Genomic DNA, 48,081 nt, shown 5'->3' on the forward strand with positions numbered 1-48,081 from the left:
CGCCACCGAGGCGATGCCCCGTGCCATGCGCAAGGCCACATCGGCACTGAAACGAGCGGTTGGTGCGTAGATGTCGCGGGTGCACGACGCCAGGCTCGGCAGGGCGGCGAGGTTGCGGTAGCTGGGGTCGATCAGGTCCATCACCAGGGCGGCCTGGTCGTCCGGGTGGTCGACCACGCGGCCCTCGATCTTGATCAGGTTGGGGTGCAGGCCGGCGGCAATGCAGGCCTGCATTTCGTGCAGCGGCGAGCCGTCGCTGGTGATGGTGCCTTTGTAGAGTTTGACGGCAATCGGCTTGGCTTGTGCTTTCCACAGGGCCTTGCGGATCACCCCCGAGGCGCCTTCGCCCAGCACTTCGCCCAATTCCAGGTCTGTCCACGCAATAGCCGGTGTTGCGACGTCTGCCGTCACCTCCACGGCCATTTCCACGGGGTTACCGGCATAGGCCAGCCAGGTCAGGCTTGGCAGGGCTAACAACCATTGCGGCAGGTGGGTCAGGCAGTTGGACGCGATGCGAAGCAATTCGAGGTTGTGACAATTGGCCAGGCTTTCCGGCAGGGCCGCGAGCTGGTTGCCGGCCAGCATCAGTTTTTGCAGCAGTGGACGCTCGCCCAATGCGTCAGGCAATCGGCTGATGCGGTTGTCGGTGAGGATCAGCCAGCGCAGCAACGGCGGCAGAGCGGCGGCAGGCACGTGGCTGATCTGGTTGGCCTTGAAGCCGATCATGCTCAACTTTGCGCATTGGCCCAGGCATTCCGGCAGTTCGGTAAAGGCGTTGTCCGAGCAGAACAGCACACGTAGGTGTGGCAGGCGGTGGAGGTCGTCGGGTAGGCGGCTCAGGGCGTTACCGCTGAGGTTGAGAACTTCCAGGGAGTCGGCCAGCCCGAAGATTTCTTCAGGGAATTCGGTGAGCCCGCAGGACAGGTCCAGGCGCGTAATGCCGGCCAACTGGCCGGCCTTGAGTTGGGCGAGGGTATTCATAAACGGCGCGGTCACTCGGTAAAGGGGCGTGAATGGCGCTCATGATACCGGGTCGTGGATGGGTTGCGGGCTGGCTTGTTGCAGTTGGTTCAGGCGGCTGGCGGTGCGCGCCAGGTCGATGGCCTGGCCGCTCATCGCCTGCTCCAGCGTGTGTTCGCCGATCAGGATCAGGTGCTTGTCCTTGTCGTAGAGCACGTCCACCAGGTTGATAAACCGTTGCTGCACGGCGATCGGGCACTCGGCCAGGTGCGGCAGGCCGTCGATGATCCAGTGATCGAAATCCTCGCACAGCAGCAGGTAGTCCATCACGGCGGTCAGTTGTTCACAGAGGTCGCTGAAAGTGAAGGCGATGGTGCGGGCGTCATGCTGGCGGCAGATGAGTTGTCGGTTGCCCACTGTCAGGTGCTGCGCCGGGCCATCGGTGGCAGGCAGGCCGAGCGCCGCCCGCTGGGCCGATGTGCCCGGCCACACGTACCGACCGGTGGTAAAACGCTGCACGGCATGGGCCTGGGGCAGGCTGCGAAAATCTCGGGGCGAGCTGACTTCCAGCACTTCCATGCGTGTGGCGATCAAGTCGATCACCGGCTTGAACCGTTCGTGGTACAGCGGGTTGGGCAACAGCCCTTCGGGCGCATAGTTGGAGGTGACCAGCACCAGCACGCCCCTTTGGAACAGCGCCTTGAACAGCCGCGTGATGAGCATCGCATCGCCGATATCGTGCACATGGAACTCGTCGAAACACAGCACGCGACAGCCATCGAGCAGTTCATCCAGGGTCACGCCCAGCGCATCGTCGGCCTGCTGGTGGGTGAACATGCCTCGGTGCAACCGGGCGAAGAATTCATGAAAGTGCACGCGCTGCTTCTCGGTTATGGGCAGCGCCTGGAAGAAGCCGTCCAGCAGCCAGCTTTTGCCGCGACCTACCGGACCGTGCAGGTACAGGCTGCGGGTGGGTTGGCCGGCGAGCAGGTGCCGGGTTGCGCGGGCCATGGCGGCGATTGCCTGGGCCTGGCCGGCGCTGAGGGTGTAGCCCTGTTGCCGGGCTTTGGTGTCAAAGAACGTCTGGATGGGCGAGTCGTCGTGGCCATCGGTGGGTTTACCGAGCAAACGACGGATCAAGGCAAGCACGGCCAATGGAAGTCACTCTGTGTGTCGAAGTCGCTTACTTTAGGGCGCTCGCCGCGATTTGACCAATGCACAAGGGCGCGGCCAGCCATCTCGAAAAGGCATGGAATGCAGGAAATCCTGTCCAGACTGGCAGATTCTTCCTCAGTGACTACCCTTCTACACAGCAGTCACCCCTGTATAAGGATTTGGGGCAGTGAAGGGACGAGCAGTATTGACAGTGATGGGCGCAATGCTCTGCAGCACGGTTTACGCAGCGCAACTGCAAGTGATGGTGCGCATCGACGTGCAGCGCGGCTGCCAGTTGGTGGGCACCACCCGCAGCGCTGGCATCGAGCAACTAGGCGTATTGGACTTCGGCAGCGGCCCGCGTCTGGATGACCCGGCCGGGCCCTTGAGTGCGGCGCTGATCAGCCAGCGCCAGCCGCGCCTGGAATGCAACCCCGACACCCCGTACCAGATGCGCGTCGATGGCGGCCTGAACGGCGGCACCGGCGAAGTGCGTTACCTGAGCACGGGCATCCCCTCCGGCAGGCCCATTCCTTATCGCATTTATGCCGACGCCGCGCGGCTCATCCCCTTGCCGGTGAATGTGCCGCTGAGCGGCCGTGTGCCGGACTCCGGTTCCGTCGACCTGCCGCTGTATGGCCGGATCGAACCGCTAAAAGACATCCCCGCGGTCGGTCGTTACACCGACCTGCTCAAGGTCACGGTCACATGGTGAGCCGGGGCTGGACCCTGGTGGCCATGGGTGGCTTGTTGCTGCTGGCCGAAGATGCCCGCGCGGCGGTGGCCAGCGGGTTTATCCAGGCGCGCATGGTGATCACCGCGAGTTGCGAAGTGAGCAAGGGTAACGAAATCGCCCCGGTCAGCCCGACGGGCGGCACGGCCATGCTGGACTTCGGCAGCCAGGGGCCGACGTGGAGCAATCCCTTGGCGGCGGGTGTTTCGGACGGCAGTAATGCGCCGCTGACCGTCTCGTGCAACCCGACGGTCGCCAGTTTCACCGTAACCATCGACGGCGGCACCAATGCCGTCGGCACCACCCGGCGCCTGAGCAACGGCCGCCAGACCATCCCTTATCAACTGATGGCCGACCCGCTGGGGCGCATCCCTTACACCATCGGCCAGCAACGCAGTTTTGTAGCCACCAACGGCACGCAAATGACCATCCCGGTGTGGGGCGCCGTGGTGGCCAATACCACGGCCCTCCCGGCAGGAACCTATACCGACACTTTGACGGTGACATTGGACTGGTAAATCAAAAGGATGACGATCATGCATGCACGTGTATCTCGACTCGGCGTTTGCGCACTGGGTCTGGCGATGGCCTCCAGCCTGAATGCGGCCACCACGGTGACCGGCCAGATCACCTCCAGCCTGACACTGATTGCCAGTTGCCAGGTCAACGGTTCCGGAGCGGCCACCGGCCTGAACTTCGGTAGCCTGAACTTCGGTACCACCAACAGCCTTTTCACCAATGCCGACGCCCAATTGCTCGGCGGCACCGGCACCGGGGGCGCGCTGTCGATCCTGTGTTCCAGCGGCACCACGCCAGCGGTGAAGGTGCGTGCCGGTGCGAATGATGGTGCGTCTGACGGGGGCACCCGTGCGCTGGCCGACGGCGCGGGCAACTTCGTGCCGTACGACTTCTACACCGACAGCGGCCACTCGGCGCTGCTGGCGATTGACGGCGTGATCACCCTCGCCACCAGCACCGGCGTGGCGCAAACCGTGAACCTCTATGGGCGGGCGGTGGGCAAGGCCGGGCTGCCGGCGGGCACGTACTCGGACACCGTGGCTGTTGAACTGACGTTCTGATGCGCTGGCTTTGCGCCTTGCTGGCCTGTGGGCTGGCGGTGCCGCTGCCGTTGTCGGCGGTGACCAGCCAGAGCTTTCAGGTGAGCGCGACGATTACGCCGGGCTGTTTGATCGTTGGCGGCAGCGCCAATTACGGCGCACTGAATTACGGCAGTTACTCGGCCCTGGCCACCAGCACCGTGACTGCCGCGCTGACCGGCGGTGTGACCCTGCAATGCACGCCGGGGGTGGCGTTGAGCATGAGCGTCGACGGCGGCCTGCATAACAGCAGCGGGCGCAACTTGCAGCTCAACAGCGGCAGTGCGCGGGTGGCGTACCAGCTGTTTCGGGACGCGGCGTTCAGCCAGAGCCTGGGGGTCAGTCAAAGCGTCAGCGTGACGTACAGCGATGCAAACACCATCAGCCTGCCGATCTATGGGCGGGTGGTATTACCGGGCAATCAGCCTGGGGGGACGTACAGCGACACGTTGCAGGTGCAACTGACGTGGTAGGGCTTATCGGTATAAGGAGTGGTTTTATGCGTTCACCTTCCCGGCGGCTGTGGGCCGTGGGCACGGCCCTGGGGGCGTTGTGCATGGCGGGGTTGGCGCAGGCCGCCAGCTCGGTGCTGATCTGGCCCATCGACCCGGTGCTGGAAGCGGATCAACAGGCCAGCGCGCTGTGGCTGGAGAACCGCGGCACGGAAACCGCGAGCCTGCAGATTCGCGTATTTGCCTGGAGCCAGAGCGGCTTCGACGAGCAGTACCAGAACCAGCGCGATGTGATCGGCAGCCCGCCGGTGGCCAGGATCGAGCCGGGGCAGAAGCAACTGGTGCGCCTGACCCGCACGCGTGAAGTGCCGCCGGGCCAGGAGCTGGCCTATCGCATCATCATTGATGAAATCCCCTCGCCGTTGCAGGTGCCCACGCCGCCGGAAGGCAAGAACACGGCCGCCGCCATTCGCTTCCAGATGCGCTACTCGGTGCCGTTGTTCGCCTACGGCGCGGGGCTGTGGAGCAAAGAGGACGCCACGCGTCAGCGCGATCCGGCAGGCGCGGGCAAGCCGGACCTGAGTTGGCACAAGGTCACGGTGGCGGGGCGCAACTACATCGAGGTGCGAAACCAGGGCGCGGTGCATGCGCGGCTGACCGATGCGTCGTTCAAACAGAGCGGGCAGCCCCGGCCGCTGGTGGAGGGTTTATTGGGGTATGTGCTGCCCGGCGCGACCATGCGCTGGCCGGTTCCGGATGCGGTGTCGGCTGATCAGCCGTTGCAGGTTCGCGTCAACGGTGCAGCGCAGTTGGAGACCCTTGCGCCGAAGCGTTGAGGGTGGTGTAGCGGGGCTGGGAAGCTCCGGGTGTTAAGCGGATGGAGATGTCCATTGAAGGACACAACGCCATGGTGAGTCGTGGTCGGGCTCGTCATCTATGGCTGTCGGTGGTGGTCAGCGGGCTGTGGGGCGCGGCAGTGGCGGGCGACCTGCCGCCGCCGCCGAGCAGTATGGAGGCTGTCGCCGATGCACAGCTGTTTCTGGAGTTGGTGGTCAACCAGATGGATACCGGCCGCGTCATTGCCGTCGACCAGCGCGCCGGGCAGCTATATGTGCCGGCGGGGGCGCTGCAGGACGTGGGCATGAAGCTGCCCGGTGAACTCAGCGGCAGCGTGGCGCTGGACGCAATCCCCGGTCTGCACAGCGATTACGACAGCAACGGCCAGCGCCTGCTGATCGACGTACCGCCGTCGTGGCTGCAGGAGCAGTTCATCGGCAACCGCAACACCTATCCGCGCACCCAGGCCATGAGCAGCTTTGGCGCCTTGCTCAACTACGATCTGTATTTCAACGACACCGATGAAGGCGGCAGCTACCTCGCGGCCTGGAACGAAGTGCGGCTGTTCGACAACTGGGGCACGTTGTCCAACACCGGGCAGGTCCGCCAGACCCTGGCCGACGGTATCAACGACAGTACGCTCAACAATGGCTACCGGCGTTACGACACCACCTGGCGTTTCTCTGATGATGAACGGATGCTCACCTACGAAGCGGGCGATGTAATCAGCGGTTCGCTGCCCTGGAGCAGCTCGGTGCGCTTGGGCGGGGTGCAGTTTTCGCGCGACTTTGCGGTGCGCCCCGACCTGGTCACTTATCCCTTGCCGCAATTTGCCGGTGAGGCGGCGGTGCCGTCGTCGGTGGATTTGTTCATCAACGGCTACAAATCCGAAAGCGCGCTGCTGCAACCTGGCCCTTACACCCTGACCAACGTCCCATTTATCAACGGCGCGGGTGAAGCGGTGGTGGTGACCACCGATGCCCTGGGTCGCCAGGTGTCGACCACGGTGCCGTTCTACGTCACCAGCACGTTGCTGCAACAAGGCTTGACGGATTTTTCGGTGGCGGCCGGGACGTTGCGCCGCGACTACACCGTGCGGGATTTTTCCTATGGGCCAGGAGTGACCAGCGCGACGTTGCGTTACGGCTATTCCGACAACCTGACCCTGGAAAGCCACGCCGAAGCGTCCAGTGACCTGACCCTCGGCGGGCTGGGCGGCAACGTGCGACTGGGCCACTTCGGCGTGCTCAACACGGCCCTGAGCCAGAGCCAGTTCGAAGGCCGCAACGGCCAGCAACTGAGCCTGGGTTATCAGTACAACAGCAGCCATTACAGCCTGTCCTATCAACGGGTCGAACGGCGCGCCGACTACGCCGACCTGACGCTGGTCGACACGCCCTATGCGAGTTTGAGCAAGCGCAGTGAACAGGTGACCTTGAGCCTTAATCTTGAGCGTTTCGGCAGCCTGGGCCTGGGCTATTTCGACGTGCAGGCCGCAGACGACTCGCGCACGCGGCTGCTCAACCTGAGCTGGAGCAAACCGTTGTGGCGCAACACCAGCTTCTACCTGTCGGCCAACCGCGAGATCGGCGACAGCAACTGGGCCATGCAGGCGCAACTGGTCATCCCGTTCGACCTCAACGGCAGCCTTGCGCTGAGCACCGAGCGTGGTAAGGACGGCACTGGCCGCCAGCGGGTCAACTACAGCAGCGCCGTGCCCAGCCAAGGTGGGTTCGGCTATAACCTGGGCTATGCCCAGGGCGACGCACCCAGCTATCGACAGGTTGACTTGACCTGGCGCTTGCAGTCGGTGCAACTGCAGGCCGGCGTGTATGGCAGCAGCGATGCCGAGACGCGCTGGGCGGATGCCAGCGGTTCGTTGGTGTGGATGGGCGGCGACACCTTTGCCGCCAACCGCATCAATGATGCGTTTGTGGTGGTGAGTACGCAGGGCTTTGCCGGGATTCCGGTGCGTTACGAGAACCAACTGGTGGGCGAGACCGACCGCAACGGGCATTTGCTGGTGCCCTGGAGCAGTGCGTATTACCGGGGCAAGTATGAAATCGACCCACTGAACCTGCCGCTCAATGTGCAGAGCCCCAACGTGGAACAACGGGTCTCGGTGCGCCGTGGCGCGGGTTATCTGCTGGAATTCCCGCTGCGCCGCGTGCTGGCGGCGAGCGTCACGCTGGTGGACAGCCAGCACCAGGAATTGCCCCTGGGCAGCCTGGTGGTGCATGAGCAAAGCGGCCAGCAGGCGGTGGTGGGCTGGGATGGTTTGGTGTACCTGGAAAACCTGTCGGCCCATAACACCTTGCAGGTGACGCTGGGGCCAGGACGTACCTGCCAGGCGACCTTCGATGTGGACGAGCAACAACAAGGCGTGCCGCTGGTCGGGCCGTTGGTGTGCCAGTGAGGGGCAAGGCATGCCTGCTGCTCGGGCTGCTGCTGTCAGGCCCGGCGATGGCGGCGTGCTCGGTGGTCACCAGCGCGCCGGCCAGTTTCGGCTCGATCAGTTCGATGACGGTGCGCACGGCCGCGCAAACCAGTTCGACCACCAACGCCGGGTTGCGCTGCACATCGGCGCTGATTTCGCTGCTGGTGCCGTCGGACCACTTCTACGCCACCATCACCTCGACCCAGAGCGGCATGGTCGGGCCGACCGGTGACGTGATCGGCTACACAATCTACGGCAACAACAGCAGCAGCTATCCGATCACCCGGGGCACGCAGTTCGATTTTGGTGGCGCCGGGGGGATTGCCCAGGTGTTGGGGTTGATCGCGGGGCCCGGGGCGAAAACCGTGCCGCTGTACCTGAGCAGCATCACCGGCAGCAACGTGGCGGCGGGCCTGTATACCGAGACGTTGAACATTGCCTGGAACTGGAACTATTGCTCGGGCATCGGCGTTGGCGGGATCTGCCTGGGGCGTGATATCGGCAATGCCGTCGCGACCCTGACAGTCAGCATGACCGTCACCAACGACTGCCAGATCACCGCGCCCAATATCAGCTTTGGCAGCGCCCCGGTGGTCAGTGGGTTCACGGCCGTAACGGGGCAGACTATCAATATCGCCTGCACCAAAGGCAGCGCCTACACCGTGGGCCTGAGCGATGGCCAGAACCCGCTGAGTGTGGGCGGGCGGCGCCGCATGATCTCGGGCAGCAACTACCTGGCCTACGACATTTTCAAAAGCGCCGGCACCACCCGCTGGGGCAGTGTCGGCGCGGCGCGGCGGGCCAGCTCAACGGCCGAGGTCAACCCCGGTAATGGCTTGGGCACCGGCAGCCAGGTATTCAACTACAACGCCAGAATCTACACCGACCAGACCACGCCACCCGCCGGTACCTACCTCGACAACGTGGTGCTGGACGTGGGGTTCTAGAACGGCTGCATGGACGGCGGCGGCTGATCCGTGGGGCTGACCACCGCATAGTTGTAGCCGCCGCCAGACCAGTATTGCGCCTGCAACCCATCCGCCGAGCGCTGGCCACGGGGCAGGAAACCGTTGTTCGGGCCCGGTGGGCGAATGTAGAAACTGATGCGCCGACCGTGCGGGTCTTCGTACAGCACCATGGCGGCGGCGCCTTGCTCGGTGGTGAGCAACCGGCCGCTGACCGGCTTGAAACCTGACTGGCTCAAGTCCGGCAGGCGATGGGCCTGGTTGAAGTAGCGGTCGAGCCAGGCCTGCATGGTGCCACTGTCCTGGCCGTTGTAGTCGGCGGGCATGATGCCTTCCTGGGCAAACAGACGGAACGCTTGCATCGCGTCGGCCATCGGCAACATCGACGTTTGCGTGGCTTCGCGGGCGTGCCAGCCGCCGAGGCCGCCAAGGCTCACGGCAATCAGCAATACCGCCGCCGTGGCGAAGTGACGGCGCGATTGCTGCTTGATGCGCTGGCGGATCAGCGCCGGGTCCAGCGCCGGGTTGGCCGGCTGTTGCAAGGCGCCGCTGAGTGACGCGCGCAGCAATTGCGCGTCGTGCTGCCAGGCCTGCACCTGGGCCGCGACCTCGGGGTGAGCGGCCAGATAGGTGTCGAGTACACGGCGATCGCTCTCCAGGAGTTGGTGATCGACGTAGGCATGCAGGTCGCGTTCGCTGGGGGGCAGGCTGATCATTTGAGTATCCGCAGGGAAGGGCTGGCAATTTCGCCATCGCTGAGTTGGCGCAAGGCTTGGCGTGCGCGGGACAAGCGCGACATCACGGTGCCCATGGGCACGTCGAGGATGTCGGCGACTTCCTTGTAGCTCAAGCCTTCTACCGACACCCATAACAGCAGGGCGCGCTGTTCGGTGTTGAGCTGATCGAAGGCTTGCAGGGTCGACTGGGCGATCACCGTACGCTCCACCGATGGCTGTGCATCGTCGCGGCCGGTAAAAAATTCCAGCATGCGTGCATAGCGGCGGGTGCGGCGGTGGGCGTCGAGGAACTGCCGGTAGAGGATCGAGAACAGCCACGCGCGCAGGTCGCCCTCGATGCGCTTGTCGGCCCAACGGTTGATGGCCCGCTCCAGGGTGGCCTGCACCAGGTCGTCGGCGCTGCTGGCGTTACGGGTCAGGGACACGGCAAAGCGCCGCAGCCTGGGGATGAGTTCACGTAACGGTTCGTCGAGTTCATGCATTGGCATTCAAGTCTGGCAGGGTGTGCTGAGGTAGACGCTTGCTCCTGTAGGTTATTCCACTCTTGGAGAAAAGAAACCTGACAGGTGCTGGTAAGAAGATTCTGCATAGTTTGTGAGCCTGTAATCTCGTGTTCGCCCCTCAATCGACACCTGTACTGCCAGAACTGTTTTGGCAGTGAACCTACGAGGGTGTGTCCATGACGTTTTCACCGATCGATAAGCCGTTTCTCCCCCCTCCCGCGCTCGCGCATTTGCCGGCCTTTCAGCAGGTGTTGTTTAAGCAATGGGGAAGCGGCCCGTCAACCCAGGTTGCGTATGGCTGTGTGCACCACGCCATTGAGGTGCAATCGGCGCTGGTGCCGCAAGCCACGGCGGCGGTGTGCGCAGGCCAGCGCATCAGCTATGAACAGCTCAACCGACAAGCCAATCGGTTAGCCGTGCGCTTGATTGAGCAGGGTGTGAAACGCGGTGACACGGTGGCGTTGTTTGTCGAGCGGTCGATTCCGATGCTGGTGGGGTTGTTGGCGGTATTGAAGGTGGGGGCCGCGTACGTGCCGCAGGACGCCAGAATCGTTCCGACCCTGCAGTTGGCGATGATCCTCGATTCATTGAGCAGCCCCGTGATTCTCACTTTGTCGCACCTGCTGGATGGCATTCCGCAAGAGGCGGTCCATCGCTGTCTGTGCCTGGACGTGTTCCTTGCCGAAGAACCCCAGGTCGCAGAGAACAATGACCGGGTATTTGCCGCTGCCGCCCCTGAAGACCTGTGTTTCGTGTTGTTTACTTCCGGCACGACAGGGCGTCCCAACGGCGTGTGTGTCACGCATCGCAACGTCTGCAATATCTTGCTGACATCGCCGGGGCGCATGGGCATGGCGCCAGGCCGCAATGTCGGGCAGATCCTCAATATCGGTTTTGATATGGCCGCCTGGGAGATTCTCGGCTGCCTGGCCCAAGGGGCGACTCTGCTGATTCGTGGCAAGGACATCGCCCAGACGGCTGCACAGTGCCATGTGTTGATCGCGACGCCCTCGATACTCTCTACGCTGGATCCCAGGCAGTGTCCCGAACTCGATGTGGTCGCCGTGGCCGGAGAGCCCTGTTCCCATGCGCTTGCCGAACAGTGGGCTGCACACTGCACGTTCTACAACGGCTGCGGCCCGACTGAAACCACCATCATCAATACGCTGCACCGGCATGTACCGGGCGCGTTATTGACCATCGGCCAGCCGACCGCCAATAACACCGTGTATGTGCTTGACGAACAGGGACGTGCCTGTGAGCTGGGCGAAATGGGTGAAATGTGGGCCGGCGGCGCGGGGGTGACGGCTGGTTATCTCAATAACCCGGCGTTGACCTTGGAGCGTTACCACCCGGACCCCTTCCTTGGCGGCGATGCCATGATGTTTCGCACGCGGGACCTGGGGCGCTGGACGGCCGACGGGCAACTCGAACATTTGGGGCGAGTGGATGACCAAGTGAAAATTCGCGGTTTTCGGGTGGAACTGGACGCCGTGTCTGCAGCCTTGGAAGCCGCCGACGGTTGTGCGCGGGCGGTCGCGCTGAAGCTCGACGACCGCAGCCTGGTGGCGTTTGTTTCGCCGGCCAGCGCCGACATTGACGCCTGCCGCATCCAATGCGAGCAGCGCCTGGCTTACTACTGCGTGCCGTTGCTGATTTTCGCCGTGGAGCATTTTCCACTGACCGCCAGGGGCAAGATCGACAAGGCGCTATTGCTGCAGCGAGCCCGGAAACGGTGTGAGGCGTTGCTGGCGCTCTCGCAAGCGGAGGCCTGCCATGATTGATGCGCTGACCCACACCGTTGTACCGCCCAAACTGTCGCTTTGGCGCCGCTGGTCTGCGTTGCCGTTATTCTCTTATTACAACCGCCTGGTGGCCCTGGTATTGATGGGAAACGCGGCCTATGTGTGGTTGAACCTGCAAGGCATAACGGTTCAGGTGCTGTCGGACATGGTGTTGGTCAATCTTTCGGTTGTCATCTTGATTCGCCAGCAATACGTCATAAATGCGCTGTTCTGGCTGGCGACGCGGATTCCGCGCTCATGGCCGCTGCGCGTGCGGCGCAGCGCGGCCAAGGTGTACCACATCGGTGGGTTGCACAGCGGCGCAGCCCTGGCGGCCACCGGTTGGTTTGCGGCCCTGTTCGGGGTGCAGGTCACGCGTTATTTGCATGAGCCTGGCAGCGTTTCGTCTGCCTGGCTGTGGGTCTGCAGCACGCTGCTGAGCCTGTTGCTGCTGATGGTGATCATGGCTCAACCGGGCATTCGTGGCAGGTTTCACAACGCGTTCGAGCGGGTTCATCGGTTTGCTGGCTGGGGCGCGTTGCTGTTGTTCTGGGGGCTGACGCTATTGGCATCCGTCGAGCACGCATCGAGCCTGCTGCACAGTGGGGCGTTCTGGATGCTGGTGCTGCTGACTCTCAGCATCGCTTTGCCCTGGCTGCGGCTGCGCAAGGTCGCTGTTGAGCACACGCGACCTTCCGGGCATGCGGTCATCACGCGCTTTAAACACACCACACCGTTCCCGGGCTCGTCCAATGCGATCAGCCGGCATCCGCTGCTGGAGTGGCATGCCTTTGCCAATATCCCCGCACCCGGTGAGGCAGGTTTTCGCCTGATCATTTCCCGGGCAGGGGATTGGACTGGGCGGTATATCGAGGACCTGCCTGAGCATGTCTGGGTAAAGGGCATCACGACCGCTGGCGTGGCCAATGTGGAGACCCTGTTCAAGTCTGTGGTGTACATCGCCACCGGCAGTGGCATCGGGCCGGTCATGCCGCATCTGCTCGCCGCGCAGGTGCCTATCCGGTTGATCTGGTCTACCCGTAGCCCGCGTAAAACCTACGGTGACGCGCTGGTCGAAGAAATTCTGCTGGCCCAGCCAGACGCGGTGATCTGGGACACCGATGAGCGCGGCAAACCTGACCTGGTGCAACTGGCCTACGGCGCTGTGCAGCTCTTTGGGGCGGAAGCGGTGATCTGTATTGCCAACCAGGGGTTGACGCAGCGGGTGGTGGCAGAGCTGGAGGCCAGGGATATACCGGCCTATGGCGCTATCTGGGACTCCTGAAACAGCGCTTTGTTAGTCGAGTGATATCAATCTGTGGAGGTGTTTATGCATGTAGTGTTCGAGCGTCATGGGCGGGTGGTTCTGGTCAGGTTGAACCGCCCCGAAGTCAAAAACGCGCTGAGTTCGGCACTGATGACGGAGCTGGTTTCGTGCCTGGCTGCCCTGGATCAAGATCCCCAGGTCGGGTGTCTTGTGATCACTGGGAGTGCGGCGTATTTCGCTGCGGGGGCTGATATCAAGGAGATGAGTGGCAAGTCCTACCTGGACATGCTGAATGAGGACTATTTTGTTGGCTGGGAGGGTTTTGCCCGTTTGCGCACGCCGACGATCGCTGCAGTGTCTGGCTACGCGTTCGGAGGTGGCTGTGAGCTGGCGCTGATGTGCGACATGATTTTCGCTGCCGACACCGCCACCTTTGCCCAGCCGGAAATCAAGCTGGGCGTAATCCCTGGCATGGGGGCGACCCAGCGTTTGACGGGTTTGATCGGCAAGGCCAAGACCATGGACCTGGTATTGACCGGGCGGCCGATGTCCGCCCAGGAGGCGGAACAGGCAGGGATGGTGTCTCGCATCTACCCGGCGGCGACCTTGCTTGAGCAGACACTGGCGGTCGCCGGGCAGGTTGCCGGGTACTCCCGGTTAGCCACCCGCGCGGCGCGGGAGGCGGTAGCGCAATCCCTGGAGATTGGTTTGCATGACGGTGTGCGCCTGGAGCGTCGGCTGTTTCACGGCTTGTTTGCCACCGCCGATCAACAGGAGGGGATGCGGGCGTTTCTGGACAAGCGGCCAGCATTGTTTAACCAGGCGTAGAAGGGCGCTCAGCCCGGTGCGCGCTCTGCTCTGAAAAAAACTACAGTGAATGGGGAATAAGCCTACATGAGATTCGTCTTATAGCTCATTTCCCCTGTGGCCTAGTGCCCTGGAGCTTTTTCATGGTAGATCACTCATCGCCGCCTCGGGCTCCACTGAGCGCTGGCAGTCTGCTCGTCAGGTTGGCGGGTATCGGCGCTGTGGTTGCGGTTGTGGCGGGGGCCTTTGCCTACGTCAATGGCACCCTCGACCCACAGCGCCTGCGCCCGAAAACCTTGGTCAATGCCCTGGAAACCAATAACGGCGTACACCCTGGTTTTCGCCGTAACCATGCCAAGGGCGTATGCGTGGCCGGTTATTTCGAGAGCACTCCCGAGGCGCGTGCGTACTCCAGTGCCCAAGTGTTCAGCGAGGCCAAGACGCCGCTGGTCGGGCGGTTTGCCTTGCCGAGTGGAAATCCTTATGCGCCGGACAGCAGTGTGCCGATCCGCAGCTTCGCTGTGCAATTCAGCCAGGCCAATGGCCAGCAATGGCGCACCGGCATGAACAGCATGCCGGTGTTCCCGGTGGGCACGCCCGAGGCGTTCTACCAGATGCTCAAGGCCGGCGCGCCCGACCCGGCCACCGGCAAGCCGAACCCGGCGAACATGCCGGCATTTTTTGCCGCGCATCCCGAAACGGCGGCGTTTTTGGCGTGGGTCAAGACCGCGAAACCATCGGCCAGCTATGCCACCGAAACCTACAACGGCATCAACGCGTTTTACCTGGTGAGCGCTGATGGCACGCGCCAGGCTGTGCGCTGGGGCGTAGTGCCGCAGAGCCAGGACGCGGCGGGGGATGCAGCGCCGGCCGCTGCTGACTTTCTTGAGAAAAACCTGGTGCAGCGCCTGGCGTCAGGGCCGTTGCGTTGGCAGTTGAACATGACCCTGGCCAACCCCGGCGACCCGCTCGACGACGCGAGCAAGACCTGGACCGGCGAGCACAAGGTGTTGAACGCCGGCACCCTGGTGCTGCAAAGCAGCCAACCCCAGGCCGACGGTGATTGCCGCGACATCAACTTCGACCCGTTGATTCTGCCCAGTGGCATCGAAGCCTCCAATGACCCACTGCTGGCCGCCCGTTCGGCGGCGTATGCCAGTTCATACCTGCGCCGTGCCGGTGAAGTCAGCCCGTTGCACAGTGCCCCTCAGGAGTCGAAACCATGAATGCCCAGCCTCGGTTTTTTGCGCCCTTGGCACGCCTGCTGCACTGGTTGATGGCGCTGCTGGTCATCGCCATGTTGTTTATCGGCGCAGGCCTGGCGGCGTCGGTGTCAGAGCGGCACGAGTGGTTGATCCACCTGCACAAGCCGCTGGGGATTGCGATCCTGGCGTTGGTGATCGTGCGTCTGGCGGTGCGCTTTTCCACCCGTCAGCCGCCATTGCCGTCTGACTTGCCGCTGTGGCAAGTGCTGGCGGCCAAGGCATCGCATCTGGTGTTGTACGCATTGATGCTGGTGTTGCCGCTGCTCGGCTGGGCGATGATCTCGGCGGCGGGCGACCCGGTGATGCTCAGCAGTTCGGTGCAACTGCCGGCGCTGGTCGGGGCCAATGCGCCGTTGTTTGCGCTGCTGCGCAAGGCCCATGGGTTCCTGGCCTACCTGCTGTTTTTGACGGTGCTGGTCCACCTGGCGGCGGCGTTGTTCCACGGGCTGATTCGACGGGACGGCGTGTTGCAGAGCATGACCGGCACCAAGGACTGATGCCGGTTGGGCAGGATGGTCAGCGCAGGGCCGTGACCATATCGGCCACCGTACTCAGCACATCCTTGCCCAGTTGCCTGGAGCGCTCACCCGACCAACCGGTTTTCGGGTTGGGGCTGTCGTCGTTGTCCTTGAAGGGCATTTCCAGGGTCAGGGACAGGCAGTCGTACTTCTCGCCGACGGCATTACAGGCCAGGGTCATATTGGCTTCGCCCGGCAAGTCTCGGGTGTAGCCGTGGACGGTCTGGAAGTCGCGGGTCAGTGCACTCAAGTGCTCGCGGAAGTGCTTTTCCAGCGCTTCGATGCGCGACGTATAGCCGGGGTTGCCTTCGCAGGCGGCGGTGAACACGTAGGGGATTTCTTCGTCGCCGTGGATATCGAGGAACAGGTCGACACCGTAGTGTTCCATCTGTTGCTGCACAAACAACACTTCCGGGCTTCTGTCTTGGCTGGCGCTTTGCCAGGCACGGTTGAGGTCCTGGCCCATGGCGTTGGTGCGCAGGTGACCGTGGAAGGCGCCGTCGGGGTTCATGTTCGGCACCAGGTACAGGTCGGCAGCGGCCAGGAGTTTTTTCATCTCGGCATCGCCGTCCTGTTGCAGGCGCTCGATGATGCCTTCCATAAACCATTCGGCCATGTGTTCGCCGGGATGCTGCTGGGCGATGATCCAGACGTTGCGACGGTCTTCGCCACCTTTGCCGCGCCGCAACAGCTGAATATCGCGGCCTTCGACGCTTTTACCGGTGGCCAGCAGTTGAGTGCCTGCGTATTTCAGCGCCTGATCGATCAGCCAATCATGGCGTGCGCGGCTGTAGGGTTCGAAGTAGGCAAGCCAGGCGTGTTTCTCGCTGGTTTTGAGGCTGATGTGCAGGATCTCGCCGTCAAAGCGCGTGGGGACTCGGAACCAGTTGGTGTGGTCATAGGACGCTACAGCGTCGTAACCGCTCCAGGCATGACTATACGAGGAGCCTCCCGCGTTGCTCAGGCGAAACGTGTGGGTGTGGCCCACGTGCATGCCTTCGGCCTTGAAGTGGAACCATTGGAAATGATGGCTCTGCGTGTCGGGTTTGATTGCCAGCAGTAACTGATAGGCATCGCTGGCGTCGAGCACCTGGATATTGCCACTGTCGAAGTCGGTGCTGATCTTGATGGAGGTCAAGGCCACGGTCATAGTCTGGCTGCCTGAATATGAGTGTTGTGGCAGCTATATTACACAGGAGTCTGGTAAAGCCTGGATGCAAAATTGTTGCAGGGAGGAGGGGGGCGTCGTCCATGACGCAGCCGCAGGTTAGAATCTATGAGATTGATTCTCAAGCGCTATTTCGCAGAGATGTGAACCAGAGCGCCCGACTGACTTTCTTTCGGCGATGGTCTTTTGCTACCATGCGCGCCATCAAGCAACACACAGTCTTCATTAGCCTGAAGCCATGCCAGGGAAACTGGCAAAAAAAAGACCCGGCCAAAGAGCCGGGTCAAAAACCGTGATTAGCCTGATGAGGAGATATTCCAAGAGTCCGACCTAAGGTCCCTTGGTCTATCGACTGATCTCGCGATCAGATGGGTCCAATAATAATCATTATCATTTGCAAGTCAAATGTTTTTATCCATGGGATAGAAATATTTTTCTTACGCGCCTGTTATCCGTTCGCCCGGGCTTCTGGCCTTTGCAACGATCGCTCCACCATCGCCTTCGCCATATCAATCAAATACACCACTGAAAACGCCAGTTCGCGCTGATTGCCCTGGTGGTTGCTCGCCGATTCATAGGCGGTGGCAGCAGCGCTGCGCAACAGGTCTGAGGCGTGCACCAGGGCTTCTTCGTGGCTGATGCCTGGCTTGATCTCGAAAAAACGCTCTTGCGGGGCTGGTGCCGACATATTTTCTTTCAAGTAAAAGTCCAGCGCACGCTGTGCTGCACCGCTGCTGCGCAGGTTGTACACGTCATCATTTTCAGGTGTTTCGGGCAGTAGATACGGGCTCGTCGTCATAAGGGGCGATACTCTGTGTGGGGGGCGAAAACCTTATGCCTGATGATAGTACTTATCGTATTCATGTCGTTTTATGGATTACTACAAACTGTTTATTGCCCTGGAAAATACCTGCCGTATTGTCTGGCGCCATGGATAATTGGATCGCGTTGGTCAAGGCCAACATGAAAGACCGCAAGGTCACACAGAGTGAGCTGGCTGAACGCTTGGGCATGTCCCAGGGCGGTGTGGGCCATTGGCTCAGCAAGCGCCGGGTGCCGAGCTTGGCGGATATGAACCGGGTCCTGGAAGAACTGGGGCTGGGCGACTTGGAAGTGGTGCAGGAGGTGCGTGAAAAAACCGACGACGCGCTGATCCCGGCTAAACAGTACAACCCGTATTTTCGTTACCCGGTCGGCGAGTGGAGGGGCCTGTGCGAAGTCCGCGAAGAGCGCCCCGCTTATGGCGCCGTGCGCTTCGAATTGACCGACTACCACGCCCACGGAAACGCCTTCTGGCTCCCTGTGACGGGGGACGCCATGACCGCGCTCAGTGGCCTGAGCATCGCCGCCGGCATGCTGATCCTGGTGGACCCAGCCATCGCTGCCGAACCCGGCAAACTGGTGGTTGCCCAATGGGCCGACAGCCCACAGGCAACTTTTCGCCAGTTGATGGAAGAAAGCGGCGAACGCTATCTGGTGCCGCTCAACCCGACCTATCCGAAACGGCTGTTCACCGACGATTGCCACATCCTGGGTGTGGTCGTACAGGCCACGGCGAAGTTCTAATCGGCGGCGTCGAGCTCCACCAGCACGCAACCTTCGGCAACCATTTCGCCTTCCAGGCAGAACAGCGCCTTGACCACTCCCGCCTGGGGGGCACGGATGCTGTGTTCCATTTTCATCGCTTCGAGCACCACCAGTTGTGTGCCGGCCTCAACCGCCTGGCCAACGTCTACCAGCACCCGCACGATGCTGCCGTTCATCGGCGCCGTGAGGCCGCCCTGGTGAGACGGGTTCGCCTCCACAGCGGCAATCGGGTCGAACAGGCTCACGCCATGCATCTCGCCATCCCAACGCAAGAACACGCTGCCCTCGCGGCGTACTGCCAGGTGCGAGCGACGCACGCCTTGATGTTCGATCAGCAGGTGTTCCCCACGCAGTCGCGGAGCCTCTTCACCCAATGTCACCCGGCGATCCTGCTCGTTGCAGCGCAAATGCAGCGAAATTTCGGCGGGCAGGCCTGCACGAAATCCACGGCTGTCAGCCCAAGGCCCTTCACCCGCCGGCAAGCTCTGAATGAAGGCCGCACCCGCCGCCTGCCAGAATTCGTCGCTCAACTCACCAGGCACCGGCAGTAATTGATCCTGATAACGCGGAATAAACCCGGTATCCAGCTCGGCTGCGGCAAATGCCGGATGGCCAATGATGCGCCGCAGGAAACCCAGGTTAGTCTTCAGGCCACCCACGGCAAATTCATCAAGCATGCTCAGCAAGCGCAGACGTGCCTGCTCACGGTCCTCGCCCCAGGCAATCAGCTTGCCGAGCATCGGGTCATAGAATGGCGACACACGGTCCCCTTGCTCGACGCCGCTGTCCACCCGGCGTCCCGGGCCTGACGCAGATTCGCGGTAGAGCGCCAGGTGCCCGGTGGCAGGCAGAAAATCATTGGCCGGGTCTTCGGCATACAAGCGCACTTCAATTGCATGGCCGATCAGCGGCACCTGTTCCTGAGTGATCGGCAGCGCCTCGCCCTGAGCCACACGAATCTGCCAGGCCACCAGGTCCAGGCCGGTAATGGCCTCGGTTACCGGGTGTTCCACCTGCAGCCGCGTGTTCATCTCCATAAAGAAGAACTCGCCGCGCGCATCCAGCAAAAACTCCACGGTACCGGCGCCCACGTAGCCAATGGCCTGTGCCGCACGCACGGCAGCTTCGCCCATGGCCCTGCGCTGTTCAGCGCTCAGCCCCGGCGCTGGCGCTTCCTCGACGACTTTTTGGTGCCGACGCTGGATCGAGCAATCTCGCTCATTGAGGTACAGGCAATGCCCTTGCTGATCGGCAAATACCTGGATCTCCACATGGCGCGGCTTGAGCAGGTATTTCTCCACCAGCATCTGGCCGTTGCCAAACGACGACAGCGCTTCACGCTGGGCCGACGCCAGGGCTTCGGCGAGTTGGTCAACGTGCTCAACCACCTTCATGCCCTTGCCACCACCGCCCGCCGTGGCTTTGAGCAGAACCGGGTAGCCAATACGTTCACAGGCGGCGCGGAAGGTCTCCAGGTCCTGGGCTTCGCCGTGATAACCCGGCACCAATGGCACACCCGCGGTTTCCATCAGTGCCTTGGCGGCGGATTTGCTGCCCATGGCGTCGATGGCCGAGGCGGGCGGGCCGAGGAAGATCAGGCCGGCGGCTTCGATCGCTCGGGCAAAACCGGCGTTTTCCGACAAAAAGCCATAGCCCGGATGAATCGCCTGGGCGCCGCTGGCGACGGCGGCGGCGATGATCTTGTCGGTTTGCAGGTAACTTTCCGTGGCCTTGCTGCCGCCCAGGTCGACGCGGATATCCGCCTCGCGACTGTGCCGTGCATCGCGGTCGATGGCGCTGTGCACGGCCACCGTGGTCAGGCCCATGGCTTTGGCGGTGCGCATCACCCGGCAGGCGATTTCGCCCCGGTTGGCCACCAGCAGCGTCGTCAGAGTGCTCATGGGCGCGGCTCCTGGGATTGCCAGCTCGGTGATCTTTTTTGCAGGAACGCCCTCAACCCTTCCTGGCCCTCGGCGCTGACGCGAATCCGTGCGATGGCATTTTCGCAGTAGCGGCGCAGCGCCGGGGTGAGGGCGCCGTTGCCCACTTCACGCAGCAGGTCTTTGCTGGCGCGCATCGCCGCCGGGCTGTTTTGCAACAGGTTGGCGATCCACTGCTCCACCTGGGTATCCAGTTCACCGGCAGGGTAGCTTTCCGCCAGCAGGCCGATCTCCCGCGCACGTTGGCCAGCAAAGCGCTCGGCCGTCAGGGCATAGCGCCGCGCCGCACGTTCGCCAATGGCCTGCACTACAAACGGGCTGATCACCGCCGGTGCCAGGCCAATGCGCACTTCCGACAGGCAGAACTGCGCATCGTCGGCGCCTATCGCCATGTCGCAGCAACTGATCAAGCCCAGCGCCCCCCCGTAGGCCGCGCCTTGCACCACCGCCAGGGTCGGGATTTTAAGCTTGGCCAGGTTGTACATCAGCTCGGCGAGTTCGCGGGCGTCGTCCAGGTTGGTGTGGTAATCCAGCTCGGCCGACTGCTGCATCCAGGCCAGATCCGCACCGGCGCTGAAGTGCTTGCCGCGTCCGCGCAGCACCAGAAAGCGCAGGGCTGGGTCGCTTTGCACGTGGTCAAGGGCAATGATCAGTTCGCGGATCATTTCGGCGTTGAACGCATTGTTCTTGGCTTCACGACTGAGCCACAGCGTGGCAAAACCACGGCTGTCGGTGATCAGTTCGAGGGTATTGAAATCGCTCATGGGGTACAGCTCCAATTACATGCGGAACACGCCGAAGCGGCTCGGCTCGATAGGGGCGTTCAAGGAGGCGGACAGCGCAAGGGCCAGTACCTCGCGGGTCTGCTGCGGGTCGATGACCCCGTCGTCCCACAGGCGGGCGCTGGAGTAGTAGGGATGGCCCTGGGTTTCGTATTGATCGAGGATCGGCTGCTTGATCGCGGCCTCTTCCTCAGCGCTGAACGCATTGCCCGCACGCTCGGCCTGCTCGCGCTTGACCTGCACCAGCACGCCCGCAGCCTGCTCGGCGCCCATCACGCCGATGCGTGCATTCGGCCACATCCACAAAAAGCGCGGGTCATAAGCGCGGCCGCACATGCCGTAGTTACCGGCACCGAAGCTGCCACCGATGATCACGGTGAACTTCGGCACCTTGGCACAGGCCACGGCAGTGACCAGCTTGGCGCCGTGCTTGGCGATACCGCCGGCTTCGTATTTCTGGCCAACCATAAACCCGGTGATGTTCTGCAAAAACAGCAGTGGAATCCCGCGCTGGCAAGCCAGCTCGATAAAGTGCGCGCCTTTTTGCGCGGCTTCGGCGAACAAAATCCCGTTGTTCGCCAGAATGGCAATCGGGTAGCCGTGCAAGTGCGCAAAACCGCAGACCAGCGTGGTGCCGAACAGCGCCTTGAATTCATCGAACACCGAACCGTCCACCAGCCGCGCAATCACTTCGCGCACATCGAACGGCTGCTTGACATCGGCCGGGATCACGCCGTACAGCTCATCGGCGCTGTACAACGGGGCTACCGGTGCGCGCTGCACCAACTGGCCCTGCTTGCGCCAATTGAGGTTGGCCACACTGCGGCGGGCCAGGGCCAGGGCGTGTTCGTCGCTGTCGGCGTAGTGGTCGGCCACGCCGGAGATTTTGCAGTGCACATCGGCACCGCCCAGGTCTTCGGCGCTGACCACTTCACCCGTGGCCGCCTTCACCAGCGGCGGGCCGGCGAGGAAGATGGTGGCCTGCTGACGCACCATGATTGCCTCATCGGCCATGGCCGGCACATAGGCGCCACCGGCGGTGCACGAGCCCATCACCACGGCGATCTGCGGGATGCCTTGGGCACTCATGTTGGCCTGGTTGAAGAAGATCCGCCCGAAGTGCTCGCGGTCGGGAAACACTTCGTCCTGACGCGGCAGGTTGGCGCCGCCCGAGTCCACCAGGTAGATGCACGGCAGGCGATTCTGCTCGGCGATGGTCTGGGCGCGCAGGTGTTTTTTTACCGTCAGCGGATAATAGGAACCGCCTTTCACCGTGGCATCGTTGGCGACGATCATGCATTCGACACCTTCCACGCGGCCGATCCCGGCAATCACCCCGGCCGCCGGCACGTCTTCGCCATACACCTGATGAGCGGCCAATTGGCTGAGTTCAAGGAACGGCGAACCTGGATCGAGCAGGCGATTGATGCGCTCGCGGGGCAGCAGTTTGCCGCGTGAGGTGTGCCGCTCCTGTGCCTTGGCGCCGCCACCTTGTTGCACATGGGCGAGCAGGGTGTGCAGGGCGTCGACCTGTTGGCGCATCGCCGCGCTGTTGGCGGCAAATTCCGCCGAGCGGGGGTTGAGTAGGGTATGCAGGGTGGCCATGGGCGCGCTCCTTCAGCGGGTTTCGTTGAAGAGTTCGCGACCGATCAGCATCCGTCGAATCTCACTGGTGCCGGCGCCGATTTCGTACAGCTTGGCGTCACGCAGCAGACGCCCGGCAGGGAATTCATTGATGTAGCCATTGCCGCCGAGAATCTGGATCGCGTCCAGGGCCATTTGCGTGGCGCGTTCGGCGCTGTAGAGGATCACCCCGGCGGCATCCTTGCGCGTGGTCTCGCCACGCTCGCAGGCCTGGGCCACCGCGTAGAGGTAGGCGCGGCTGGCGTTGAGTTGGGTGTACATGTCGGCGACCTTGCCTTGGATCAGCTGGAATTCGCCGATGCTCTGGCCGAACTGCTTGCGGTCGTGGATGTAGGGCACGATCAGGTCCATGCAGGCCTGCATGATCCCGGTAGGGCCGCCGGACAGCACCACACGCTCGTAGTCGAGGCCGCTCATCAGTACTTTTACGCCGCCGTTGAGCACGCCGAGGATATTTTCTTCGGGCACTTCGACGTCATCGAAAAACAGCTCGCAGGTGTTAGAGCCGCGCATGCCCAGCTTGTCGAACTTGCTGCTGCGGCTGAAGCCTTTCCAGTCCCGCTCGACGATAAACGCGGTGATGCCGTGGGGACCTTTTTCCAGGTCGGTCTTGGCATAGATCACGTAGGTGCTGGCGTCGGGACCGTTGGTGATCCAGGTCTTGCTGCCGTTGAGCACGTAGTGGTCGCCGTGTTTGTCGGCACGCAGTTTCATCGAGACTACATCGGAGCCGGCGTTCGGCTCGCTCATGGCCAGGGCGCCGACATGTTCGCCGCTGATCAGTTGCGGCAGGTACTTGAGTTTCTGTGCGTGATTGCCGTTGCGGTTGATCTGGTTCACACACAGGTTGGAGTGGGCGCCGTAGGACAACGCCACTGACGCCGAGCCACGGCTGATCTCTTCCATGGTCACCACGTGGGCCAGGTAACCCAGGCCAGCACCGCCGTATTCTTCCGCGACGGTGATGCCCAGCAGGCCCATGTCACCGAACTTGCGCCACAGGTCGGCGGGGAACAGGTTGTCACTGTCGATCTGAGCCGCGCGGGGCGCGATCTCCTTGGCCACGAAGGACTGCACCTGGTCGCGCAGCATGTCGATGGTTTCACCGAGGGCGAAGTTCAGGGACGGGTAACTCATGGACAGGCACCTTAATGTGAGCTTTGTTGTTGTGTAGATGGCGCGCCAGGGAAGGGCGCTCACCTTTACGTTAACGTAAGCTTGCGTTGCGGTGCTGTCAATCGTCGTTTACGTATACGTCAACCTAAAAAAACAACAGGGGTGAGTCAGCCAGATAAGAAACTGCAGAAAGCACAAAGGGAACCCGAAGGTTCCCTTTAATTTGTCGTTACGTGCTCTTTTTTTATTATTGAGGGGCGGTCTATTGTTGTTTTTGGCAACCGTTACCCTTTACCGCTGTTTTTTTGCGACCCCCATTCAGGGTCAAGAGCAAACGTATTTTTTTGAGCGCTGATCTGCTTCTTCGCACGCGATCCAACCAGTGGGTAGCTACCTGAGGTAGTTTTATTTTTCTCTAACCGGTTGCGGGTTTCGGCACGCCGTACCCTGCAAAGCACATCTTCTCCAAAAAAATCTGTTAGCTGCGTCTCTGCCGTGTTGTTTTTGTTATGTCAGAGTCGTTTCGTCTTATTTTTATTAGGTTTGGCGCTTTTTATTCTTGTTATGCCATAGAGATAGCAGAAGCCGTGCCAACTTTAAAAATCCCTTTAAAATCAATGCTTTGATTTTTTAGTGGGAACTGTCTGGCGGTAAACACTACAAAATATGTTCCCGTGTTACTCGATGTGTAGGCGTGCGGTAACACATTGTCACGGCTACGCTACTCAACCGGCTGACCGCGCCTTGGCTACCCGTGAACCGGTTGGGCGTCCCACTACGTTGCTGATTTGCCGCCCCGCACGAATCAAGGCCTCCAGGTCGATACCGGTGTTGATCCCCAGCCCATCAAGCAGGTACACCACATCCTCGGTGGCGACGTTACCGCTGGCGCCCTTGGCATAAGGGCACCCGCCGAGGCCCGCGATAGAGCTGTCGAACACGCTGATCCCTTCCAGCAGGCTGGCGTAGAGGTTCGCAACCGCCTGGCCGTAGGTGTCGTGGAAGTGGCCCGCCAACCTGTCCCTTGGCACCTTGGCACCGACGACCTCGAACAACCGTCGCGTGGCGCCTGCAGTGCCGGTGCCGATGGTGTCGCCCAAGGACACTTCATAGCAGCCCATCGCGTACAACTCCCGCGCCACCGACGCCACCTGTTCCGGGGCGACCGTGCCTTTGTACGGGCAGCCCAGCACGCAGGACACATAACCACGCACACTCACGCCATGCAGCTTGGCCGCCGTCATGATTGGGGCAAACCGCTCCAGGCTTTCACTGATGGAGCAGTTGATGTTGCGCTGGGAAAACGCCTCGGACGCCGCCGCAAACACCGCGACTTCCTTTACGCCAGCCGCCAGCGCGTCTTCAAAGCCGCGCAGGTTGGGGGTCAGCGCGCCGTACGTCACACCGGGTTTGCGCTGGATCTGGGCGAAGACCTCGGCAGAGCCGGCCATCTGCGGCACCCACTTGGGCGAAACAAAACTGCCGACCTCGATATAACTCAAGCCAGCGGCGCCGAGCGCGTCGACCAACTGCACCTTGTCGGCCACGCTGATGGGCTGGGCTTCGTTCTGCAAACCGTCGCGCGGGCCGACTTCGACCAGGCGCACGTGTGAAGGGAGAGACATGACAGTTAACTCCTGATCAATGGCCAACCTGGCTCATGGTGTCTGCCAGGGCCTGTGTGCAGCGCTCTTCGGCGGTGTCCAGTTCGAGTTTCATCTGTTCGATATCCAGCAACTGTTGCTCAAGCTGCTCACGGCGCTCGGCGATTTTGGACAGCATGCTGTTGAGCTGGATGTGATTGCCGCTGGTGGGGTCGTAGAGTTCGATCAGTTCGCGGCATTCGGCCAGGGAAAAACCGATGCGTTTGCCACGCAGGATCAGCTTGAGGCTGACCTTGTCCCGCGCCGAGTAAATGCGCTCCTGGCCCCGGCGTTCCGGGGCCAGCAGGCCTTGTTCTTCGTAGAACCGAATGGCGCGGGTGGTGATGTCCAGCTCGCGGGCGAGGTCGGAGATGCTATAGGTGGTGCTCATGGCGGCGCTCAATAAAGTCTTGGCGCTAAGCTACTGTCAGGTTGACGTAAGCGTCAAGCAAATCGCCACCCATCCTCAAGCTTGCTTGCCATCCAACTTCTTCTCATGAGCCGTCACCTGTTGGCACAACTCGATCATCTGCTCACGCATCCAGCGGTTGGCGGGGTCCTGATCGGTGCTTTCGTGCCAATACAGGTGGGTTTCCACCGGCGGTACGTCATTGACTGGCAGGTTGACCCAGTGCAACTCATGGCGCCTGGCGAAGCGCTCGGGCACGGTCATCACCATGTCGGTCTGTTGCAGCACTTGGGAGGCCATCAGGTAATGCTGGGAGCGCAGCGCGATCTTGCGTTGCAGGCCCATCTTGCCCAAGGCCAGGTCGACATGGCCCAGGCCGTTGCGTCGGCTGGAGATGTGGATATGGGTCAGCCCCAGGTAATCATCGAGGCTCAGCTTGTCCTTGCCCGCCATCGGATGGCCCTTGCGCATGGCGCACACGTAGCGATCTTCCATCAGCTTCACGTGGCGCACTTGCGGGTCGGTGTTGAGCGGCGCGTCCACGGCAAAGTCCAGGCGCCCGGCGGCCAGTTCCTTGGTGGTCTCGCGGCGTTTGGACAAGAAACTCTCGATGACGACGGTGGGCGCAAGGCGCCGCAGGCGTTGGAACAGCAGCGGCAGAATCACCGCCTCGGTGAGGTCGGTCATGCTGATGCGGTAAGTCTTGGCGGCCTGCTGCGGGTTGAAAATCCGGCTTTCCTGCACCGACACCCGCAGCAACGACAGCGCATTACGCACCGGGCCAATGATGTTCTGGGCCATCGGCGTGGGTACCATGCCCTGGGCGGTGCGCACAAACAGCGGGTCGTTGAAGGTCTCGCGCAGTCGGGCCAGGGCGTTGGACACGGCTGGCTGGGTAATGCCCACGATCTGCCCGGCGCGGGTCAGGTTGGCTTCGGTGTAGATCGCGTCGAAGACAATAAAGAGGTTGAGGTCGACCTTGCTCAGATTCATTTCGTTGCGCTCTTATTGTTAGGTGTTCATACGCCGATCATATATCGGTGATGAATGTTAATACACGCCGAGAATAGGCTAGGTAAATTATCAACGCTGTTCTAGCATCGATTGCATGACCTAAACAACCTCTCAAAGAAGGGAGCTGCTCATGGATTTCGCCTATTCGCCCAAGGTTCAGGAACTGCGTGAACGCGTCACCGCGTTTATGGATGCTTACGTTTACCCGGCTGAGCCGGTGTTCGAACGCCAAGTCAGCGAAGGTGACCGCTGGCAGCCCACCGCCATCATGGAAGAGCTGAAAGCCAAGGCTAAGGCCGAAGGCTTGTGGAACCTGTTCCTGCCCGAATCCGAACTGGGCGCCGGCCTGACCAACCTCGAATACGCGCCGCTCGCCGAAATCATGGGCCGCTCGCTGCTGGGCCCGGAGCCGTTCAATTGTTCGGCGCCGGACACCGGCAATATGGAAGTGCTGGTGCGCTACGCCAACGAAGAGCAGAAGCAACGCTGGCTTGAACCGCTGCTGCGCGGCGAGATCCGCTCGGCCTTCGCCATGACCGAACCGGATGTCGCCTCCTCGGACGCCACCAACATGGCCGCCCGCGCCGAACGCCAGGGCGACGAGTGGGTGATCAACGGCAAGAAGTGGTGGACCTCCGGCGCCTGCGACCCGCGCTGCAAGATCCTGATCTTCATGGGCCTGAGCAACCCCGACGCGCCGCGTCACCAGCAGCACTCGATGATCCTGGTACCGGTGGACACCCCCGGCGTGAAAATCGTGCGTCCGCTGCCGGTGTTCGGCTACGACGACGCGCCACACGGCCATGCCGAAGTGCTGTTCGACAACGTACGTGTGCCGTATGAAAACGTATTGCTGGGTGAAGGGCGTGGCTTTGAAATCGCCCAGGGTCGCCTTGGCCCAGGCCGCATCCACCACTGCATGCGCTCCATCGGCATGGCCGAGCGTGCGCTGGAATTGATGTGCAAACGCGCTGTCAGTCGTACCGCGTTCGGCAAGCCGCTGGCCCGTTTGGGCGGCAATATCGACAAGATCGCCGACTCACGCATGGAGATCGACATGGCGCGCCTGCTGACCCTGAAAGCGGCGTACATGATGGACACTGCGGGCAACAAAGTGGCGAAAAGCGAGATCGCCCAGATCAAAGTAGTGGCGCCAAACGTGGCGTTGAAGGTGATCGACCGCGCGATCCAGATCCATGGTGGTGCTGGGGTGTCCAATGACTTCCCACTGGCCTACATGTATGCCATGCAACGCACCCTGCGCCTGGCCGACGGCCCGGATGAAGTACACCGCGCGGCAATCGGCAAGTTTGAGATCGGCAAGTATGTGCCTAAAGAACTGATGCGCAGCGGGCAGTAATTGTGGTGAGCGGGCTTGCCCCGCGCGGGGCAAGCCCGCTCACCACAACAGCCCGCTCACCACAGGGTTTCAATAGACCCAAACCTCCACCCGCCGATTCTTGATCCGCCCCTCATCCGCCGTATTCGCCGCCACCGGCATCTGCGCGCCAAACCCACGGATATCGCGCAACACCACGCCGTTCCTGACCAACTCTCGTCGCACCGCCATCGCCCGCAGTTTCGACAGTAGAGCCGCCCGCTGCGGGTCATTCTTGGCGTCGCCAAACCCCACCAGTGTCACCTGCTTGTCCAGCTTGTCGTGGCCCTTGAGATACGCCACCACCCGCTGCACATCCTGGCGCGCCTTGTTATCCAGGCTGGCGCTGCCTTCTTCGAAACGAAAATTGACCGTCAAACGCTGGGCATCCCGGGCGATGGCTTGATAGTCATCGGGCATGGTCGGGCGCGGTTCCACGGCCATGGCCTGTACCTGCTGCGCGATAAACCCGCTGGCGGCCACAATCGCCTGGCCTTTGCTGCTCTGGGCGAAGTCCACCAACGCCTTGGCCCACGGGTGATGGCCCGAGGGCGGCAGGTAAAAGAACAAGCGGCGCGACAGCGGGTAATCCTCAGTGGCGATCAGGCTGTTGAGCGGCAACATCGGTTGCGAGTCGCCATCCACAATCGCCACCGCCTTGGACTGACGCACGTAGGGCAGGCCAATAAAGCCAATGCCTTGGGGATCCTGGCTCACCGCGTCGGACAACTGCTCGCTGGACTCGAAACGCTGGGCCGAAGAGGCGAGGGGCTTGCCGCGCAGGCGCAGGACCAATTCCTTGAACGTGTCGTAGGTGCCGGACTGGTCATCGCGGGCGTAGATGTGAATCGCGCCGCCGATGCCACCCAGCGCCTCCCAGGTGCTGATTTCACCGTTGAAAATCTGCGCCAGTTGCGTGGTGTTCAACGTGTTCAGCGGGTTTTGCGGGTTGAGGATGATGGCGAGGCCGTCGATGGCGATCACCTGTTCGGCTTCGGCGCTCTTCAGGTCGCCGAGAGGCTCAAGGTCCACCAGTTCGCTGTCCTTGATGGGGCGGGAGGAAGCGGCCAGGTCGGCGCTGGTTTTCTTCAATGCGGCAAAACCGGTGCTGGAGCCGTGGGCCGCGACGTCGATGGTCACGGTCTTGCCCTGGCGCGTCTTGCCGATCACACGTTGTTCGTTGGCGCCTTCGCCGGGTTCGATGTGCGCGCCCTGCAACCCTTGATATTCCATCAAACCCTTGGCCAGCGCCGGTGCCAGCGCCGCACCAATGGTGTTGGAACCCTGGATGCGCAAGGCAGGCCCTTGGTCGGGCACGGGGAGGGGAGCAGCCACAGCAGGGAGGGAAAGCACGCAACACAACAGGAACAGAACGCGCAGCGTCATGCCGGCACCTTCTCAAGCCAAAGGGAGTGCCGCGAGATTAAGACAGGCAGGTTGCATAAATATGACTGACGCGCCGCGGAGCAAAATGTGGGGGGGGCTTGCCCCCGATGGCGGTGTGCAAGACAACTTATCTGTCACTGATACACCGCTATCGGGAGCAAGCCCCCTCCCACATTTGGATTTTTATTCGCCTTAGGATCAGCTCAGTTCCAACCAGATCGGCGCATGGTCCGACGGCTTTTCCAGCCCGCGCAGATCGTAGTCCACGCCCGCATCCTTGACCCGTGGCAGCAAGCCGTTGGAGGCCATGATCACGTCAATGCGCAGGCCGCGCTTGGGCTCATCTTCAAAGCCACGGCTGCGGTAGTCGAACCAGCTGAAGCGGTCGGTCACGTCCGGGTTGAGGTGACGGAAGCTGTCCACCAGGCCCCAGTTTTTCAGGCGGGCCATCCACTCGCGTTCTTCGGGCAGGAAGCTGCACTTGCCGGTTTTCAGCCAGCGTTTGGCGTTGTCGGCGCCGATGCCGATGTCGCAGTCTTGCGGGGAAATATTCACGTCGCCCATCACCACCAGCGCCTGGTCGTTGCTGAACTGGCTTTCCAGCAGCTGTTGCAGGTCTTCGTAGAAGCGTTGCTTGGCGGGGAACTTGGTCGGGTGGTCGCGGCTTTCGCCCTGTGGGAAATAGCCGTTCATGATGGTCACCGGGTTGCCATTTTCATCGGCGAAGGTGCCCCAGATAAAACGGCGCTGGGCGTCTTCTTCGTCGCTGGCAAAACCTTTGTGAAGGCTCAACGCCGGCTGACGCGAGAGCAGGGCCACACCGTAGTGACCTTTCTGCCCGTGGTAATACACCTGATAGCCAAGGGCCTGTACTTCGGCCAGGGGAAACTGGTCATCGTGGACTTTGGTTTCCTGCAGGCCGATCACATCGGGTTGGTGTTTTTCAATCAGCGCCGCCAGCTGATGGGGGCGGGCGCGCAGCCCGTTGATATTGAAGGAGACGATTTTCATGGTCGGCAGTCCAGTCTTGGCAAAAGGGCGATGCTAGCCGACAAGTCGGACGGGGGCCAGCGTGGCGGTAGGGCAGATGCACTGCTAATGTCTGGGAACGACTGGTGCTGCGTAGGTTCGTACCCATAAGAACGCCATCTATTGAATGGCGCCCAGGGAGATTGACTGTATGACTGACACTGCCATTGGCGAAATTCGCCTCCTCAACAGCGGCTATTCGCGCGAAGCCCGCTCCCTGCTGTACCAGGCCTATCGGCATGAGCCGACGTTTGCCTACATCTTCGAAGCTGAACGCCCAGGGTATGAGCAGCGTGTGCGCGCCACTGTACGTGAGCTGGTCAAGCAGCATTTTTTCCAGAAGCTTCCGGCGATTGGTTTGTTTGTGAATGATCGGCTGATCGGCATCTCCCTGATTGCACCGCCGCAACGGCGCCTGGGCATCACCGAGAGCTGGGCCTGGCAACTGCGCATGTGGCTGAGCACCGGCGTGCGCGGTACGCGGCGTTACCTGGATTACCATCACGCGGTGCTGGCGTGCCTGCCGAGCGAGTCGGTGCATGTGCTGCCGCTGTTGGGTATTCACCCGCAATTCCAGGGCAAACACTACGGCGAACAGTTACTGGAAGCGGTGCACAACTGGTGCGCCGAAGACCCGCATTCGTCCGGTGTGGTGCTGGATACGGGCAACTCGCGCTACCTGGATTTCTATAAACGCCAGGGGTACGAGGAAATCGGCGAGGTCGCAGTAGGCCCGATCCTGGAGCATGTGTTTTTTCACCCCAATCCTCAGGCGTTACATGCTGCAACGGCTTAGGCAAGAATTTTTCAGAATTATCCGGGTTATAAGATGCTCCCCAGCTCGTGTAGCATCCGCGCCTATGAAGTTTCCAGGAAGATTTACCCGTGGTTTGATCCTGCTGCTCACCAGTTGCAGCGCCTTGGCGCAAAGCGAATTGGATGTGCGGGTCAAACCCTCAAACGACGCGTTGAAAGCCAACATCGAAGGCTACATCGGCGTGGTGGGCGATCGTGACGAAGAGGCCTTGCTGCGGTTCAGCCGTGGCGCCGAGGAGCAGGCGCGCAAAGCGGCGCAGGCCTTAGGCTTCTATCAGCCACAGATCGACAGCGAAGTGAAGGGCGGCAAGAACCCGCGCCTGATCCTCAGCATCGACCCCGGCGAACCGGTGCATTTGCGCAACGTGACCATTCGGGTCGACGGCGAGGCGGCGAACCTCAAGTCGTTTCGCGTGCCAGCCAGCGACGACCTCATCTCCGGCGCCGTGCTCAATCACGGCCACTACGAAGACGCCAAGCGTCTGATCCAGAACCAGGCCTCGCGCTATGGCTTCTTCAGTGGGCGCTTTATCAGCCAGAAACTCGCGGTGGACCCCCAAGCCGGCGTCGCCGATATCGAACTCATCTATGACAGCGGCCCGCGCTACAGCATGGGCAAGGTCAGCTTTGCCGGCGACACGCCGTTTGATGACGAACTGCTGCAACGCATGGTGCCGTTTAAAAGCGGTGACCCCTACGATTCCGAACTGATCGCCGAACTCAACCAGAACCTGCAAGCCAGCGGCTTTTTCGAAGGCGTGCGCGTGGACGCCAGCCCCACCGCCTCAACCAATGACGTGATCCCGGTGGCCGTCAATCTGGACACCCGAAAACCGCGCACCATGGGCCTGGGCCTGGGCTACTCCACTGACGTCGGCCCGCGCGGCAAGGCCAACTGGACCCGTCACTGGGTCAACCCTCAGGGCCATAGTTATGGTTGGGAGGCCGAACTGTCGGCCCCGCGCCAGAACGTCGGCCTGTGGTACGACATTCCGCTGGACCCACCGCTCACCGACAAACTGCGCTTCGCCGGTGGCTACCAGAATGAAGAACTGGCCAACACCGACACCCTGAGTAAATTGCTCACCGTCGGCCCGGAATGGCACAGCAAGTTGCCCAGCGGCTGGACCCGGGTGATATCCCTCAAATACCAGCGCGAAGAATATCGCCTGGGCGACGACTCCGGTCTCAGTAACCTGCTGATGCCGGGCATCAGTTATTCCTACCTGCGCAGCGACAACCGCATCGACCCCCACAACGGCTATCGCCTGCAATTCGACACCAAGGTCGCCAAAGAAGGCCTGGGCTCCGACACCAACTTGCTCTACGGCACGGCCATGGTCAAAGGCCTGACCACCCTGTGGGACAACCACCGTTTCCTGGCGCGGGCGCAAGTGGGCGGCAGTGCCACCAATGGCTACAAGTCGGTGCCGCCTTCGCTGCGCTTCTTTGCCGGTGGCGATCAGAGCGTGCGTGGTTACGAGTACCAGACCCTGTCGCCGGAGAATGACCAGGGTGATCGCATCGGTGGCCGCTACATGGTGGCGTTGAGCGCCGAGTATCAATATTCCATCGCCGAAAAATGGCGGATCGCGACTTTCATCGACCAGGGCAACTCGTTCAACTCCCTGGAACTGCCGAGCCTGAAAACCGGCGTCGGCGTCGGCATCCGCTGGGTATCGCCGGTCGGTCCGATCCGCCTCGACCTGGCTCATGCCCTGGAAGATCCGGGCGGCGTTCGTTTGCACTTTTCCATGGGGCCTGAGCTGTGATGCGTGGTTTGAAAATAGCGGGGCTGGCCGTGGTGGCAGTCCTTGCCGTGCTGTTGCTGGCACTCTGGGCGGTATTGGGCAGCCAAGCGGGCAGCCGCTGGGCCTTGGGCCTGGTGCCGGGTTTGAGCGCGGAGAATTTCCAGGGTCGCCTGGGCGGCCAATGGAGCGCCGATCATCTGCTCTGGCAGCAAGACAGCAGCCGCGTGGAACTCAAGGCAGCCACGTTTGATTGGTCCCCCGCCTGCCTGCTGCGCATGACCTTATGCATTGACCAGTTGGATGTGGATCAAATCAGCCTGCAATTTCCACCCAGCACCGAAGACAGCAGCGGCCCGGTTGCACTGCCTGATCTGACGTTGCCGGTTGCCCTGCAGTTGGGCGACGTTCGCATCGGCAGCCTGGTGTTCAATGGCAGCGAAGAACTCAAAGGCCTGCAACTGGCGGCGCACTGGACCGCCGCAGGCATGCAGATCGACTCCGTGCACCTGCAACGCGACGACCTGGTGCTGGACCTGTCCGGCCTGCTGCAACCCACCGGTGACTGGCCGTTGACCGCCAGCGGTAACCTCAGCCTGCCTTATGCGCCCGGCGGCGCGCCCTGGAGCGTTGCCCTCAAGGTCGAAGGCGACCTGCTCAAGACCCTCAAGCTCGACGCCGATAGCAGCGGCTACCTGCCGGCCAAGCTCAAGGGCGAGTTGCAACCCCTGGCGGAAAACCTTCCGGCCCGGTTGCACATCACCGCTGACGGCTTCAAGCCTAGCGCCGATTTGCCCGACACCCTGCAACTCAATCAACTGGACCTCACCGCCAACGGTGATCTGAAAAGCGGCTACCAACTGCAGGGCAAGGCCGTGCTGCCGGCGGAAAAAGGCCCGGTGGACTTGCTGCTGCAAGGCAGGGTCGACGCCAAGGGCGCGCAGATCGCCGGCCTGGACCTGAATGCCGGTGACAAGCAAAGCCTCAAGCTCAGTGCCAACCTGGACTGGCAACAAGGCTTCAGCGCCGACGCCAGGCTCGACTGGCTCGACTTCCCCTGGCATCGCCTCTACCCCGTGATCGACGAACCTCAGGTGACGGTGCGTACGTTCAACGGCGAGATTTCCTATAAAGACGGCAACTACCTGGGCAACCTCAAGGCCGACCTCGACGGTCCGGCGGGCAAGTTCAACGTGGTCACGCCGTTCAGTGGCGACCTCAAGCAAGTCTTCCTGCCCGAGCTGAAACTGACCGCCGGCCAAGGCAAGGCCGAAGGCCACCTCAACCTGCAGTTTGCCGATGGCATTGCCTGGGATACTGCGCTGGACCTGTCGGCGCTCAATCCGGCGTACTGGGTCGCTGAACTGCCGGGCACGTTGGCCGGGCCGCTGCGCAGCAAGGGCGAGTTCAAGAACGAGCAACTCAAGCTCACTGCCGACCTTGACCTCAAGGGCCGCCTGCGTGGCCAAACCGCCGTGCTGGCGGCCAAGGCCGAAGGTGCAGGGCAACAATGGACCCTGGCCAACCTGGATATCCGCCTGGGTGACAACCGCATCAACGGCAGCGGCAGCCTGCAACAACGCCTGGCCGGGCAGATCGACATCAAGCTGGCGCGCCTGGCCCAGCTGTGGCCGCAATTGCGCGGGCAGGTCAATGGCCGTCTTGACGTGGCCGGTAGCCTGAACGCGCCCCAGGGCAAGCTGGACCTCAAGGGCCAGCAATTGGCGTTTGCCGACAACCGCCTGCAAAACCTCAGCCTCGCGGCCACCCTCGATAACGCCCAACGCGCCAGGATCGACCTCAAGGGCAGCGGCATTCAAAGCGGCGATACCCAGGTTGGAACCCTGACCGCCAGTGCCCAAGGTGATATCAAGCAGCAAAAAGTCCAGATGGACCTGACCGGTCCCTTGCTCAAGCTGGCCCTGGCCCTGGACGGTAATCTCGACAAAGGCAACTGGCGCGGGCGTCTGGCCAGCGGTGATGTCCAGGCGGGTGGGCAGGACTGGAAGCTGCAAGCCCCGGCGAAAATCGACTACATGGCCGACGGCAGGCTGACCTTCGCCGCGCACTGCTGGGTCTCCGGTGCTGCCAGCCTGTGTGGTGAAGACCAGCGGCTGATGCCCGAGCCCAAGCTGCGTTACCACCTCAAGCAATTCCCCCTCGACAGCCTCGCGGCGTTTTTGCCCAAGGACTTCGCCTGGCAGGGCAAGCTCAATGCCGATGTGCAACTCGACCTGCCCAACAGCGGCCCCAAAGGCGTGGTGTCGGTGGATGCCAGCGGCGGTACCTTGCGCGTCAAGGACAAGGACCAGTGGCTGGATTTCCCTTACGACACTCTCAAGCTGGAAACCACGCTCAATCCCAAGCGCATCGACACCCAGCTGAACTTCCGTGGCGGCAAGCTCGGTGAATTGCTGTTGCAGGCGCAGATCAACCCGCTGCCGAAGAACAAGCCGATCACCGGCAATTTCAGCCTCACCGGGCTGGACCTCGCGGTGGCGCGGCCGTTTGTGCCGATGGTGGAAACCCTCAACGGCAAGCTCAACGGCAACGGACGCATCTCCGGTGGCCTGCTGGCACCGCAGATCAACGGCAATGTGAACCTGATCGGCGGTGAAGTCTCCGGTCCGGAACTGCCCATCAGCCTCGAAGGCCTGAATGTGCAGGCGCTGATCGCCGGTGAAAGCGTGCAGCTCAACGGCGGCTGGCGCAGTGGCAAGGCCGGGCAGGGCAGCCTCAAGGGGCAGATAGACTGGGGTCAGGCCCTGGCCGTGGACCTCAGCCTGCAAGGCTCGCAATTGCCGGTCACGGTCGAGCCTTACGCCGCCCTGGAAGTGGCGCCGGACCTGAAGATCACCCTGAAGGACGACAAACTGGCGATCGCCGGCAAGGTGCAGATCCCGCGTGGTGACATCACCGTGCGCGAACTGCCGCCGTCGACGGTCAAGGTCTCGGACGACACCGTCATCGTCGGCAGCCAGACCGAGGAGGGCAAACCGGCGATGGCCATGGCCATGGATATCGACGTGGCAGTGGGCGAAGACCAGCTCAACTTCTCGGGTTTCGGCCTCACCGCCAAGGTGCAGGGCCATGTGCATATCGGCGACAACCTGGACACCCGTGGCGAGCTGTGGCTCAACGATGGCCGCTACCGCGCCTACGGTCAGAGGCTCGATGTACGCCGGGCGCGATTGCTGTTCGCCGGCCCGCTGGACCAGCCGTACCTGGACATCGAAGCGATCCGCAAGACCGACGATGTGGTGGCCGGTATCCGTCTCAGCGGCAGCGCCGAACAACCCACCACGCAAATCTTCTCGGAACCGGCCATGAGCCAGGAACAGGCGCTGTCCTACCTGGTGCTGGGGCGCCCGCTGAGTACCACCGGCGAAGACAACAACATGCTTGCCCAAGCGGCGCTGGGTCTGGGTTTGATGGGCAGTGCGGGGGTGACCTCGGACATCGCCACCAAGTTGGGCATCCGGGACTTCGACCTCGATACCCAGGGCAGCGGCAATAACACCGCCGTGGTAGCCAGCGGCAAGATCACCGAGAAACTCAGCCTGCGTTATGGCGTGGGGGTGTTCGAACCGGCCAGTACCATTGCCTTGCGCTACCTGTTGAGCAAGAAGGTCTACCTGGAGGTGGCCAGTGGTGTGGCCAGCTCGTTGGATATCTTCTACAAACGCGATTTCTGAGCCGTACTCGGTAAAAAATGTGGGAGGGGGGGGTTGCCCCACTCCCACATTGGACTGCATTTCTACCCGCCTTCCTGAACAAATACCAAGCAAGCTAATTATTCCATTTGACATTCGCTGCCTAAGCAGTAACATCTCGTCACACATTCACTGCCTAGGCAGTAATAAGGTGACTTCCAATGCCTCACTTCACCCCGGACAACTTCCATAACTGCCACCTCGGCCTGTTGCTCGGCCGCGCCGCGATCCTCAAGGACCGCATCATCGACACCCATATGGAACCCCACGGCATCACCGCCGCGCAGTTCAAGGTGTTGATCATCATGGCCCAGTTCGGCGTCGACACCCCGGCGGAGCTGTGCCGCCACCTGTCGCTGGACAGCGGCTCGATGACCCGCATGCTCGACCGGCTGGAGCAAAAAGACCTGCTCAGCCGCAAGCGCTCGGACCTCGACCGCCGCCAAGTGCAGTTGATGCTCACGCAGGACGGCCAGCGACTGGCGGACATGCTGCCGCACATCGGCGCCCAGGCGCTGAACCAACTGGCGGGCGCACTGGAGCCGGGCGAGTTGGAAACCCTGGAAAAGATCCTCAAGAAAATTCTGATAGCGGCGGGTGATCCCATCACTATCCTGCGGGTAGGTAATAAATGAATACACGTGCCTTATGCCTGGTGCTCGTGGCCATGAGCATGGCCGGTTGCGCCAACTACAGCGGCCTTGACACCCAGGGCCAGCGCCTCGACGCCAACACGCTGCAGACCGGTCAATCCCTGAGCGGCGTGTCCTTGTCGAACGCGGCCTGGCCGCGCGCCGATTGGTGGAAAAGCCTCGGCGACCCACAGCTCGACGGCCTGATCCGTGAAGCCCTGCAAAACAGCCCTGACATGCAAGTCGCCAGCGCCCGCGCCCACCAGGCCGAAGCGGCCGCCTACGCCGCGAACGCCGCGCGCATGCCGACTCTGGACGCCAGCGCCGGTGTGACCCGTTCGCGCCTGGCCAGGGATCAAGACCCGCTGGGGCAGGGCGATGCCTATTCCACCGTGCGCAACATCGGCGCCAGCTTTAATTACACCTTCGACCTCTGGGGCGGCCAGCGCGCCGTCTGGGAAGCCGCGCTGGGCCAGGCCCGCGCCGCGCAAGTCGACCAGCAGGCCGCACGCCTGACCCTGGCCGCCGACGTGGCCAAGGCCTACAGCGATTTGGGCCAGGCGCATATCGTGCGTGACCTGGCCACCGACGACCTCAAGCGCACCCGGCAAATGCTCGACCTGAGCAAGCGCCGCCTGGACTCGGGCATCGACAGCCACTATCAGTACCAGCAGACCGAAAGCCTGGAAGCCAGCGCCCAGTCGCAACTGATCGACGCGGAAAAACAACTGCAGAGCGCCAAGATCGCCCTGGCGGTATTGCTCGGCAAAGGCCCGGATCGCGGCAATGAACTGGCGCGCCCCACGGTGTTGAAGCCGGCCGCCGTCGCCGTGCCGTCGGTGCTGCCTGCCGAACTGCTGGGCCGCCGCCCGGACCTGATCGCTGCGCGCTGGCGAGTCGAGGCCGCGAGCAAGGACATCGCCGCCAGCAAGACGCGCTTCTACCCCAACCTCAACCTGAGCGCGAGCGCCGGGGCCGAGTCATTACTGGGGGATGCGATGTTTGGCTCACCAAGCCGTTTCTTCAATATCGCCCCCACGATCTCGTTGCCGATCTTCGATGGCGGCCGCCTGCGCGCCGACCTCGGTGCCCGCGATGCCGACTACGACTTGGCCGTGGCGCAGTACAACAAAACCCTGGTGCAAGCCCTGGGCGATATTGGCAACACCCTGTCGCAGCTGCGCGAAACCGGCCGGCAGATCCAGGCCCAGCAACACGCCACGGATATTGCCCAGCAGTCCTACGACACCGTGGTCCAGCGTTACGGCTCCGGGATCGGTAACTACCTGGACGTGCTCAGCATCGAGCAGCAGTTGCTGCAGGCCCAGCGTCAGCTGGCGACCCTGAATGCCGGGCAAATCGCTTTGTCGATCCAATTGATGCAGGCCCTGGGCGGCGGCTACAGCGCCGACAACGTGGCATCGACCACCCCAGCCACTCGCACGGAATAATTTGAGGTATTTGTCATGGCCACTGCCGACAGCAACACCGCAACAGACACAAACGACAGCAACCCGCGCAAACGCAAAGTCATGTTGGTCGGCCTTGCGCTGATCGTCATCCTCAGCGTCATCGGCGTATGGGCCTGGCACGAATTCTACGGGCGCTTCAACGAGAGCACCGACGACGCCTATGTGAACGGCAACGTGGTGGAAATCACCCCGCTGGTCACCGGCACTGTGGTGAGCATCGGCGCCGACGATGGCGACCTGGTCCACGAAGGCCAGGTGCTGGTCAACTTCGACCCGAATGACGCCGCGGTCGGCCTGCAAAGTGCCCAGGCCAACCTGGCGCGTACCGTGCGCCAGGTGCGTGGCTTGTACAGCAACGTCGATGGCATGAAAGCCCAGGTCAATGCGCAGAAAGCCGACGTACAGACCGCCCAGGACAACTACAACCGGCGTAAAACCCTGGCCCAGGGCGGGGCGATTTCCCTTGAGGAACTGTCCCACGCCCGTGACAGCCTGACCGCCGCCAAGAACGCCCTGACCAACCTTGAGCAGCAACTCAAAACCACCAACGCCTTGGTGGATGACACGGTGATCTCGTCCCATCCGGACGTGCAAGCCGCCGCCGCGCAACTGCGCCAGGCCTACCTGACCAATGCGCGCAGCACCCTGATCGCGCCGGTCACCGGCTATGTGGCCAAGCGCTCCGTGCAACTGGGCCAGCGTGTGCAGCCGGGTACTGCGTTAATGGCAGTGATCCCGCTGAACGAACTGTGGATCGACGCCAACTTCAAGGAAACCCAACTGCGCGACATGCGCATTGGCCAGCCGGTGGACATCGAGTCGGATATCTACGGCAGCGACGTGAAATACAGCGGCACCATCGACAGCCTCGGCGCCGGCACCGGCAGCGCGTTCGCCCTGTTGCCGGCGCAGAACGCCACCGGCAACTGGATCAAGATCGTGCAGCGGGTTCCGGTGCGCATCCATATCAATGCCGAAGAGTTGGCCAAGCACCCACTGCGTGTGGGCTTGAGCACCGTGGTGAATGTGGACCTGCACGACCAGAGCGGCCCGGTGCTGGCGCAACAGCCGCCGCAAAAGGCCTCGTTTACCACCAACGTGTACGACCGCCAATTGGCCGAAGCCGATGCCATGATCACCCAATTGATCCATGACAACAGCCTCGCCGCGCCCAAGGCTGTGCAACGCTGATGAGCAATAACGCCTCCTTCACGCCGCCCAGCCTGTTGATGGCCACTATTGGCCTGTCGCTGGCGACCTTTATGCAGGTGCTCGACACCACCATCGCCAACGTGGCGTTGCCGACCATTTCCGGCAACCTGGGCGTGAGTTCGGAGCAGGGCACCTGGGTGATCACCTCGTTTGCGGTGAGCAACGCCATCGCCTTGCCGCTCACCGGTTGGTTGAGCCGTCGGTTTGGCGAGGTGAAGCTGTTTCTGTGGGCGACCATCCTGTTTGTGCTGGCGTCATTCCTGTGCGGGATTTCCACGTCGATGCCCGAGCTGATCGGCTTTCGGGTGCTGCAAGGCCTGGTGGCCGGGCCGTTGTATCCGATGACCCAGACCCTGTTGATTGCGGTCTACCCCCCTGCGAGGCGCGGCATGGCCCTGGCGTTATTGGCGATGGTCACGGTGGTCGCACCGATTGCCGGGCCGATCCTGGGCGGCTGGATCACCGACAGCTACAGCTGGCCGTGGATCTTCTTTATCAACGTTCCCATCGGCATCTTTGCGGTGATGGTGGTGCGTGCGCAGTTGAAGAAACGCCCAGTGGTCACCAGTCATCAACCGATGGATTACGTCGGGTTGTTGAGCTTGATCGTGGGGGTCGGCGCCTTGCAGATCATCCTCGACAAGGGCAATGACCTGGATTGGTTCGAGTCCAACTTCATCATCATCGGTGCGGCGATTTCGGTGATTGCCCTGGCGGTGTTCATCATCTGGGAAATGACCGACAAGCACCCGGTGGTCAACCTGCGGCTGTTTGCCTACCGCAACTTTCGCATCGGCACCATCGTGTTGATCCTCGGTTATGCGGGCTTCTTCGGCATCAACCTGATCCTGCCGCAATGGCTGCAAACCCAGATGGGCTACACCGCCACCTGGGCGGGCCTGGCGGTGGCGCCGATCGGGATCCTGCCGGTGCTGATGTCGCCGTTCGTGGGCAAGTACGCGCACAAGTTCGACTTGCGCCTGCTGGCGGGCCTGGCGTTCCTGGCGATTGGCTTGAGCTGCTTCATGCGCGCCGGCTTCACCAATGAAGTGGACTTCACCCACATCGCCCTGGTGCAGTTGTTCATGGGCATTGGTGTGGCGCTGTTCTTCATGCCGACCTTGAGCATTTTGATGTCCGACCTGCCACCGCACCAGATCGCCGACGGCGCGGGCCTGGCGACCTTCTTGCGCACGTTGGGCGGCAGCTTTGCGGCGTCGCTGACCACCTGGATCTGGATCCGCCGGGCGGACCAGCACCATGCGTACATGAGCGAGAACATGACCACCTATGATGCGGCCACGCGCAATGCGCTGGATGCGTTGGGTGGGGCAGGGCACAAGGCCTATGCGCAGTTGGACCAGATTCTCACCAGCCAGGCGTACATGATGTCCACCGTGGATTACTTCACGTTGCTGGGGTGGATGTTCATGGCGCTGATGTTGCTGGTGTGGCTGGCGAAGCCGCCGTTTACGGCGAAGGCGGGGCCGGCTGCTTCGGGTCACTGATCCTGAGAATGTACGGAGATCCAAATGTGGGAGGGGGCTTGCCCCCTCCCACAGTTGATTTGTGTTGTCAGGTATTAAGCGCCAGGCAACGCCAGCTGCGGATTGACGAAGTCAAACGCCGCCAACGCAAACCCTTGCTCATCCACCTGCAACGCCCAGCCCTGCTTGTCCCAATCCCCCAGCACAATGCGCTTGGCCGCCTGTTCGCCAATCTGCAGCTTGTGGATCGCCGGGCGGTGGGTGTGGCCGTGGACCAGGGTACGCACGCCGAACTGCTGCATTACTTGCGGCACTTCCTCGGGGGTGACATCGACAATGTCGTTGGCCTTCATGCGTGTTTGCGCACGGCTTTCACTACGCAGCTTGCGCGCCAGCTTGTGGCGGGTACGCAGGGGCAAGTGGCGCAGGATAAACAGCACAATCGGGTTACGCAGGATGCGCCGCAGCTTCATATAGCCAAGGTCGCGGGTACAGAGGCTGTCGCCGTGCATCAACAGCACGGGCTCGCCGTAGAGCTGCACGACACTCGGGTCCTTGAGCAAGGTTGCGCCTGCCGCTCTGCAGAACGCCTTGCCGATCAGGAAATCACGGTTGCCATGCATGATGAAAATCGGGGTGCCGCTGTCGCTTAGCTCGCGTAGAGCCTCGCAGATGGAACGCTGGAAGGGGGTCATGCCATCGTCGCCAATCCAGGCTTCGAAGAAGTCCCCCAGAATGTACAACGCCTGGGCGCCACGGGCGCGGCCGTGGAGCAGATCCAGAAACGCCCGGGTGATGTCCGGGCGTTCCTCTTCCAGATGCAAGTCTGAAATCAGCAATATCACGCTTCGATGATCTCGGCTTTCTCGACGATCACGTCTTCGGCTGGAACGTCTTGGTGACCGGCTTTGGAGGTGGTCGATACGCCTTTGATCTTGTCGACAACGTCGGTGCCTGCGGTGACTTTACCGAACACGGCGTAGCCCCAACCCTGCACGTTCTTGCCGCTGTGGTTCAGGAAGGCGTTGTCGGCCACGTTGATGAAGAACTGCGCGGAGGCCGAATGCGGCTCCATGGTACGGGCCATGGCGACGGTGTACTTGTCGTTGGAAAGGCCGTTGTCTGCTTCGTTCTGGATGCTTGGGCGCTTGTCTTTCTTTTCTTTCATGCCAGGCTCGAAACCGCCGCCCTGGACCATGAAGTTGCCGATGACACGGTGGAAAACGGTGTTTTCGTAGTGGCCGGCCTTCACGTATTCGATGAAGTTGGCGACGGTGATCGGCGCTTTTTCGGCGTTCAGCTCGATGACGATCTCGCCGTGGTTGGTGGTCAGTTTGACTTGAGTCATGTTCACTACTCTTTCAGGAAATTCGTGGGTTTGAGCGCCTGGGCGCCTTACCGGTTTGGCGAAACTGCGGCCAAGGCGCGCAGTTTAGCGTGCCCGGCGGGAATTTCGAGGTGGTTTTTTACCGCCTGTGCAATAAATCCAGCAGTTTTTGAGCGCACTCTGTCAGCAGCTTGACAGCATCAGCTATGATACGGCCTTTGTTTTATCTGGCCCCAACCGGCCACGAACCTGTCTGTTCAAGGATCCTATGAGCAAGCCCACTGTCGACCCTACCTCGAATTCCAAGGCTGGACCTGCCGTCCCGGTCAATTTCCTGCGCCCGATCATCCAGGCGGACCTGGATTCGGGCAAGCACACGCAGATCGTCACCCGTTTCCCGCCAGAGCCCAACGGCTACCTGCACATCGGTCACGCCAAGTCGATCTGTGTGAACTTCGGCCTGGCCCAGGAGTTCGGTGGCGTCACGCACCTGCGTTTCGACGACACCAACCCGGCCAAGGAAGACCAGGAATACATCGACGCCATCGAAAGCGACATCAAGTGGCTGGGCTTCGAATGGTCCGGTGAAGTGCGCTACGCCTCCAAGTATTTCGACCAGTTGTTCGACTGGGCCGTCGAGCTGATCAAGGCCGGCAAGGCCTACGTCGACGACCTGAGCCCGGAGCAGGCCAAGGAATACCGTGGCACCCTGACCGAGCCGGGCAAGAACAGCCCGTTCCGCGACCGTTCGGTGGAAGAGAACCTCGACTGGTTCAACCGCATGCGCGCCGGTGAGTTCGCCGACGGCGCCCGCGTGCTGCGCGCCAAGATCGACATGGCCTCGCCGAATATGAACCTGCGCGACCCGATCATGTACCGCATCCGCCATGCCCACCACCACCAGACCGGTGACAAGTGGTGCATCTACCCGAACTACGACTTCACCCACGGCCAGTCGGATGCCATCGAAGGCATCACCCACTCCATCTGCACCCTGGAGTTCGAAAGCCATCGTCCGCTGTACGAGTGGTTCCTCGACAGCCTGCCGGTACCGGCGCACCCGCGTCAGTACGAATTCAGCCGCCTGAACCTGAACTACACCATCACCAGCAAGCGCAAGCTCAAACAACTGGTCGATGAGAAGCACGTGTTTGGTTGGGATGACCCGCGCATGTCCACACTGTCGGGCTTCCGCCGTCGCGGTTACACCCCGGCGTCGATCCGCAATTTCTGCGACATGGTCGGCACCAACCGTTCCGACGGCGTGGTCGACTTTGGCATGCTCGAATTCAGCATCCGCCAGGATCTGGACGCGAACGCCCCGCGCGCCATGTGCGTACTGCGTCCGTTGAAAGTCGTGATCACCAACTACCCGGAAGGCCAGGTCGAGAACCTCGAACTGCCGCGTCATCCGCAAAAAGAAGAACTTGGCGTGCGCAAGCTGCCGTTCGCCCGTGAAATCTACATCGACCGCGATGACTTCATGGAAGAGCCGCCAAAAGGCTACAAGCGCCTGGAGCCGAATGGCGAAGTGCGCCTGCGCGGCAGCTATGTGATTCGTGCCGACGAAGCGATCAAGGACGCCGACGGCAACATCGTCGAATTGCGCTGCTCCTACGATCCGGACACCCTGGGCAAGAACCCTGAAGGCCGCAAGGTCAAGGGCGTGGTTCACTGGGTGCCGGCGGCGGCCAGCATCGAGTGCGAAGTGCGCCTGTACGATCGTCTGTTCCGCTCGGCCAACCCTGAGAAGGCTGAAGACAGCGCGAGTTTCCTCGACAACATCAACCCTGACTCCCTGCAAGTACTCACTGGTTGTCGTGCCGAGCCATCGCTTGGCGACGCACAGCCGGAAGACCGTTTCCAGTTCGAGCGCGAAGGTTACTTCTGCGCGGATATCAAGGACTCGAAACCAGGTCAGCCGGTATTCAACCGTACCGTGACCTTGCGTGATTCGTGGGGCCAGTGATTCTGTTTAAGGAACTGTCGTGCTAACGATCTACAACACACTCAGCAAGACCAAAGAAGTCTTCAAGCCGCTGGATGGCAACAAGGTGCGCATGTACGTGTGCGGCATGACCGTGTACGACTACTGCCACATCGGCCACGGCCGCAGCATGGTTGCCTTCGACCTGGTGACCCGCTGGTTGCGTTTCAGCGGCTATGACTTGACGTATGTGCGCAACATCACCGACATCGACGACAAGATCATCAACCGCGCCAACGAAAACGGCGAGTCGTTCGACGCGCTGACCGAGCGCATGATCGCCGCGATGCACGAGGACGAGGCGCGCCTCAACATCCTCAAGCCGGACATGGAGCCACGTGCCACGGACCACATCCCTGGCATGCACGCGATGATCCAGACCCTGATCGACAAGGGTTACGCCTACGCCCCAGGCAACGGTGACGTGTACTACCGCGTTGCCAAGTTCATGGGCTACGGCAAGCTGTCGCGTAAGAAGATCGAAGACCTGCGCATCGGCGCGCGCATCGAAGTCGACGAAGCCAAGCAGGATCCCCTCGACTTCGTGCTGTGGAAAGCCACCAAGCCCGGCGAGCCGAGCTGGGAATCGCCATGGGGCGCCGGGCGTCCGGGCTGGCACATCGAATGCTCGGTGATGTCCACCTGCTGCCTGGGCGACACCTTCGACATTCATGGCGGCGGCAGCGACCTTGAGTTCCCGCACCACGAAAACGAAATCGCCCAAAGCGAGGCCGCGACCGGCAAGACCTACGCCAACGCCTGGATGCACTGCGGCATGATCCGCATCAATGGCGAGAAGATGTCCAAGTCCTTGAACAACTTCTTCACCATCCGCGACGTGCTGGAAAAGTACCATCCGGAAGTGGTGCGTTACCTGCTGGTGTCCAGCCACTACCGCAGCGCCATCAACTACTCGGAAGACAACCTCAAGGACGCCAAGGGCGCCCTGGAGCGGTTCTACCACGCGCTGAAAGGTCTGCCAGTGGTTGCGCCTGCCGGTGGCGAAGCCTTCGTGGCACGCTTCACTGAAGTCATGAACGACGACTTCGGCACCCCCGAAGCCTGCGCCGTGTTGTTCGAAATGGTGCGCGAGATCAACCGCCTGCGCGAGAGTGATCTCGACGCAGCGGCGGGCCTGGCGGCACGCTTGAAAGAGCTGGCCAGCGTGCTGGGCGTGCTGCAGATGGAAGCCGATGACTTCCTGCAAGCCGGCGCCGAAGGGCGTGTGGATGCGGCGCAAGTGGAGGCGCTGATCCAGGCGCGTCTGGCTGCTCGTGCGGGTAAAGACTGGGCGGAATCCGACCGTATCCGCGACCAACTGACCGCGATGGGTGTGGTGTTGGAAGATGGGAAGGGTGGGACTACTTGGCGGTTGGCTGATCAGGCTTGATCGTTGATTGCTGAATGAAAAACGCCCCGACTGGTTCGGGGCGTTTTTTTGTCTGTAATCAGGCATGTGACTTTGAACAACGGTCCTACTCACCAATAATCAAATTCCCTCCAACAAACGGCACTGGTTTTTCGGAAGGATTCAGATAGTGGTTAATTGCTTGATCAGCAGCAGTGTGAAACGCGGTTAAATCAGACGGCGGGTTGGAACTGTCTTTAATCATGACAAAGCGCCTAGAGTATTGGAGTCACCAGCCATCACTGCAAAACGATATTTGGGAGGCAACTGTATGCAGAGGTCGCAGGCTGGGACTCTAGGCACTCGGCATACCCGAAGGGTGGCGAGCCACCAGCCCCGGGGCGCTTACTGAAAACTGGCGTCGATTCTTTCGACCCTTAATTTTATGAATTCTTCGTTTAGCTCAGGGTGATCATAATGTATGCCTTCGTCTTTGAGTAATGTGAAAGTAAGAAAATTATCATCGTGTAGAATTCCATAAAGGAAATAGGCGTAACCACAGTCAATCTTCTCGGTTAAAAGAACGCGTGGTTCAATCTTCGCAATCTCATAGTCTTCAGGAATATTTAATGTCAATTCTACATTATAGGTCCTGCCTACTTCGATGTCGTATGGGCAGTAACTGATAAGGCAATTTACAAGTGTCCCTTCAATAAGCAGTGTAACGTCTTCCTCTATGTGCTCATTGAGCGAAACTACTTGGGCTTTTTTATAGTTATTTGCTGTAAGGTCTGATGATTTTTTCAGTGGGGTCGCCATTTATCATCCTCCAGAAATCTTTCCCGCTTTTGGTATGTAACGTAGTAATGTGGCCATCTGTATTTGTTCCAGCGAATGCGAATTTGGCTTGACCACTTCTATTTGTTCCTATCAATAAGACATATCCAGTCGTTGGTGTGTTTTTGTACGAATAGTGTACGGGTATTCCGTTGCTCACTACGTGCCGTGCGGCGAGTAGATACTCCTTACTGCTCTCGGCGCCGAATTGAGAACCATGCTTCTCATAATGTTCGTCTAATTTTTGCTTGCTGGCAAACTCCGCGGGCCCTGTCGTAGATGGCCTGTGGGGTTCGCCTGTATTTACTTTAGCTTTGTCTACCGGGTCTTCAACTACCCATTGCGGTTTGCACCCAGCGTCTCCTGGGCAATTGCTCAACCCTAATGGATCAACCCACCCCGTAGGGTTAGGCACGTACTGGTACGCGTTGATCCCCCCCGCCAACTTCACCGGGTCCGGCGTCAGATAGCGCCCGATATCCGGATTGTAGTAGCGATGGCGGTTGTAGTGCAGCCCGCTCTCCTGATCAAAGTACTGACCCTGGAAGCGCAGCGGGTTGTCGATTTTACCTTTGTCGAGGCGACTGATCTGGCCGTAGGCGCGGTAGTGCGCGGACCAGACGATTTCGCCGTCTGGGTCGGTGAGTTCCTGTGGCGTGCCGAGGTGGTCGAGTTGGTAGTGGTAGGGCTGGGTGTCGGTTGGACCGAATCCTTCCAGTAGTGCCAACGGGCGGAAGCTGTCGGGTTCGTAAAGGTAGCTGCGGTGGCGATCTGCATGGTGTTCGGCGATCAGCTTGTCGCCTTGCCAGAAAAACTCCGTGGTTAAACCGTCGACAGTCTTGCTGATACGCCGTCCAAACGGATCGTAGCGGTAGCTGGCGGTTTGCCC

43 protein-coding genes (1 of these 43 running past the window's edge) are annotated in these 48,081 nt (G+C 61.5%); 23 read left to right on the forward strand and 20 right to left on the reverse strand.

Features of this window, described 5'->3' with window-relative positions; translation table 11 throughout:
- Together AOA60_RS25370 and zapE are read right to left on the reverse strand one after the other, a co-directional pair.
- Window positions 1-981: the 5' portion of a protein kinase gene (locus AOA60_RS25370; protein WP_099586712.1), read on the reverse strand. 321 nt of this gene lie to the left of the window's left edge; only the first 981 of its 1,302 coding nucleotides appear in the window; its start codon is at window positions 979-981; its stop codon lies beyond the left edge, outside the window.
- A gap of 39 nt (window positions 982-1,020) precedes the next feature.
- The gene (gene zapE / locus AOA60_RS25375; RefSeq protein WP_099586660.1) at window positions 1,021-2,115 is read right to left on the reverse strand and encodes a cell division protein ZapE; all 1,095 of its coding nucleotides are present in this window, start codon (window positions 2,113-2,115) and stop codon (window positions 1,021-1,023) included.
- A gap of 223 nt (window positions 2,116-2,338) precedes the next feature.
- On the opposite strand from zapE, the gene AOA60_RS25380 reads away from it, so the two are divergent.
- The 7 genes from AOA60_RS25380 to AOA60_RS25410 all read left to right on the forward strand — a co-directional run bounded on the left by AOA60_RS25380 (window position 2,339) and on the right by AOA60_RS25410 (window position 8,618).
- Window positions 2,339-2,830 (forward strand): spore coat U domain-containing protein, encoded by a 492-nt coding sequence (locus tag AOA60_RS25380; protein ID WP_178075421.1) that lies wholly within the window; start codon window positions 2,339-2,341, stop codon window positions 2,828-2,830.
- Window positions 2,824-3,366, forward strand: a complete 543-nt coding sequence (locus tag AOA60_RS25385) for a spore coat U domain-containing protein (protein ID WP_099586662.1) — start codon at window positions 2,824-2,826, stop codon at window positions 3,364-3,366. Before AOA60_RS25380 ends, AOA60_RS25385 begins: the two co-directional genes overlap by 7 nt.
- Before the next feature lie 18 nt (window positions 3,367-3,384).
- Complete coding sequence (locus tag AOA60_RS25390; RefSeq protein WP_099586663.1) at window positions 3,385-3,927, forward strand: spore coat protein U domain-containing protein; 543 nt, start codon at window positions 3,385-3,387, stop codon at window positions 3,925-3,927.
- Window positions 3,927-4,418 carry a spore coat U domain-containing protein gene (locus AOA60_RS25395; protein WP_099586664.1) on the forward strand — a complete coding sequence of 164 codons (492 nt, stop codon included), beginning with the start codon at window positions 3,927-3,929 and terminating at the stop codon, window positions 4,416-4,418. Before AOA60_RS25390 ends, AOA60_RS25395 begins: the two co-directional genes overlap by 1 nt.
- Before the next feature lie 26 nt (window positions 4,419-4,444).
- Window positions 4,445-5,233, forward strand: coding sequence for a molecular chaperone (locus tag AOA60_RS25400; RefSeq protein ID WP_099586665.1), 789 nt, complete (start codon window positions 4,445-4,447; stop codon window positions 5,231-5,233).
- 71 nt (window positions 5,234-5,304) lie between these two features.
- Window positions 5,305-7,650 carry a fimbria/pilus outer membrane usher protein gene (locus AOA60_RS25405; RefSeq protein ID WP_099586666.1) on the forward strand — a complete coding sequence of 782 codons (2,346 nt, stop codon included), beginning with the start codon at window positions 5,305-5,307 and terminating at the stop codon, window positions 7,648-7,650.
- 47 nt (window positions 7,651-7,697) lie between these two features.
- A complete protein-coding gene (locus tag AOA60_RS25410) occupies window positions 7,698-8,618 on the forward strand; it encodes a spore coat U domain-containing protein (RefSeq protein WP_099586713.1) in 921 nt (306 codons plus the stop codon).
- On the opposite strand, the gene AOA60_RS25415 is transcribed toward AOA60_RS25410, so the two are convergent.
- Entirely contained in the window at window positions 8,615-9,352 is a 738-nt protein-coding gene (locus AOA60_RS25415) for an anti-sigma factor (RefSeq protein WP_099586667.1), read from the reverse strand. The genes AOA60_RS25410 and AOA60_RS25415 overlap by 4 nt on opposite strands.
- Entirely contained in the window at window positions 9,349-9,855 is a 507-nt protein-coding gene (locus tag AOA60_RS25420; protein WP_099586668.1) for a sigma-70 family RNA polymerase sigma factor, read from the reverse strand. The genes AOA60_RS25415 and AOA60_RS25420 overlap by 4 nt, the downstream gene beginning before the upstream one ends.
- 197 nt (window positions 9,856-10,052) lie before the next feature.
- Here AOA60_RS25420 and AOA60_RS25425 point away from each other — a divergent pair, with 197 nt between their 5' ends.
- The 5 genes from AOA60_RS25425 to AOA60_RS25445 all read left to right on the forward strand — a co-directional run bounded on the left by AOA60_RS25425 (window position 10,053) and on the right by AOA60_RS25445 (window position 15,496).
- A complete protein-coding gene (locus AOA60_RS25425) occupies window positions 10,053-11,660 on the forward strand; it encodes an amino acid adenylation domain-containing protein (RefSeq protein ID WP_099586669.1) in 1,608 nt (535 codons plus the stop codon).
- Window positions 11,653-12,945, forward strand: a complete 1,293-nt coding sequence (locus tag AOA60_RS25430) for a hypothetical protein (protein WP_099586670.1) — start codon at window positions 11,653-11,655, stop codon at window positions 12,943-12,945. Before AOA60_RS25425 ends, AOA60_RS25430 begins: the two co-directional genes overlap by 8 nt.
- A 45-nt stretch (window positions 12,946-12,990) precedes the next feature.
- A complete protein-coding gene (locus AOA60_RS25435) occupies window positions 12,991-13,755 on the forward strand; it encodes an enoyl-CoA hydratase-related protein (RefSeq protein ID WP_099586671.1) in 765 nt (254 codons plus the stop codon).
- Window positions 13,756-13,877: 122 nt separating this feature from the next.
- Window positions 13,878-14,960 (forward strand): catalase family peroxidase, encoded by a 1,083-nt coding sequence (locus AOA60_RS25440; protein WP_099586672.1) that lies wholly within the window; start codon window positions 13,878-13,880, stop codon window positions 14,958-14,960.
- Window positions 14,957-15,496, forward strand: coding sequence for a cytochrome b (locus tag AOA60_RS25445; RefSeq protein WP_099586673.1), 540 nt, complete (start codon window positions 14,957-14,959; stop codon window positions 15,494-15,496). The genes AOA60_RS25440 and AOA60_RS25445 overlap by 4 nt, the downstream gene beginning before the upstream one ends.
- Window positions 15,497-15,515: 19 nt before the next feature.
- On the opposite strand, the gene AOA60_RS25450 is transcribed toward AOA60_RS25445, so the two are convergent.
- Window positions 15,516-16,667, reverse strand: a complete 1,152-nt coding sequence (locus AOA60_RS25450; RefSeq protein WP_099586674.1) for a M14-type cytosolic carboxypeptidase — start codon at window positions 16,665-16,667, stop codon at window positions 15,516-15,518.
- A 466-nt stretch (window positions 16,668-17,133) separates the two neighbouring features.
- A complete protein-coding gene (locus tag AOA60_RS25460) occupies window positions 17,134-17,484 on the reverse strand; it encodes a DUF3077 domain-containing protein (RefSeq protein ID WP_099586676.1) in 351 nt (116 codons plus the stop codon).
- Window positions 17,485-17,615: 131 nt separating this feature from the next.
- On the opposite strand from AOA60_RS25460, the gene AOA60_RS25465 reads away from it, so the two are divergent.
- Complete coding sequence (locus AOA60_RS25465; protein WP_099586677.1) at window positions 17,616-18,251, forward strand: LexA family transcriptional regulator; 636 nt, start codon at window positions 17,616-17,618, stop codon at window positions 18,249-18,251.
- Here the strand turns inward: AOA60_RS25465 and AOA60_RS25470 are convergent.
- From AOA60_RS25470 to AOA60_RS25500, 7 genes are all read right to left on the reverse strand, one after another.
- The gene (locus AOA60_RS25470) at window positions 18,248-20,173 is read right to left on the reverse strand and encodes an acetyl/propionyl/methylcrotonyl-CoA carboxylase subunit alpha (RefSeq protein WP_099586678.1); all 1,926 of its coding nucleotides are present in this window, start codon (window positions 20,171-20,173) and stop codon (window positions 18,248-18,250) included. The genes AOA60_RS25465 and AOA60_RS25470 overlap by 4 nt on opposite strands.
- Window positions 20,170-20,976 (reverse strand): gamma-carboxygeranoyl-CoA hydratase, encoded by an 807-nt coding sequence (locus tag AOA60_RS25475; protein ID WP_099586679.1) that lies wholly within the window; start codon window positions 20,974-20,976, stop codon window positions 20,170-20,172. Before AOA60_RS25475 ends, AOA60_RS25470 begins: the two co-directional genes overlap by 4 nt.
- 15 nt (window positions 20,977-20,991) lie before the next feature.
- Complete coding sequence (locus AOA60_RS25480; protein ID WP_099586680.1) at window positions 20,992-22,599, reverse strand: carboxyl transferase domain-containing protein; 1,608 nt, start codon at window positions 22,597-22,599, stop codon at window positions 20,992-20,994.
- Between the two features lie 12 nt (window positions 22,600-22,611).
- The gene (locus AOA60_RS25485) at window positions 22,612-23,775 is read right to left on the reverse strand and encodes an isovaleryl-CoA dehydrogenase (RefSeq protein ID WP_099586681.1); all 1,164 of its coding nucleotides are present in this window, start codon (window positions 23,773-23,775) and stop codon (window positions 22,612-22,614) included.
- A gap of 704 nt (window positions 23,776-24,479) precedes the next feature.
- Window positions 24,480-25,379 (reverse strand): hydroxymethylglutaryl-CoA lyase, encoded by a 900-nt coding sequence (locus tag AOA60_RS25490; protein WP_099586682.1) that lies wholly within the window; start codon window positions 25,377-25,379, stop codon window positions 24,480-24,482.
- 16 nt (window positions 25,380-25,395) lie between these two features.
- A complete protein-coding gene (locus AOA60_RS25495; protein WP_099586683.1) occupies window positions 25,396-25,788 on the reverse strand; it encodes a MerR family DNA-binding transcriptional regulator in 393 nt (130 codons plus the stop codon).
- Window positions 25,789-25,863: 75 nt separating this feature from the next.
- Window positions 25,864-26,799, reverse strand: a complete 936-nt coding sequence (locus AOA60_RS25500) for a LysR family transcriptional regulator (protein WP_099586684.1) — start codon at window positions 26,797-26,799, stop codon at window positions 25,864-25,866.
- A gap of 151 nt (window positions 26,800-26,950) precedes the next feature.
- Here AOA60_RS25500 and AOA60_RS25505 point away from each other — a divergent pair, with 151 nt between their 5' ends.
- Window positions 26,951-28,180, forward strand: a complete 1,230-nt coding sequence (locus AOA60_RS25505; RefSeq protein ID WP_032889822.1) for an acyl-CoA dehydrogenase — start codon at window positions 26,951-26,953, stop codon at window positions 28,178-28,180.
- 69 nt (window positions 28,181-28,249) lie between these two features.
- Here AOA60_RS25505 and AOA60_RS25510 read toward each other — a convergent pair whose 3' ends face one another.
- The gene (locus AOA60_RS25510) at window positions 28,250-29,584 is read right to left on the reverse strand and encodes a substrate-binding domain-containing protein (protein ID WP_099586685.1); all 1,335 of its coding nucleotides are present in this window, start codon (window positions 29,582-29,584) and stop codon (window positions 28,250-28,252) included.
- Window positions 29,585-29,782: 198 nt separating this feature from the next.
- The gene (gene xthA, locus AOA60_RS25515; protein WP_099586686.1) at window positions 29,783-30,595 is read right to left on the reverse strand and encodes an exodeoxyribonuclease III; all 813 of its coding nucleotides are present in this window, start codon (window positions 30,593-30,595) and stop codon (window positions 29,783-29,785) included.
- A 169-nt stretch (window positions 30,596-30,764) separates the two neighbouring features.
- Here xthA and AOA60_RS25520 point away from each other — a divergent pair, with 169 nt between their 5' ends.
- The 7 genes from AOA60_RS25520 (at window position 30,765) to AOA60_RS25550 (ending at window position 41,714) form a co-directional block, all read left to right on the forward strand.
- A complete protein-coding gene (locus tag AOA60_RS25520) occupies window positions 30,765-31,409 on the forward strand; it encodes an N-acetyltransferase (RefSeq protein WP_099586687.1) in 645 nt (214 codons plus the stop codon).
- A 64-nt stretch (window positions 31,410-31,473) separates the two neighbouring features.
- Window positions 31,474-33,201, forward strand: coding sequence for an autotransporter assembly complex family protein (locus tag AOA60_RS25525; RefSeq protein ID WP_099586688.1), 1,728 nt, complete (start codon window positions 31,474-31,476; stop codon window positions 33,199-33,201).
- On the forward strand, window positions 33,201-36,872 hold the full coding sequence (locus AOA60_RS25530) for a translocation/assembly module TamB domain-containing protein (protein ID WP_099586689.1): 3,672 nt from the start codon (window positions 33,201-33,203) through the stop codon (window positions 36,870-36,872). Before AOA60_RS25525 ends, AOA60_RS25530 begins: the two co-directional genes overlap by 1 nt.
- Window positions 36,873-37,051: 179 nt before the next feature.
- A complete protein-coding gene (locus AOA60_RS25535) occupies window positions 37,052-37,525 on the forward strand; it encodes a MarR family winged helix-turn-helix transcriptional regulator (RefSeq protein WP_099586690.1) in 474 nt (157 codons plus the stop codon).
- A complete protein-coding gene (locus AOA60_RS25540; RefSeq protein WP_099586691.1) occupies window positions 37,522-38,973 on the forward strand; it encodes an efflux transporter outer membrane subunit in 1,452 nt (483 codons plus the stop codon). The genes AOA60_RS25535 and AOA60_RS25540 overlap by 4 nt, the downstream gene beginning before the upstream one ends.
- Window positions 38,974-38,988: 15 nt before the next feature.
- Window positions 38,989-40,185: an HlyD family efflux transporter periplasmic adaptor subunit gene (locus AOA60_RS25545; protein WP_099586692.1), complete on the forward strand. Its 1,197-nt coding sequence runs from the start codon at window positions 38,989-38,991 to the stop codon at window positions 40,183-40,185.
- Window positions 40,185-41,714, forward strand: coding sequence for a DHA2 family efflux MFS transporter permease subunit (locus AOA60_RS25550; RefSeq protein ID WP_099586693.1), 1,530 nt, complete (start codon window positions 40,185-40,187; stop codon window positions 41,712-41,714). Before AOA60_RS25545 ends, AOA60_RS25550 begins: the two co-directional genes overlap by 1 nt.
- 74 nt (window positions 41,715-41,788) lie before the next feature.
- Here AOA60_RS25550 and lpxH read toward each other — a convergent pair whose 3' ends face one another.
- Both lpxH and AOA60_RS25560 read right to left on the reverse strand, forming a co-directional pair.
- The gene (gene lpxH, locus AOA60_RS25555) at window positions 41,789-42,538 is read right to left on the reverse strand and encodes a UDP-2,3-diacylglucosamine diphosphatase (RefSeq protein ID WP_099586694.1); all 750 of its coding nucleotides are present in this window, start codon (window positions 42,536-42,538) and stop codon (window positions 41,789-41,791) included.
- Window positions 42,535-43,041 carry a peptidylprolyl isomerase gene (locus AOA60_RS25560; RefSeq protein WP_099586695.1) on the reverse strand — a complete coding sequence of 169 codons (507 nt, stop codon included), beginning with the start codon at window positions 43,039-43,041 and terminating at the stop codon, window positions 42,535-42,537. Before AOA60_RS25560 ends, lpxH begins: the two co-directional genes overlap by 4 nt.
- Before the next feature lie 247 nt (window positions 43,042-43,288).
- Here AOA60_RS25560 and AOA60_RS25565 point away from each other — a divergent pair, with 247 nt between their 5' ends.
- The gene (locus tag AOA60_RS25565; RefSeq protein WP_099586696.1) at window positions 43,289-44,989 is read left to right on the forward strand and encodes a glutamine--tRNA ligase/YqeY domain fusion protein; all 1,701 of its coding nucleotides are present in this window, start codon (window positions 43,289-43,291) and stop codon (window positions 44,987-44,989) included.
- 19 nt (window positions 44,990-45,008) lie between these two features.
- Window positions 45,009-46,397, forward strand: coding sequence for a cysteine--tRNA ligase (cysS, locus tag AOA60_RS25570; protein WP_099586697.1), 1,389 nt, complete (start codon window positions 45,009-45,011; stop codon window positions 46,395-46,397).
- Window positions 46,398-46,482: 85 nt separating this feature from the next.
- Here the strand turns inward: cysS and AOA60_RS32810 are convergent, their stop codons facing one another.
- The 3 genes from AOA60_RS32810 to AOA60_RS25580 all read right to left on the reverse strand — a co-directional run.
- The gene (locus AOA60_RS32810; protein WP_158235067.1) at window positions 46,483-46,620 is read right to left on the reverse strand and encodes a hypothetical protein; all 138 of its coding nucleotides are present in this window, start codon (window positions 46,618-46,620) and stop codon (window positions 46,483-46,485) included.
- A 140-nt stretch (window positions 46,621-46,760) separates the two neighbouring features.
- Window positions 46,761-47,174, reverse strand: coding sequence for a hypothetical protein (locus AOA60_RS25575; RefSeq protein ID WP_099586698.1), 414 nt, complete (start codon window positions 47,172-47,174; stop codon window positions 46,761-46,763).
- Window positions 47,131-48,081, reverse strand: a 951-nt coding sequence (locus AOA60_RS25580; protein WP_143522562.1) for an RHS repeat domain-containing protein, incomplete at its 5' end; no start/stop codon positions are given. The genes AOA60_RS25575 and AOA60_RS25580, both read right to left, overlap by 44 nt.

It is taken from the genome of Pseudomonas sp. 2822-17, assembly GCF_002742485.1.
GTDB classification, from domain to species: Bacteria; Pseudomonadota; Gammaproteobacteria; order Pseudomonadales; family Pseudomonadaceae; genus Aquipseudomonas; species Aquipseudomonas cyclaminis.

Excerpts from the sequence above, each read along its gene's own strand:
- AOA60_RS25520 (WP_099586687.1), top strand. The coding sequence starts at position 30,765 with ATGACTGACACTGCCATTGGCGAAATTCGCCTCCTCAACAGCGGCTAT.
- AOA60_RS25560 (WP_099586695.1), bottom strand. The coding sequence starts at position 43,041 with ATGACTCAAGTCAAACTGACCACCAACCACGGCGAGATCGTCATCGAG.
- AOA60_RS25400 (WP_099586665.1), top strand. The coding sequence starts at position 4,445 with ATGCGTTCACCTTCCCGGCGGCTGTGGGCCGTGGGCACGGCCCTGGGG.
- AOA60_RS25535 (WP_099586690.1), top strand. The coding sequence starts at position 37,052 with ATGCCTCACTTCACCCCGGACAACTTCCATAACTGCCACCTCGGCCTG.
- AOA60_RS25450 (WP_099586674.1), bottom strand. The coding sequence starts at position 16,667 with ATGACCGTGGCCTTGACCTCCATCAAGATCAGCACCGACTTCGACAGT.
- AOA60_RS25530 (WP_099586689.1), top strand. The coding sequence starts at position 33,201 with ATGCGTGGTTTGAAAATAGCGGGGCTGGCCGTGGTGGCAGTCCTTGCC.
- AOA60_RS32810 (WP_158235067.1), bottom strand. The coding sequence starts at position 46,620 with ATGATTAAAGACAGTTCCAACCCGCCGTCTGATTTAACCGCGTTTCAC.
- AOA60_RS25540 (WP_099586691.1), top strand. The coding sequence starts at position 37,522 with ATGAATACACGTGCCTTATGCCTGGTGCTCGTGGCCATGAGCATGGCC.
- AOA60_RS25430 (WP_099586670.1), top strand. The coding sequence starts at position 11,653 with ATGATTGATGCGCTGACCCACACCGTTGTACCGCCCAAACTGTCGCTT.
- AOA60_RS25510 (WP_099586685.1), bottom strand. The coding sequence starts at position 29,584 with ATGACGCTGCGCGTTCTGTTCCTGTTGTGTTGCGTGCTTTCCCTCCCT.
- AOA60_RS25410 (WP_099586713.1), top strand. The coding sequence starts at position 7,698 with ATGGCGGCGTGCTCGGTGGTCACCAGCGCGCCGGCCAGTTTCGGCTCG.
- AOA60_RS25425 (WP_099586669.1), top strand. The coding sequence starts at position 10,053 with ATGACGTTTTCACCGATCGATAAGCCGTTTCTCCCCCCTCCCGCGCTC.
- AOA60_RS25470 (WP_099586678.1), bottom strand. The coding sequence starts at position 20,173 with ATGAGCACTCTGACGACGCTGCTGGTGGCCAACCGGGGCGAAATCGCC.
- AOA60_RS25575 (WP_099586698.1), bottom strand. The coding sequence starts at position 47,174 with ATGGCGACCCCACTGAAAAAATCATCAGACCTTACAGCAAATAACTAT.
- AOA60_RS25385 (WP_099586662.1), top strand. The coding sequence starts at position 2,824 with ATGGTGAGCCGGGGCTGGACCCTGGTGGCCATGGGTGGCTTGTTGCTG.
- AOA60_RS25415 (WP_099586667.1), bottom strand. The coding sequence starts at position 9,352 with ATGATCAGCCTGCCCCCCAGCGAACGCGACCTGCATGCCTACGTCGAT.
- AOA60_RS25565 (WP_099586696.1), top strand. The coding sequence starts at position 43,289 with ATGAGCAAGCCCACTGTCGACCCTACCTCGAATTCCAAGGCTGGACCT.
- AOA60_RS25390 (WP_099586663.1), top strand. The coding sequence starts at position 3,385 with ATGCATGCACGTGTATCTCGACTCGGCGTTTGCGCACTGGGTCTGGCG.
- AOA60_RS25490 (WP_099586682.1), bottom strand. The coding sequence starts at position 25,379 with ATGTCTCTCCCTTCACACGTGCGCCTGGTCGAAGTCGGCCCGCGCGAC.
- AOA60_RS25475 (WP_099586679.1), bottom strand. The coding sequence starts at position 20,976 with ATGAGCGATTTCAATACCCTCGAACTGATCACCGACAGCCGTGGTTTT.
- AOA60_RS25500 (WP_099586684.1), bottom strand. The coding sequence starts at position 26,799 with ATGAATCTGAGCAAGGTCGACCTCAACCTCTTTATTGTCTTCGACGCG.
- AOA60_RS25480 (WP_099586680.1), bottom strand. The coding sequence starts at position 22,599 with ATGGCCACCCTGCATACCCTACTCAACCCCCGCTCGGCGGAATTTGCC.
- AOA60_RS25550 (WP_099586693.1), top strand. The coding sequence starts at position 40,185 with ATGAGCAATAACGCCTCCTTCACGCCGCCCAGCCTGTTGATGGCCACT.
- AOA60_RS25445 (WP_099586673.1), top strand. The coding sequence starts at position 14,957 with ATGAATGCCCAGCCTCGGTTTTTTGCGCCCTTGGCACGCCTGCTGCAC.
- AOA60_RS25420 (WP_099586668.1), bottom strand. The coding sequence starts at position 9,855 with ATGCATGAACTCGACGAACCGTTACGTGAACTCATCCCCAGGCTGCGG.
- AOA60_RS25435 (WP_099586671.1), top strand. The coding sequence starts at position 12,991 with ATGCATGTAGTGTTCGAGCGTCATGGGCGGGTGGTTCTGGTCAGGTTG.
- AOA60_RS25395 (WP_099586664.1), top strand. The coding sequence starts at position 3,927 with ATGCGCTGGCTTTGCGCCTTGCTGGCCTGTGGGCTGGCGGTGCCGCTG.
- AOA60_RS25380 (WP_178075421.1), top strand. The coding sequence starts at position 2,339 with ATGCTCTGCAGCACGGTTTACGCAGCGCAACTGCAAGTGATGGTGCGC.
- AOA60_RS25440 (WP_099586672.1), top strand. The coding sequence starts at position 13,878 with ATGGTAGATCACTCATCGCCGCCTCGGGCTCCACTGAGCGCTGGCAGT.
- AOA60_RS25505 (WP_032889822.1), top strand. The coding sequence starts at position 26,951 with ATGGATTTCGCCTATTCGCCCAAGGTTCAGGAACTGCGTGAACGCGTC.
- AOA60_RS25405 (WP_099586666.1), top strand. The coding sequence starts at position 5,305 with ATGGTGAGTCGTGGTCGGGCTCGTCATCTATGGCTGTCGGTGGTGGTC.
- AOA60_RS25525 (WP_099586688.1), top strand. The coding sequence starts at position 31,474 with ATGAAGTTTCCAGGAAGATTTACCCGTGGTTTGATCCTGCTGCTCACC.
- AOA60_RS25460 (WP_099586676.1), bottom strand. The coding sequence starts at position 17,484 with ATGACGACGAGCCCGTATCTACTGCCCGAAACACCTGAAAATGATGAC.
- AOA60_RS25495 (WP_099586683.1), bottom strand. The coding sequence starts at position 25,788 with ATGAGCACCACCTATAGCATCTCCGACCTCGCCCGCGAGCTGGACATC.
- xthA (WP_099586686.1), bottom strand. The coding sequence starts at position 30,595 with ATGAAAATCGTCTCCTTCAATATCAACGGGCTGCGCGCCCGCCCCCAT.
- AOA60_RS25545 (WP_099586692.1), top strand. The coding sequence starts at position 38,989 with ATGGCCACTGCCGACAGCAACACCGCAACAGACACAAACGACAGCAAC.
- AOA60_RS25465 (WP_099586677.1), top strand. The coding sequence starts at position 17,616 with ATGGATAATTGGATCGCGTTGGTCAAGGCCAACATGAAAGACCGCAAG.
- AOA60_RS25485 (WP_099586681.1), bottom strand. The coding sequence starts at position 23,775 with ATGAGTTACCCGTCCCTGAACTTCGCCCTCGGTGAAACCATCGACATG.